Annotated in this window: 47 protein-coding genes, 2 tRNA genes and 2 rRNA genes (1 of these 51 running past the window's edge); 42 read left to right on the plus strand and 9 right to left on the minus strand. The window is 41.0% G+C overall.

Annotated features, from left to right (window positions below):
* The 9 genes from G6R08_RS12970 to tsaD all read left to right on the plus strand — a co-directional run.
* A 23S ribosomal RNA gene (locus G6R08_RS12970) occupies window positions 1-1,261 on the plus strand; it begins 1,662 nt to the left of the window's first position.
* Window positions 1,262-1,479: 218 nt separating this feature from the next.
* Window positions 1,480-1,593: ribosomal RNA gene (rrf, locus tag G6R08_RS12975) — 5S ribosomal RNA — on the plus strand.
* 199 nt (window positions 1,594-1,792) lie between these two features.
* Window positions 1,793-1,869: transfer RNA gene (locus G6R08_RS12980), tRNA-Met, on the plus strand.
* 66 nt (window positions 1,870-1,935) lie between these two features.
* Window positions 1,936-2,012: transfer RNA gene (locus G6R08_RS12985), tRNA-Asp, on the plus strand.
* Window positions 2,013-2,158: 146 nt separating this feature from the next.
* The gene (gene thiL, locus G6R08_RS12990; RefSeq protein ID WP_163528488.1) at window positions 2,159-3,130 is read left to right on the plus strand and encodes a thiamine-phosphate kinase; all 972 of its coding nucleotides are present in this window, start codon (window positions 2,159-2,161) and stop codon (window positions 3,128-3,130) included.
* On the plus strand, window positions 3,131-3,586 hold the full coding sequence (tsaE, locus tag G6R08_RS12995) for a tRNA (adenosine(37)-N6)-threonylcarbamoyltransferase complex ATPase subunit type 1 TsaE (RefSeq protein WP_163528489.1): 456 nt from the start codon (window positions 3,131-3,133) through the stop codon (window positions 3,584-3,586).
* Window positions 3,583-4,269 carry a tRNA (adenosine(37)-N6)-threonylcarbamoyltransferase complex dimerization subunit type 1 TsaB gene (gene tsaB / locus G6R08_RS13000; protein ID WP_163528491.1) on the plus strand — a complete coding sequence of 229 codons (687 nt, stop codon included), beginning with the start codon at window positions 3,583-3,585 and terminating at the stop codon, window positions 4,267-4,269. The genes tsaE and tsaB overlap by 4 nt, the downstream gene beginning before the upstream one ends.
* The gene (rimI, locus tag G6R08_RS13005; protein ID WP_163528494.1) at window positions 4,270-4,716 is read left to right on the plus strand and encodes a ribosomal protein S18-alanine N-acetyltransferase; all 447 of its coding nucleotides are present in this window, start codon (window positions 4,270-4,272) and stop codon (window positions 4,714-4,716) included.
* Complete coding sequence (gene tsaD / locus G6R08_RS13010) at window positions 4,713-5,750, plus strand: tRNA (adenosine(37)-N6)-threonylcarbamoyltransferase complex transferase subunit TsaD (RefSeq protein ID WP_163528496.1); 1,038 nt, start codon at window positions 4,713-4,715, stop codon at window positions 5,748-5,750. The genes rimI and tsaD overlap by 4 nt, the downstream gene beginning before the upstream one ends.
* Window positions 5,751-6,076: 326 nt before the next feature.
* On the opposite strand, the gene G6R08_RS13015 is transcribed toward tsaD, so the two are convergent.
* Window positions 6,077-8,011, minus strand: coding sequence for an ABC-F family ATP-binding cassette domain-containing protein (locus G6R08_RS13015; protein WP_163528499.1), 1,935 nt, complete (start codon window positions 8,009-8,011; stop codon window positions 6,077-6,079).
* A gap of 157 nt (window positions 8,012-8,168) precedes the next feature.
* On the opposite strand from G6R08_RS13015, the gene moaC reads away from it, so the two are divergent.
* Together moaC and G6R08_RS13025 are read left to right on the plus strand one after the other, a co-directional pair.
* Window positions 8,169-8,663 (plus strand): cyclic pyranopterin monophosphate synthase MoaC, encoded by a 495-nt coding sequence (gene moaC / locus G6R08_RS13020; RefSeq protein ID WP_163528501.1) that lies wholly within the window; start codon window positions 8,169-8,171, stop codon window positions 8,661-8,663.
* 4 nt (window positions 8,664-8,667) lie between these two features.
* Window positions 8,668-9,312 (plus strand): redox-sensing transcriptional repressor Rex, encoded by a 645-nt coding sequence (locus G6R08_RS13025; protein WP_163528503.1) that lies wholly within the window; start codon window positions 8,668-8,670, stop codon window positions 9,310-9,312.
* 68 nt (window positions 9,313-9,380) lie between these two features.
* Here the strand turns inward: G6R08_RS13025 and G6R08_RS13030 are convergent, their stop codons facing one another.
* Window positions 9,381-9,566: a hypothetical protein gene (locus G6R08_RS13030; protein ID WP_079525667.1), complete on the minus strand. Its 186-nt coding sequence runs from the start codon at window positions 9,564-9,566 to the stop codon at window positions 9,381-9,383.
* Window positions 9,567-9,720: 154 nt separating this feature from the next.
* On the opposite strand from G6R08_RS13030, the gene G6R08_RS13035 reads away from it, so the two are divergent.
* Window positions 9,721-11,133 carry an MDR family MFS transporter gene (locus tag G6R08_RS13035; protein WP_163528505.1) on the plus strand — a complete coding sequence of 471 codons (1,413 nt, stop codon included), beginning with the start codon at window positions 9,721-9,723 and terminating at the stop codon, window positions 11,131-11,133.
* Between the two features lie 55 nt (window positions 11,134-11,188).
* On the opposite strand, the gene G6R08_RS13040 is transcribed toward G6R08_RS13035, so the two are convergent.
* From G6R08_RS13040 to G6R08_RS13050, 3 genes are read right to left on the minus strand one after another with little or no spacing between them, the layout of a single operon-like run.
* On the minus strand, window positions 11,189-11,746 hold the full coding sequence (locus G6R08_RS13040; RefSeq protein WP_163528507.1) for a GNAT family N-acetyltransferase: 558 nt from the start codon (window positions 11,744-11,746) through the stop codon (window positions 11,189-11,191).
* Window positions 11,747-11,783: 37 nt separating this feature from the next.
* Window positions 11,784-11,981, minus strand: a complete 198-nt coding sequence (locus G6R08_RS13045; protein ID WP_163528509.1) for a YdiK family protein — start codon at window positions 11,979-11,981, stop codon at window positions 11,784-11,786.
* A gap of 1 nt (window position 11,982) precedes the next feature.
* Window positions 11,983-12,696 carry a CPBP family intramembrane glutamic endopeptidase gene (locus G6R08_RS13050; protein WP_163528510.1) on the minus strand — a complete coding sequence of 238 codons (714 nt, stop codon included), beginning with the start codon at window positions 12,694-12,696 and terminating at the stop codon, window positions 11,983-11,985.
* A gap of 372 nt (window positions 12,697-13,068) precedes the next feature.
* Between G6R08_RS13050 and groES the strand changes: the two genes are divergently transcribed.
* The 3 genes from groES to G6R08_RS13065 all read left to right on the plus strand — a co-directional run bounded on the left by groES (window position 13,069) and on the right by G6R08_RS13065 (window position 15,825).
* Complete coding sequence (groES, locus tag G6R08_RS13055; RefSeq protein ID WP_079525677.1) at window positions 13,069-13,353, plus strand: co-chaperone GroES; 285 nt, start codon at window positions 13,069-13,071, stop codon at window positions 13,351-13,353.
* A 63-nt stretch (window positions 13,354-13,416) separates the two neighbouring features.
* Window positions 13,417-15,054: a chaperonin GroEL gene (gene groL, locus G6R08_RS13060; protein WP_163528512.1), complete on the plus strand. Its 1,638-nt coding sequence runs from the start codon at window positions 13,417-13,419 to the stop codon at window positions 15,052-15,054.
* 612 nt (window positions 15,055-15,666) lie between these two features.
* Complete coding sequence (locus G6R08_RS13065) at window positions 15,667-15,825, plus strand: hypothetical protein (protein ID WP_163526119.1); 159 nt, start codon at window positions 15,667-15,669, stop codon at window positions 15,823-15,825.
* A gap of 51 nt (window positions 15,826-15,876) precedes the next feature.
* Here the strand turns inward: G6R08_RS13065 and istB are convergent, their stop codons facing one another.
* Window positions 15,877-16,629 carry an IS21-like element helper ATPase IstB gene (gene istB / locus G6R08_RS13070; RefSeq protein WP_079526737.1) on the minus strand — a complete coding sequence of 251 codons (753 nt, stop codon included), beginning with the start codon at window positions 16,627-16,629 and terminating at the stop codon, window positions 15,877-15,879.
* A complete protein-coding gene (gene istA / locus G6R08_RS13075; RefSeq protein ID WP_163531148.1) occupies window positions 16,629-18,173 on the minus strand; it encodes an IS21 family transposase in 1,545 nt (514 codons plus the stop codon). The genes istB and istA overlap by 1 nt, the downstream gene beginning before the upstream one ends.
* Window positions 18,174-18,318: 145 nt before the next feature.
* Here istA and G6R08_RS13080 point away from each other — a divergent pair, with 145 nt between their 5' ends.
* From G6R08_RS13080 to G6R08_RS13125, 10 genes are all read left to right on the plus strand, one after another.
* Window positions 18,319-19,710: a sodium:solute symporter family protein gene (locus G6R08_RS13080; RefSeq protein ID WP_275897956.1), complete on the plus strand. Its 1,392-nt coding sequence runs from the start codon at window positions 18,319-18,321 to the stop codon at window positions 19,708-19,710.
* Entirely contained in the window at window positions 19,688-19,918 is a 231-nt protein-coding gene (locus G6R08_RS13085; RefSeq protein WP_163528514.1) for a hypothetical protein, read from the plus strand. The genes G6R08_RS13080 and G6R08_RS13085 overlap by 23 nt, the downstream gene beginning before the upstream one ends.
* 142 nt (window positions 19,919-20,060) lie before the next feature.
* On the plus strand, window positions 20,061-20,372 hold the full coding sequence (gene ureA / locus G6R08_RS13090; protein ID WP_163528517.1) for an urease subunit gamma: 312 nt from the start codon (window positions 20,061-20,063) through the stop codon (window positions 20,370-20,372).
* A gap of 5 nt (window positions 20,373-20,377) precedes the next feature.
* Window positions 20,378-20,761 carry an urease subunit beta gene (gene ureB / locus G6R08_RS13095; RefSeq protein WP_163531305.1) on the plus strand — a complete coding sequence of 128 codons (384 nt, stop codon included), beginning with the start codon at window positions 20,378-20,380 and terminating at the stop codon, window positions 20,759-20,761.
* On the plus strand, window positions 20,745-22,454 hold the full coding sequence (gene ureC, locus G6R08_RS13100; protein ID WP_163528519.1) for an urease subunit alpha: 1,710 nt from the start codon (window positions 20,745-20,747) through the stop codon (window positions 22,452-22,454). Before ureB ends, ureC begins: the two co-directional genes overlap by 17 nt.
* A 553-nt stretch (window positions 22,455-23,007) precedes the next feature.
* Complete coding sequence (locus G6R08_RS13105; RefSeq protein WP_163528521.1) at window positions 23,008-24,765, plus strand: cache domain-containing sensor histidine kinase; 1,758 nt, start codon at window positions 23,008-23,010, stop codon at window positions 24,763-24,765.
* Window positions 24,766-24,803: 38 nt separating this feature from the next.
* The gene (locus tag G6R08_RS13110) at window positions 24,804-25,982 is read left to right on the plus strand and encodes a response regulator (RefSeq protein ID WP_163528523.1); all 1,179 of its coding nucleotides are present in this window, start codon (window positions 24,804-24,806) and stop codon (window positions 25,980-25,982) included.
* A gap of 18 nt (window positions 25,983-26,000) precedes the next feature.
* Window positions 26,001-27,266, plus strand: coding sequence for an ABC transporter substrate-binding protein (locus G6R08_RS13115; protein WP_163528525.1), 1,266 nt, complete (start codon window positions 26,001-26,003; stop codon window positions 27,264-27,266).
* Between the two features lie 162 nt (window positions 27,267-27,428).
* Window positions 27,429-28,919 (plus strand): glycoside hydrolase family 68 protein, encoded by a 1,491-nt coding sequence (locus G6R08_RS13120; RefSeq protein ID WP_163528526.1) that lies wholly within the window; start codon window positions 27,429-27,431, stop codon window positions 28,917-28,919.
* A 111-nt stretch (window positions 28,920-29,030) separates the two neighbouring features.
* On the plus strand, window positions 29,031-30,575 hold the full coding sequence (locus G6R08_RS13125; RefSeq protein ID WP_163531306.1) for a glycoside hydrolase family 32 protein: 1,545 nt from the start codon (window positions 29,031-29,033) through the stop codon (window positions 30,573-30,575).
* A 121-nt stretch (window positions 30,576-30,696) separates the two neighbouring features.
* Here the strand turns inward: G6R08_RS13125 and G6R08_RS13130 are convergent, their stop codons facing one another.
* Entirely contained in the window at window positions 30,697-31,467 is a 771-nt protein-coding gene (locus G6R08_RS13130) for a DeoR/GlpR family DNA-binding transcription regulator (RefSeq protein WP_163528528.1), read from the minus strand.
* Window positions 31,468-31,908: 441 nt separating this feature from the next.
* On the opposite strand from G6R08_RS13130, the gene G6R08_RS13135 reads away from it, so the two are divergent.
* The 5 genes from G6R08_RS13135 to G6R08_RS13155 all read left to right on the plus strand — a co-directional run bounded on the left by G6R08_RS13135 (window position 31,909) and on the right by G6R08_RS13155 (window position 38,862).
* Window positions 31,909-32,886 (plus strand): substrate-binding domain-containing protein, encoded by a 978-nt coding sequence (locus G6R08_RS13135; protein ID WP_240339710.1) that lies wholly within the window; start codon window positions 31,909-31,911, stop codon window positions 32,884-32,886.
* A 77-nt stretch (window positions 32,887-32,963) separates the two neighbouring features.
* On the plus strand, window positions 32,964-34,520 hold the full coding sequence (locus G6R08_RS13140) for a sugar ABC transporter ATP-binding protein (RefSeq protein ID WP_163528530.1): 1,557 nt from the start codon (window positions 32,964-32,966) through the stop codon (window positions 34,518-34,520).
* 62 nt (window positions 34,521-34,582) lie between these two features.
* Window positions 34,583-35,512, plus strand: coding sequence for an ABC transporter permease subunit (locus G6R08_RS13145; RefSeq protein WP_163531308.1), 930 nt, complete (start codon window positions 34,583-34,585; stop codon window positions 35,510-35,512).
* A gap of 276 nt (window positions 35,513-35,788) precedes the next feature.
* Complete coding sequence (locus tag G6R08_RS13150) at window positions 35,789-37,348, plus strand: glycoside hydrolase family 32 protein (RefSeq protein ID WP_420810401.1); 1,560 nt, start codon at window positions 35,789-35,791, stop codon at window positions 37,346-37,348.
* A 905-nt stretch (window positions 37,349-38,253) separates the two neighbouring features.
* Window positions 38,254-38,862, plus strand: a complete 609-nt coding sequence (locus G6R08_RS13155; protein WP_163528532.1) for a transglutaminase-like domain-containing protein — start codon at window positions 38,254-38,256, stop codon at window positions 38,860-38,862.
* Between the two features lie 740 nt (window positions 38,863-39,602).
* On the opposite strand, the gene G6R08_RS13160 is transcribed toward G6R08_RS13155, so the two are convergent.
* A complete protein-coding gene (locus tag G6R08_RS13160; RefSeq protein ID WP_240339711.1) occupies window positions 39,603-40,952 on the minus strand; it encodes a glutamine synthetase family protein in 1,350 nt (449 codons plus the stop codon).
* 1,182 nt (window positions 40,953-42,134) lie between these two features.
* Between G6R08_RS13160 and G6R08_RS13165 the strand changes: the two genes are divergently transcribed.
* From G6R08_RS13165 to G6R08_RS13220, 12 genes are all read left to right on the plus strand, one after another.
* Window positions 42,135-43,397, plus strand: a complete 1,263-nt coding sequence (locus tag G6R08_RS13165) for an ammonium transporter (protein ID WP_163528534.1) — start codon at window positions 42,135-42,137, stop codon at window positions 43,395-43,397.
* Window positions 43,398-43,436: 39 nt separating this feature from the next.
* A complete protein-coding gene (locus G6R08_RS13170; RefSeq protein WP_240339712.1) occupies window positions 43,437-44,411 on the plus strand; it encodes a DUF294 nucleotidyltransferase-like domain-containing protein in 975 nt (324 codons plus the stop codon).
* Window positions 44,408-45,136: an exonuclease domain-containing protein gene (locus tag G6R08_RS13175; protein ID WP_240339713.1), complete on the plus strand. Its 729-nt coding sequence runs from the start codon at window positions 44,408-44,410 to the stop codon at window positions 45,134-45,136. Before G6R08_RS13170 ends, G6R08_RS13175 begins: the two co-directional genes overlap by 4 nt.
* Before the next feature lie 188 nt (window positions 45,137-45,324).
* Entirely contained in the window at window positions 45,325-45,645 is a 321-nt protein-coding gene (locus G6R08_RS13180; RefSeq protein ID WP_163528536.1) for a MerR family transcriptional regulator, read from the plus strand.
* Between the two features lie 305 nt (window positions 45,646-45,950).
* A complete protein-coding gene (gene nirB, locus G6R08_RS13185) occupies window positions 45,951-48,305 on the plus strand; it encodes a nitrite reductase large subunit NirB (RefSeq protein WP_163528538.1) in 2,355 nt (784 codons plus the stop codon).
* Window positions 48,306-48,352: 47 nt separating this feature from the next.
* Window positions 48,353-50,509 carry an assimilatory nitrate reductase catalytic subunit NasC gene (nasC, locus tag G6R08_RS13190; RefSeq protein WP_163528540.1) on the plus strand — a complete coding sequence of 719 codons (2,157 nt, stop codon included), beginning with the start codon at window positions 48,353-48,355 and terminating at the stop codon, window positions 50,507-50,509.
* Window positions 50,510-50,525: 16 nt separating this feature from the next.
* Window positions 50,526-51,992, plus strand: a complete 1,467-nt coding sequence (locus G6R08_RS13195) for a nitrate/nitrite transporter (protein ID WP_163528542.1) — start codon at window positions 50,526-50,528, stop codon at window positions 51,990-51,992.
* Window positions 51,993-52,061: 69 nt separating this feature from the next.
* On the plus strand, window positions 52,062-54,473 hold the full coding sequence (nirB, locus tag G6R08_RS13200; protein WP_163528544.1) for a nitrite reductase large subunit NirB: 2,412 nt from the start codon (window positions 52,062-52,064) through the stop codon (window positions 54,471-54,473).
* A 21-nt stretch (window positions 54,474-54,494) separates the two neighbouring features.
* The gene (gene nirD, locus G6R08_RS13205; RefSeq protein WP_163528546.1) at window positions 54,495-54,821 is read left to right on the plus strand and encodes a nitrite reductase small subunit NirD; all 327 of its coding nucleotides are present in this window, start codon (window positions 54,495-54,497) and stop codon (window positions 54,819-54,821) included.
* A gap of 19 nt (window positions 54,822-54,840) precedes the next feature.
* On the plus strand, window positions 54,841-55,611 hold the full coding sequence (gene cobA / locus G6R08_RS13210) for a uroporphyrinogen-III C-methyltransferase (RefSeq protein ID WP_163528548.1): 771 nt from the start codon (window positions 54,841-54,843) through the stop codon (window positions 55,609-55,611).
* 18 nt (window positions 55,612-55,629) lie between these two features.
* Window positions 55,630-56,391 (plus strand): sirohydrochlorin chelatase, encoded by a 762-nt coding sequence (locus G6R08_RS13215; protein WP_163528550.1) that lies wholly within the window; start codon window positions 55,630-55,632, stop codon window positions 56,389-56,391.
* 37 nt (window positions 56,392-56,428) lie between these two features.
* Window positions 56,429-57,523: an anthranilate phosphoribosyltransferase gene (locus G6R08_RS13220; protein WP_163528552.1), complete on the plus strand. Its 1,095-nt coding sequence runs from the start codon at window positions 56,429-56,431 to the stop codon at window positions 57,521-57,523.
* Window positions 57,524-57,671 lie beyond the last annotated feature (148 nt).

A 57,671-nucleotide genomic window follows, 5' to 3' on the forward strand; every position in this document is an offset into this window, starting at 1 on the left:
CAGGTAGGCGAGGAGAGGATCCTAAGGTGAGCGGGAGAACTCTCGTTAAGGAACTCGGCAAAATGACCCCGTAACTTCGGGAGAAGGGGTGCTCCTCTGCCGAGGAGCCGCAGTGAAAAGGCCCAAGCGACTGTTTACCAAAAACACAGGTCTCTGCGAAGCCGTAAGGCGAAGTATAGGGGCTGACACCTGCCCGGTGCTGGAAGGTTAAGGGGATGCGTTAGCGCGTAAGCGCGAAGCGTTGAACCGAAGCCCCAGTAAACGGCGGCCGTAACTATAACGGTCCTAAGGTAGCGAAATTCCTTGTCGGGTAAGTTCCGACCCGCACGAAAGGTGCAACGACTTGGGCACTGTCTCAACGAGAGACCCGGTGAAATTATACTATGCGTGAAGATGCGCATTACCCGCGACAGGACGGAAAGACCCCGTGGAGCTTTACTGTAGCCTGATATTGAATGTTGGTACAGCTTGTACAGGATAGGTGGGAGCCTGAGAAACCGGAGCGCTAGCTTCGGTGGAGGCGCTGGGGGGATACCACCCTGGCTGTACGGACATTCTAACCCAGGACCGTGATCCGGTTCGGAGACAGTGTCAGGTGGGCAGTTTGACTGGGGCGGTCGCCTCCTAAAGAGTAACGGAGGCGCCCAAAGGTTCCCTCAGAATGGTTGGAAATCATTCGCAGAGTGTAAAGGCACAAGGGAGCTTGACTGCGAGACTTACAAGTCGAGCAGGGACGAAAGTCGGGCTTAGTGATCCGGCGGTACCGTATGGAAGGGCCGTCGCTCAACGGATAAAAGCTACCCCGGGGATAACAGGCTTATCTCCCCCAAGAGTCCACATCGACGGGGAGGTTTGGCACCTCGATGTCGGCTCATCGCATCCTGGGGCTGTAGTCGGTCCCAAGGGTTGGGCTGTTCGCCCATTAAAGCGGTACGCGAGCTGGGTTCAGAACGTCGTGAGACAGTTCGGTCCCTATCCGTCGTGGGCGTTGGAAATCTGAAAGGAGCTGTCCTTAGTACGAGAGGACCGGGATGGACACACCGCTGGTGTACCAGTTGTTCCGCCAGGAGCATCGCTGGGTAGCTACGTGTGGACGGGATAAGTGCTGAAAGCATCTAAGCATGAAGCCCCCCTTGAGATGAGATTTCCCCTTACGCCAAGTAAGTAAGATTCCTCAGAGACGATGAGGTCGATAGGTCCGAGGTGGAAGCGTGGTGACACGTGGAGCTGACGGATACTAATCAATCGATGACTTAACTATANAGCCCCCCTTGAGATGAGATTTCCCCTTACGCCAAGTAAGTAAGATTCCTCAGAGACGATGAGGTCGATAGGTCCGAGGTGGAAGCGTGGTGACACGTGGAGCTGACGGATACTAATCAATCGATGACTTAACTATAAGGAAAACGTCCACATTGACTGTTTGATAACTTGAGTGTCTTATCCAGTTTTGAAGGTTTACCCTTCTTTATAAAATGATGTGGTGGCGACAGCGAAGAGGTCACACCTGTTCCCATGCCGAACACAGCAGTTAAGCTCTTCAGCGCCGATGGTAGTCGGGTCGATCCCCGTGAGAGTAGGACGCGGCCACGTCATTTATATTAATTTATTATGGGAACCAAATAAAGGTTCACCCACATTATCGCGGGGTAGAGCAAGACCGAAAAACTTCTTGCTAAAACATCCCTGTAGGTCTTGCGACGAGCGTAGGCTTCCCCGAAGTCACTTACAACGTGAGGAGCAGTCTTACAAAAAATATTATGGGAACCAAATAAAGGTTCATCCACATTATCGCGGGGTAGAGCAGTCTGGTAGCTCGTCGGGCTCATAACCCGGAGGTCGCAGGTTCAAATCCTGCCCCCGCAACCAAAATACTTACAGTAACTTGAAACAATAGATCTCTTGAATGATTTAAAACCAGTTTTTAAAAGAACTGGTCCGGTAGTTCAGCTGGTTAGAATGCCTGCCTGTCACGCAGGAGGTCGCGGGTTCGAGTCCCGTCCGGACCGCCATTAACTTTAAATTTAACTTTCCAAGCCTTAGGAATACTTTCCTAAGGCTTTTCTTAATTATAATGATATTTTTCACTGAGTTTTTTAAATAGTAGCTTCCATTGGTATAATAAATATAACGATTGTTAACAGTGGAGGAATCTTACATGGATGAATTTTCTTTTATTGACTCAATTAAACCTGACAGCTATCGTCAATCCTCACTCATTAAAGGAATTGATGATGATGCTGCCGTTTTCCGTCAAAACACACGAGATATTGTCACGGCTGTAGATACAATGGTAGATGGTGTTCATTTTTCACGAGAAGCTATGGAACCTTATTATATTGGCTACCGAGCATTAGCAGCCAATATAAGTGATCTGGCTGCTATGGGTGCAGAGCCTGTTTTTTTCATGGTGTCGATTGTTATCCCCTCTGATTGGGAGGAACAAGAACTGAGAGAAGTATATCGTGGAATGAATTCTCTTGGTGATGAGTATCGGATGGACATGATTGGGGGAGATACGGTATCCGGGAAGGAATTCGTAATCTCCATTACAGTGTTCGGATATGTGGAAAGAAACAAGGCGAGATATCGTACAGCTGCTCTCCCCGGGGATATACTTTTTGTTACGGGGACATTGGGTGACTCGAGAGCTGGTCTTGAATGTATGAAAAAGAATATAAACAATGAGTATTTAATCAAAAGGCATTGTGAGCCAACCCCACGTGTTACTTTTGCCGAACAATTAAGTTCTCTCAAAAGAGTGGCATTAAACGATGTGAGTGATGGGATTGCCAGTGAAGGAAATGAAGTGGCTAGAGCTTCGTGTGTAGATCTACATATTACTTACGACTCAATTCCTTATCACTCTTCCGTAGCTGAGCTTTTTCCTGATCAATATCAAGGATGGTTCCTATCTGGCGGTGAGGACTTTGAGTTACTTGGTGCGGTTTCAGAGCATGAATGGCTGGAAGTTCAGCAAAAAGCTGAGGATATAAATTTAACAGTCACGAAAATTGGATATGTATCGGACGCCACAGAAGGCAAGGGTCTGGTATACTTAACCAAGGATGGACAGACTGAACGATTAGAAAAATCAGGGTACACACATTTGCAAGAAGGTCGTGATTAAGTGAAAAGATATGAATGGACGACAGACTCTGAAGGGGAGACGCTCCTCTTCTCGGAGGAGTTAGCTGAGCACCTAGCTCCAGGAGATGTGCTCACACTGGAAGGCGATTTAGGTGCTGGAAAGACAACTTTTACGAAAGGGCTTGCTAAAGGGCTGGGTGTCACACGGACGGTAAATAGCCCTACGTTTACCATTATAAAAGAGTACATGGGTAGACTTCCTTTATATCATATGGATGTGTATCGTCTTGAGGATAGTGATGAGGATTTAGGTTTTGAGGAATTTTTTGAAGGAGACGGAGTGACGGTTGTCGAGTGGTCTCAATTTATTAAGGAGTATTTGCCTGACGAAAGGTTAGATATTACAATCGAGTACCTGAGTGAGACGAAGCGGAGAATAAAGTTGCAGCCTTACTCTAACCATTTTGAAGAGATTTGTAAGGAGTTTAGAAAATGAATGTGTTAGCCATAGATACATCAAATTACGTAATGGGAATTGCCGTCATGAAAGATGGAGTCGTAACGGGTGAGTTTGTTACGAATATCAAAAAGAATCATTCTCTTCGCCTAATGCCGGCGATTGAACAGCTTATGAGCGAGACAGCTACTAAACCCGAAGAACTTGATCGCATTGCTGTTGCTCACGGGCCAGGTTCCTATACGGGGGTCAGGATAGGGTTAACAACAGCTAAGACGATGGCCTGGTCACTGAATATTCCGGCTGTCGGCATATCGAGTTTGGAAGCTGTGGCGAGACAAGGTGAGTTGTTCAATGGTTATGTTTGTCCTTTTTTTGATGCAAGAAGAGGACTCGTGTACACGGGCTTGTATGATGGAAACATGGAACTGGTTAAGGATGAGGTAAACATCCTGATGGAAGATTGGCTGGAACAGTTAAAAGGCATAGATAAGCCCGTTCTATTTTTAAGTCAGGATATACAGGGATTTAAAGAAATGATTATCGAAGTTCTTGGAGAACAGGCAGTTATTCCAGGCGCTGCTTTCCACTATGCTCGTCCCTCATTAATCGCGTTAGCAGGGGCAGAGAAAGAGCCAGATGGTATCCATGGACTTGTTCCTAACTATCTACGTTTACCAGAGGCAGAGGCTAAGTGGCTTGCGGAGCAGGAGAAGAAGTAAATGGTGATCATACGTGAGATGAAGGTTGAAGATATTGAGCAAGTTATGATAGTAGAGCATGCAACATTTGCTGTTCCCTGGACCAAAGATACATTTATGAATGAGGTTAACGGAGAGAATCCGTATGCCCACTACTTGGTAATTGAGCAGGATGGGGCGATTTTTGGCTATTGTGGTCTATGGCTGATTATTGATGAGGCCCATGTCACCAATATTGCGATCCATCCTGAATATAGAGGGAATAAATACGGAGAGCAGCTTTTTCGAAGGTCATTTGAAGAAGCGATAGAGATGGGTGCGATTCAATTGAGTTTAGAAGTGCGTGTTTCCAATACACCAGCTCAACATCTCTACCGTAAGTTTGGGCTTGTCCCTGGAGGCGTTCGGAAAAATTATTATACAGATAATGGCGAAGATGCATTAGTGATGTGGGTGGGATTAAAATGACGCAAGATCAATATGTATTAGCGATTGAAACAAGTTGTGATGAAACGGCCGTGGCCATTGTGAAAAATGAACGGGAGTTAGTAGCGAATGTGGTCGCTTCCCAAATTGAAAGTCATAAGAGGTTTGGGGGAGTGGTTCCTGAGATTGCCTCAAGACACCATATTGAACAAATCACACTAACTTTAGAGACAGCCTTGGAAGAGGGTGCTCTTAAGGCAGATGATATGAATGCGATCGCGGTTACAGAGGGCCCAGGTTTGGTGGGCGCGTTGCTCGTCGGAGTAAATGCGGCAAAGGCGCTGGCATTTGCAAAAGAAAAACCGCTTATCGGAGTTCATCATATAGCCGGGCACATTTATGCTAATCGCTTAGAGAAGGAATTCACGTTTCCTTTACTGTCATTAGTAGTGTCAGGAGGCCATACTGAGCTGATCTTAATGAAGGAGCACGGATCCTTCGAAGTTATTGGCGAGACGAGGGACGATGCGGCAGGAGAAGCCTATGATAAAGTAGCTCGCACACTTAAGCTTCCTTACCCAGGTGGACCTCATATCGACAAGTTAGCGGCTGAAGGTGAAGAAGTAATTGACTTTCCGCGGGCCTGGCTGGAAGCAGATTCTTATGATTTCAGTTTTAGCGGGTTGAAATCTGCAGTTATCAACAAGTTGCACAATGCGAAGCAAAAGGGAGAGACTCTGAAACCTGAAGATGTAGCTGCAAGTTTCCAAGCGAGTGTCGTGGATGTGTTATCCACAAAAGCATATCGGGCAGCAAAAGATTATGGAATAAAACAAATCATTGTTGCTGGAGGTGTGGCAGCGAATCAGGGGTTGAGAAAAGCACTTCATGAGAAGTTTGAAGGAACTGATACGGATCTGCTGATTCCTCCCTTGCACTTGTGTACGGATAATGCTGCCATGATTGCTGCGGCGGGGGCTGTAGCTTTTAATCAGGGACATAGAGCGGGCTATGATTTGAATGCAAATCCTGCCTTAAGTTTAGAAAGATACGGTCAGCGAAAAGACAATGATTAGACATGATAAACTTTCCTTTGCGCGTCTGAAGGGAAGTTTATTTTTTGAAATAGGTTATACACAAATGCATATTTATACAGTGGATAAGTGTGGACAGAAAAAGATATTATTCAAATGATATCGTTACCATAATTGTGGATAACTTAGGCTGTTTTTGTGGATTGTGTGAATAAAGTTGTTGAGAACTGCTAAATCAATTTAGTATGAGTGAATAAGCTGTGGATATCTAAAAGTAACACATACGCCAATATACATTTAGATTGGGAATAAAAACCACCTCAGGTCATCCAGATTCTGGATGACCTGAGGTGGTAATTTTATGGGTTTTACACATGGAGTTGTTCCCATTCTTCCATGAGGGTTTCGATTTGTTGTTGGTAACTTTGATTACTTTCGGTGAGTTCAAGAGATTTCTCGTGATCTTGATAGACCTCGGGATCACATAATAAAGAATCAATTTCCTCAATTTTACTTTCGATTTCTTCAATTTGTTGTTCAATCTCAATAATTCTGCGTTGGCGCTTGCGTTCTTCCCGTTTGTTAGCCTTATCCTGTTGAAAACTATTCTTAGTTTGAGCTTCTTTATTATTCTCTGTAATTTGGTTGGCAGCTTCGGCCTCCTCAAGCTGTTGAAGCTCCAGCTCCTCTTGTTTCTTCTGAACAAAGTAATCATAATCACCGAGGAACGTGCGTGTTTCTTTCGGATGCATCTCAACAACTTGAGTGGCTATTTTGTTTATAAAGTAACGGTCGTGTGAAACAAACAGCAGTGTTCCCGGATAATCAATAAGAGCTGATTCAAGAACCTCTTTACTATCAAGGTCCAAATGGTTTGTCGGCTCATCGAGGATGAGGAAATTAGCTTCCTGCATCATAAGCTTAGCCAGAGATAAACGCGCCTTTTCTCCCCCACTTAAAGCAGAAACCGGCTTTAGCACATCGTCGCCGGAGAACAGGAAATTACCGAGTATCGTGCGAATATCTTTCTCATTTTTCAAAGGATAATCATCCCAGAGTTCGTTTAATACAGTTTTCCTTGAGTTCAACTTTGTTTGTTCCTGGTCATAGTAACCAATTTGAACATTGGTCCCAAGCGCCATTGTACCGCCTGCTTTTAATTCCCCAATTATGGTTTTGAGCAAAGTTGTTTTTCCGACGCCATTTGGTCCGACTAAGGCAACTGAATCTCCTCTTTGTAAACTTATAGATAAATGATCAAATAACAAAGGAGAATCAGGTTCATATCGGAAAGATAGATCATTTAGTTTCAACACATCATTTCCACTCTTCTTATTCACTTGAAAGCTGAAGGAAGCAGAGGATTGATCGATTTTCGGTTTATCGAGCTTGTCCATTTTTTCAAGCTGCTTTCTACGGCTTTGTGCCCGCTTACTAGTCGTGGCACGTACAATATTCTTCTGGATAAACTCTTCCATTCGCTTGATTTCCGACTGCTGCTTCTCAAAGTTCTTCAACTCAAGTTCATAATCGGCTTCTTTCTTTTGCAAATAATTACTGTAATTCCCGTGATATTTCTTTGAACCTTGATGGGCAATTTCATAAACCGTATTCACAATCTTATCTAAAAAGTACCGATCGTGGGAAACGATCACCACGGCCCCTTCATACCCTTGCAAATAACCTTCAAGCCAGGAAAGAGTTTCAATATCCAGGTGGTTGGTTGGCTCGTCCAGGATGAGAATGTCAGGTTTCGTTAATAGCAGTTTTCCTAGAGCTAGTCTTGTTTTCTGACCCCCGCTTAAGGAAGTGATCGGCGTATTCCAATCGAAGTCATGAAAATTCAATCCGTTGAGGACAGCTTTTATGTCTGCTTCATAATGATAGCCACCTGCGAGTTTAAAATAATCCTGGCGCTCATCGTAGCTTGACAGCAATTTCTGATAGGCCTCTTGATCATCAAGCAGGTCTGGATCTGCCATCTCTGTTTCCATGTTACGTAATTCTTTTTCAATCCCTTTTAAATGAGCAAATACCTTCTCCATCTCGTTCCAAATCGATTCCTCAGAATCCAATCCGGTATTTTGAGCTAAATACTCCATCGTCACATCTTTAGGCTTGAAAATATCCCCAGAGTCATAGCTCAATTCCCCAGCCATCATTTTTAACAGAGTACTTTTACCAGACCCATTTCGGCCCACAATAGCAATACGGTCATTCATTTGAACTTCCAGTTTAATATTCGATAAAATTAACTCAGCTCCAAAACGCTTCGTTAATTGATTTAATTGCATGAGAATCATGTCGTTTCACCTCAATGGATTAAGTGTATCTTATATGGGTCAAGAGTAGCAAGACGTGCAGCTTCTAGTTAAGGGGCGCCTCAACGACTTTGAGTTGATTTTTTGGTAGAATAAGAGTACTGTTTCATTAACTGATTTGGCAAAAAGGAGTTTGGACATGGCTGAATTTACTCATTTTAATGACCAGGGACGCGCCAGAATGGTCGATATATCCGAAAAAAATGATACGGTTCGGACAGCTGTAGCTAAGACAAGCGTGACTGTGAATGAATCGATTTATCAAAAAATAACCAACCAGACGATGGCAAAGGGTGACGTACTAGCTGTTGCTCAAATTGCCGGCATCATGGCAGCGAAAAAGACACCCGATTGGATACCGATGTGTCATCCGCTTTCGTTAAAAGGCATTGATGTTCGCTTTGATTGGCAAGTGGATAATGGCTATCAATTGCTGATCGAAGCAGAGGTGAAAACGAAAGGCAGTACCGGTGTAGAAATGGAAGCTTTAACCGCCGCTTCGGCAACGGCTTTAACAGTATATGACATGTGTAAAGCAGTGGATAAAGGCATGGTGATCGGGCCTACTTTTCTAGAGGAGAAAACAGGTGGAAAGAGCGGAGATTACCGGAGAGAAGACGGGTCGGGGAGGTAGAGAAATGGATGTAGAGCATACGAAGATTCCACAGGCAACAGCGAAGCGGCTGCCATTATATTATCGCTTTTTGAACAATCTGCATGGCCAAGGGAAGATGCGTGTCTCCTCAAAAGAGCTCAGCGAAGCTGTGAAAGTTGATTCGGCCACGATCCGCAGAGACTTTTCCTATTTCGGAGCCCTAGGGAAAAAGGGATATGGATATAATGTCGAATATTTGCTTTCCTTTTTCAGAAAGACACTGGATCAGGATGAGACGACTAAAGTTGCTCTAATAGGGGTCGGAAATCTAGGAACAGCCTTCTTGAACTATAATTTCACAAAAAACAATAACACTAAAATAGAGATAGCCTTCGATGCGAATTCGGACCGAATCGGAGAAGAAGTTGGCGGCGTGCCAGTTGAGCATATTGATAACTTAGAACAACATATGAAGGGGATAGATGTTGCGATCTTAACAGTTCCTGCTTCAGCAGCACAGGGAATTGCCGATAGACTGGTGAAAGCGGGAATATCAGGTGTGCTGAACTTTACGCCGGCTCGGATCACAGTACCCACAAGCGTCCGGGTTCATCATATAGACCTGGCTATTGAACTGCAGGCCCTTGTGTATTTTCTTAAGCATTATCCTTTAATAGAAGAAGAGTAAGCTCCTATTGTAATTTATCAACGTAAAGAGACCGCCCTTATGGAGGCGGTCTCTTTATACTTTCGGAATTACTTATTTATGAGAGCTTTGACACCGAGATACAGTAATGCCAGTGAGAAGACGATGATCGCAATTCCACCAATAATATTAAAGAAGCTGACGATTCCAGCGGTAATCACTGATGAGGTTGGTAAGTTGGCTAAGGCGAAACCTGCTAAAATACAGGCCAAGTAAAGCAAAGCTAAATGATTCATAGTAGCCCCTCCTTTTAGGATAGTGTATGAAAGTCACCCATTTTTGTGCCTGAACCTATAGTTTCTCAAGTTCCACTAAATGAGGTTAATGCTTGGTATGAAGGGGTATAGAGGGAATAGCTTAGATGTCTGGATAATGGAGGGAGGGGGAAGAATGAAGAAATTGCCCCACAAGTGGTTGGTTGTCGTTTCTGTGCTTTTTGGAACTTTTACAGTTATTTTAAACAACAGCATGCTTAATCCTACACTACCAAGGTTCATAGAAATTTTTAATTCTAATGCCGTGACGGTAGGGTGGATTTTGACGATATTCATGGTGTCGATGGGGATGACCATGCCGTTAACAGGCTACTTTGGAGATCGTTTTGGAAAAAAGAAGGTGTATGTAACGGGGTTATGCATCTTTATTGTGGGATCGTTATGTGGGGTATTCTCGCAATCACTAGGCATGATCATTTTCTCGAGGGCTATCCAGGGGATGGCCGGCGGGTTAATGATGCCCATCGCGATGGCCCTGATATTTAATTCATTTCCCCGCGAGGAGCGGGGACTGGCTGTAGGAGTGTATGGGGTAGCGGCCATGGTTGCCCCGGCAGTTGGGCCGACAGTCGGCGGCTTAATCATTCAATTTCTGGACTGGCCCTGGCTATTTGTTTTTAACATTCCATTTGGTCTTATAGGGCTTATTTTGTCTATGAAGTTTCTTGAACCGACGGAAACTAATCCAGAAAAACGCTTTGATTATATCGGATTTATCATGATTACAGCCGGGATCGGCTCGATTTTGTATGCATTAGGAAGAGGACGCAGCGTTGAGACGTTAGGTGATCCTTTAAATATAGTGCTGATAGCCGGCGGATTATTAGCAATAGTCGGATTCGTCTTTTACGAAAACCGTCAACGAGATCCATTGCTTAATCTATCTGTGTTTAAAGTTCCAACATACACGTTTTCAATTGTTGTCACTTCCTCAGCATCCATCGGACTATTTTCAGGGATTTTCTTATTGCCATTACTTATCCAAAATGTGTATGGTTTGTCGGAAGTCATGACAGGACTCCTGTTTCTCCCTGCAGCAGTGGCCAGTGGTTTGTTTATGTCTATTGGAGGACGCCTGCTAGATAAGAAAGGTCCAAAATATGTTGTTCCACCAGGACTGGCCATCATGGCTGGAGCTACATTTGGACTAGGAATGCTGCAGCTCTCCACACCGTTTTGGCTGATCCTCGTCCTTAATACAATTCGCGGATTAGGAATGGGGATGGGAAACATGCCTGCCACAACGTCTGGAATGAACGCGATTCCGGAAAGTCTAGTCGCGCAAGGGTCGGCTATGAACAATATCATCAGGCAAATCTCCTCATCGCTCAGCATTGTTTTCTTTTCAATTTACTATGAAGTGAGACGAGCGCAAATTGCAGCAGCTTCCGATGTGGGCATGCAGGCTGCCACGCTGCAGACATTGAATGAAGCGTTCCTCGTCTCGGCTGGCGTACTCACCCTTGCCATTCCTTTTTCGTTTATTTTAAAAGGCGTGCAGAATGATCAACAAACTAAACGAGCTTAATAAAAAAAGAACCGCTTAAAAGAGCAGGGAACTCTGTTAAGCGGTTCTTTTCGTTTTAAGACTTCGAAAGCGTCGTTCTTTTTTCGATCCATTCTCGCCTGAGCATACCGTATATGTACATGTCATAAGCTTCATCGTCACGCAAAATAAACTCCCGCTGAGCTCCTTCATATGTAAAACCTAGATGTTCATACAACCATATAGCCGGCTGATTGTAGGAAAAAACGGTGAGCTGGATACGGTGCAGGTTGATTTCATAAAAAGCGTAATCTAACAATAATGACATAGCCTCTGTTCCATAACCTTTTCCTTGCAGCGAAGGATCTCCAATGGCGATGGTAACCCAGCCATTTCGCTGCGTCCAAAGGATCCCATCAAGTTCAATATACCCTACAAACGTTTTGTCATCACGGATAGAGAATAGAAAATGATTGTCCCGTTCACTAGCATCGTCCCGCCATTTCTTAAGTGAATCGAGTGTGGTTGGTTTAGCGGGTAACGCATCTAATCTTCTTAAGAAGGTAGAGTTGGAATACCACGAAAGCATCGTTTCTAAATCTTCATCCATAAGAGCTTGAAGCTGTACTCGCTTTCCTTTAAGAATCTGGTGCATAACAAGGTCTCCTCCGATAATACTCTAAATTTAAGAATTATTTCTTAGCTTTTTTAATTTTGATATAAGTGATGGTTAAGCGAATCGTGACAGCGAAATTAAAAGTGGCAATGAGGGCGGGCAGTATCGTTCTGAAATTCCATAAACTCTCCTCCGCAGAATGGGCAGCAATATAGGTGAATGCTGCCCCCATTGCAAAGTAAAGCAGGGCCATAAATATAGGTGACATCCTCATACTACATAAGCCCTCCAAACAGAATCGTCTGCAATTGCTCCTGCATACGGCGGATTTCTTCTTCGGAAATAAAGAATTGAGTGAACACAACGAAAGAATTCATCGCCATATGAGCAATAATGGGTGTAATGATGCTCTTCGTTTTGACATACAAGAAGGCAAACACAACGCCCATGGAGAAATAGACAAGCATATGTTTGAAATCGAAGTGGAACGCTCCAAATATGAGCGCAGATACTAGAACAGCTATAAAGAAGTTAGTTCTTTTGTAAATGGAACCAAAGATGACTTTACGAAAGATAATTTCCTCCGTAATAGGTGCAAACACAACCGGCAGAAGAATAAACAATGGGGATTGTCTTGCGATCTCCATTAAGTTCATCGTATTTTCTGAACCAGCTGGAACTCCGAAGACCTCTGTTTCTATCAGCGCAGCTATTCCTTGAGAAAATAAGGCAAGAAATACCCCTAGAATCGACCAAAGTATAATCTTTCCAGGACCTGATCGATCTTCCCGTAAGGAAGCCTGTTTCATATCTTTCTTTAATAAGCCCAGCATGATGATGGTAGCGATCGTGAAGCTGATCACCGACCACACTGCAATAGCATCAGATTTACTCAAGCCAAAAGCAAACACAACAAGCGGCATTCCAACGATCGCGGATAGCTGAGTAATCACATAAGTTAGAATAATGAACCAATATCGTTTAGGCATCTAGGCACGGCTCCTTTTTCAATTAAAAAAATATAAACTTCATCGGTCTATTTATAGATATAGTCACAAATAACATTCATACCAAACAATGTTTTTAAATGGGTGAGACCTAAGAGAAGCTTACCCTTTGTCCAAATAAATGTAACATGATTTACCTTATGTATTTTATCATAGTTTAAAAACCACGCGGAAGGAATAAGGGATCAGCATGTGAAAACTTTGTTGAAATTTGCTGATAAAAAATCTATTTTTTTTACTTGAAAAACGGGGATGAATTGATTATGATAAGAATTGTGTTAGCACTCAGCATTATAGAGTGCTAATAATCGACACAAAACAAGAAAACGAACCTTATTAAGGAGGGTGTCCTAATTGTTAAAGCCACTAGGTGATCGTATTGTAATTGAATTAGTAGAGGAAGAACAAACTACTGCAAGCGGTATCGTGCTTCCAGACTCTGCGAAAGAAAAGCCTCAAGAAGGTAAAATCGTAGCGGTTGGAACAGGTCGTGTAACGGATAACGGTGAGAAGATTGCACTTGAAGTTTCACAAGGTGATCATATCATCTATTCTAAGTTTGCAGGTACTGAAGTAAAATATGAAGGCAATGAATACTTAATCATTCGCGAAAGTGATATTTTAGCAGTCGTTCAGTAATATCTACAATGGGATAGCCCATAGAGGATATCGATACGAATTTGATAAGGAGGGCATTTTATAATGGCTAAAGAAATTAAATTTAGTGAAGACGCACGCCGCGCCATGCTTCGTGGTGTAGATACATTGGCTGATGCCGTAAAAGTAACACTGGGACCAAAAGGGCGTAATGTAGTTCTTGATAAAAAATTCGGTTCCCCGCTTATTACTAACGATGGGGTAACGATTGCCAAAGAAATCGAATTGGAAGATCACTTCGAAAATATGGGTGCACAGCTTGTATCCGAAGTTGCTTCTAAAACAAACGACGTAGCGGGTGACGGTACAACAACTGCAACTGTTCTAGCTCAAGCTATGATCCGTGAAGGTCTGAAAAACGTAACGTCTGGTGCTAACCCAGTCGGAATCCGCCGCGGAATTGAAAAAGCCGTAGAAGTTGCTACAGAAGAACTTCGTAAAATCTCTAAGCCAATCGAAGGCCGTGAGTCTATCTCACAAGTTGCTTCCATCTCTGCTTCTGATGATGAAGTAGGTCAGCTAATCGCTGAAGCTATGGAACGCGTAGGTAACGATGGCGTTATCACTATTGAAGAATCTAAAGGATTTAACACAGAACTAGAAGTGGTTGAAGGTATGCAATTCGACCGTGGGTATGCTTCTCCTTACATGGTTACAGACCAAGATAAGATGGAAGCTGTTCTTGAAGATCCTTACATCTTAATCACAGATAAGAAGATCAACAACATCCAGGAAGTTCTTCCTGTACTTGAACAAGTTGTTCAGCAGTCCAAGCCGCTTCTATTAATCTCTGAAGATGTAGAAGGGGAAGCTCTAGCAACACTTGTTGTGAACAAACTTCGCGGTACATTTAACGCTGTAGCAGTTAAAGCACCAGGCTTCGGTGATCGCCGTAAAGCGATGCTTGAAGACATTGCCGTGCTAACTGGCGGTCAGGTTATTACCGAAGATCTTGGCTTAGATCTGAAGAACACGACCATTGATCAGCTTGGACGTGCTTCCAAAGCCGTGATCACTAAAGAAAATACAACAATCGTTGAAGGAAACGGAAACCCAGAGCAAATCGCATCCCGCGTAGCTCAAGTCCGTGCCCAATCTGAAGAATCTACTTCAGAATTCGATAAAGAAAAACTACAAGAGCGCCTTGCTAAACTAGCTGGCGGAGTTGCTGTCATCAAAGTAGGTGCAGCTACAGAAACAGAATTGAAAGAGCGTAAACTACGCATCGAAGACGCCCTAAACTCTACTCGCGCAGCAGTAGAAGAAGGTATCGTTGCTGGTGGTGGTACAGCGCTTGTAAACATCATCAAATCCGTTGAAGGTCTAGGCCTTCAAGACGACGAAGCTACAGGTGGAAGCATCGTGCTACGTGCCCTAGAAGAGCCTGTACGCCAAATCGTACACAATGCTGGACTTGAAGGTTCTATCATTGTAGAACGTCTGAAAGGTGAAGCAGTAGGTACTGGCTTCAACGCAGCTTCTGGCGAATGGGTAAACATGGTCGATAGCGGCATTGTTGACCCAACTAAAGTAACTCGTTCTGCGCTGCAAAACGCAGCATCTGTTGCGGCTATGTTCCTGACTACTGAAGCAGTCGTTGCTGACCACCCTGAGGAAGACAACGGCGGTGGCGGCGGTATGCCAGACATGGGCGGAATGGGTGGTATGGGCGGCATGATGTAAGCTGTACTTGAACCCTTTGTTATACAAGGAATTAAAATTCTATAAAGGAATAATGATTGGATTTTTAATAATTAGGTCAAAATAAAAGGAGCCTCCCAGAAGTTCACTGAACCCCTGGGAGGCTTTTGTGTACGAAGAAGGTAAAGGGTAGATATAATAAATACAAATAATTTATAGGCTCTACTCACTTTAATGACTATTGAAATATTCTAAAATATGTTCATCTTAAGTACACCCTGTAAAAAACGTAATACCAAGGTATAAAAAGGCAACCCAAAACTGGGATGTCTTTTTTTTACGGTAATTATTCAATTAGGTTCTTTTCCTTATTTTGTTTGCTGTTCATTTTTATCTGAACTTATGAGAACTTTTCTAAGATCACTTTGATCGTTTTCTCATTTAATATAACAAGATTCCACTAATCGATGAATTAGGGATGTAATCGTTACGGTTCTTCAAAGCAAATCTTTACTCCTTACAAAGACATTAATTCTAAATAATTAACGAAAACAACAAAAAGTGTGGAAGGGTTTCTTACAAACTCAATGAAATGCTGGCCAGCCTTATTTAGACTTAAGGCCATGCAATCAAAATTATGGATGGAGGTACATTATGTTATCGACAAGTACTGGGTATTTAATTTTGCTAATTTTCGGGGGGTTATTCACAGGACTAACGATCGTCATGCAACGTCGAACAGGAAAAGAGATGACGGCAGAGCAATTTAGTACAGCGGGTAGAAGTGTAGGAGTCGGATTGGCGAGCGTGTAGACGTCAAGTTGAATTTTACACTTTTTGCTCGTTTCCCTTTTACACTTCTGCTTAAAAGATGCTTTTTCTGTTTTTCATACGATAACTTTCCTCATTCTCTCCGCCCTGTATAACTTCCACACGATGGAGTAAACGATCTAAAATCGCTGTCGTAATCCCCTGATCACCAATCAGATTCCCCCATTCCTCTGGACTTTTATTTGAGGTTAAGATGATCGAACTTCGTTCGTATAAATGGTTAATCAAATGGAAAAACAGATTTGCCTCTCGCTGATCCATCGCCATGTACATCAAATCATCAATAATCACAAGGTCAGCGTTTCTCATTCGTTTCAGTTGTACCTTTGATTTGTTCAGATATTCTTCCGTCTTTAAGAGCTGTACAAGCTCACCCATTGTAGCGAAGTAAACGTTGAATCCTCTGGAAACAGCTTCGAGACCCAGTCCAATTGCGATGTACGTTTTCCCAATGCCAGGTGGCCCAAGAATAATTAGGTTATACTGCTGTTCCAGCCAGCTTAATTCTCTGAGTTGTGTTAGCTGGCGGGCAGTCAGCACGTTTTGACCATTCAGTTCAAACTCATCTAATGACTTCACGAAAGGGAATCGTGCCCATTTCATTCTTTTTTCAAAGCTTTTGGCTTCCCGTTTTGCTAGTTCATATCGCGTAATAGATTCTAAGAATTCTAAGTAGGTCCATGAAGATTTTTCAGCTTCGCGAAGAAGCTGTGGAAGCTCCTCCGCAGTTTCTGATAGACGTAACTGACGAAATTGATCTTGTAATTCATTCACGGTCTTCTTCATCATGATAGACCTCCTAATATGCTGGTATAAGCATTTATAGAACGGGTAGAGGTCTTAATGTGACTATATTTTGCGGGATAGGTATAAAAGGATTTTGCCTCTTTTACCGGCTCATGAGGCAATCTATTAATGTGCTTGGCCATATCACGAAAGTCATTTGCACTAAACAGCTTTTCTCTCATACACTTGGTCAATACGGTCTCGATTACCGTTGGATACTGTTTGATGACCTGATGAATGATCGCAAACTGGTCTCGACGATACCTTGGGTATCTTTGGCTGATCTCATCAAAGTAACCAGATGCCTGTGTTTTATTTTCAAAAAAGGAGATCAAACGTCGTTTAAACTCTTCAACACCTTTGGATCGATCACGGATATGATTGCGATTTTGAATGAGTTTCCCTTTTTCTAAGCTGATAACGTGTTCCGCAATGATTTCACTTTCTGCTTCTTTTCGAATCACGAGCGTCGGTGGTTCTTCACCTGTAACTTCAATCAAAACATGGTTATCAGCGTTTGTTTGATAAGTCCCGAGAGGGACGGAATATCGATTGGACTTATACCGGATTGTATTGTCCTTGCTTACACTTCTTGTTATACTTTGATTATTGGTACTTTCATATGAAAGTAGGGAAGAGACTGGCTTTAAGTGTTGCTTTTCGACGAGAAACACTTCAGCTGGTCTTTTTTTTGTTGTCTGATGAACTTGATAATTTCCGGTACGCATTAGCCATTGTAGCCCCCGCTGATTCCAATCCTCTATATCACTGAACACTCGACTGTCTGCGAAATTACCTTTTATGTACTTCACTACATTTTCAATCATACCTTTAGACTCCGGATCAGCTCTTCTGCACAAATGAACCTTAAACTTACGTTCATTCACATAACTTTGAAACTCAGCTGTTAAAAGCAGCTGTCCTGCATTTTCACTCACTGTAATTAAGTGATCCTGATCGTATACGATTTCTTCTGGACATCCTCCATAGAATTGAAATGCATTTTCATGACATCGGATCGCATCCCTCGTGGTAAATGGCCTTGTTTGCCATTCCATATACTTCTGTCTGGAGTGAGCGAGGACAAACGCAATGAAATACAACTTGATCTCTTTGCTCTCCGTTGTCTTCTGTTTTGTTTCACCCCAGTCTACCTGAAGTTGTTTCCCCATTGGTTGTTCAGGTATTGCTTCGTATTGGCGAACCGTTACCTTCTTCTCAATCTGGTAGAATTCCCTGATATCTTTAACATATGATCTCACCGTACTTCCACCGACCGCCAGGTTCGGGTATCTCTCTAGAAGCCAATCATGTATTTGTGCAGCACTCAAGTGAGGGTATTCTTCTAACCAGGCAAGGATCCAGTCTTTGTAGCTGTCTAATTTCTTTTTCTTCCCAATAGGCAGTTCTGTATAAGCTTTTGCTTCATCAAAAGTCATCTCTAAATATTTATAGACAGTTGGTCTTGAGATCTTAAGCTCCTTAGCGATTTGTGCTACTTTAAACTTCCGTTTATATAGGTCCTTAATTTTTAAATACAACACTAATTTCTCCTCCAAAATCCTAACCCCCAGTAAAATAACGTCACCAACTATTTTACTAAAGTATTAGGTTGATAGAGCAAAAGTGTAAAATCCTATCAAGCGAAAACTGTCAACTTTATTCTAGCGTTTACAGAGCGCCTCCATTATAGCTGCTTGGACTTGGGCAGCTACACTCATGATGTCCTCATCAACTGGCTATCAATATGGAATTAGTGGACCCTATTGGTATGCTGGCGGTGCTTGCATCCAAGTACTATTATTTGCTATTGTAGCCATTCATTTGAAAAGAAAAGCACCACATGCGCACACATTTTTAGAGTTTATCGCCCAACGTTTTGATAAAAAGAATCATCGATTAATGCTTGTGTTCGCCTTAATGACAAATATTATTGTGACATCTATGGTTATTCTTGGTGGAGCTATTGCCTTACATTCATTAACAGGAATGAATCTATTTATTGCAGCTTTCTTAATCCCGTTAACGTTTACCATTTACACTATGATTGGCGGGTTAAAAGCTTCGTTCATTGCGGATTACTTAAACACGGTCATGATCTTTATTATACTTGCTATTTTTGCAACAGCTGTTTATTACAAATTTGGAATAACAACAGTCTATGAAGGATTGCGTAATTTACCAGATTCGCAGCAGATGCTAACGATGGCATCGATACCAGGGCTGTTTTTCGGGATGATCAATATAATCGGAAACTTTGGAACCGTATTTGTGGATCAAGCTTATTGGCAGCGTGCCATTGCAAGTAAAGATAATGCAGCTTCTAAAGCCTATATTTATGGAGGCATCGCTTGGTTTGCGATTCCTTTTGCGATTGCAACCTTTATGGGGGTTAGTGCCGCAGGACTTGGAATAACTGTCGATTCTCCAGATGCGGTGGCACCTGAAATGGCGGCTCATTTACTTGGGTCTGTGGGATCGATTCTATTTTTAACGATGTTATTTATGGCTGTTATGTCAACAGGTGCGGCTGAACTAACAGCGATTACAAATATTATTGTGACTGATATTTATCGTCATTCTATTAACCCAAATGCCAGTAGTCAGAAATTATTAAGTGTCTCCAGGAAAGTTACACTTGGATTTGGACTAGCGATGGGAATTCTTTCAATCTTACTTTTCTACGTAGGGATCAGTCTTAGCTTTGTTTATATGGCGATGGGAATCTTTGTTAGTGGGGCGGTTATTCCGGTAACACTTGGATTGATGTGGGCAAAGGCTACGAATAAAGGAACTTTTTACGGTGCTTTATGCGGTATGGTAAGTGGGATTACGGTTTGGATCGTTTCTGCTTACTTGATGTCAGGTGAAATTAGTGTAGAGTCACTAGGTCAGCTCCATACGATGCTTTTTGGAAATCTAACGGTTTTTATTGTTAGTGGAATAATTTCCATTGGTCATGGATGGATCGTTAATCAAGAGTTTGATTTTGAATCCTTACAAGATAAGTTTAAAAGCTTTGACGATGAAGACATTGAACCTGAGGAGGAAGTGAGTTATGGAAGAACAGCAGCTAAATAAAGACGCAAAGTTGTGTACTCGATGGGCATTTGGATTAACACTCCTATTCATCTTCATTTTTCCGGGTATTATGTTTTTGACTGGCTATCATTATAGCTTGCAGTTCTTCACAGGTTGGAGTTATTTAGCGTTCGGATGGCTCATTATAGCGGGACTTTACATCACCATACGGCCATTGGTTGAGTTTTATAGAGAAGACAAACGATAGATACGCGAAATCAATGAATCTCATATCTTGTTTATCCAGGTTCTTATTTTCCTTGTCAGATAAACTAACAAAGAAATGGAAGGAACGAATCGGTTTATATAGAATGAAATAGACTCATTTATTTAACATAGGAGGTAAATCATTGAAGTTAACGCCGATTGAACAAGAGAAACTGCAATTATTTTTAGCAGGAGAACTAGCTTCCAAACGTAAAGAACGTGGTGTTAAGCTCAATTACCCTGAAGCAACAGCACTTCTATCGTGTTTTGTCATGGAAGGTGCCCGTGATGGAAAAAGCGTTCAACAATTAATGGAGGAGGGCAAACACGTGCTATCAGCAGATGAGCTCATGGAGGATGTTGCTGAGATGCTTGACTCTGTTCAAGTGGAAGCGACGTTCCCGGACGGAGTTAAACTTGTTACTCTTCATAACCCAATTATAGCGGAGGTGTAGATATGGTGAGACCAGGGGCTTTTGATATCCAGGAAGGATGGATAGAAATAAACAAGGGTCGGGAATCCATTGATTTAGTAGTAAAAAATGAGGGAACACGCTCAATTCAAATCGGATCACATTTTCATTTTGCCGAAGTCAATCCGGGACTAGCTTTTGATAGAAAGAAAGCGATTGGGCTTCGCCTTGACATTCCATCAGGAACAGCTGTGCGTTTCGAGCCTGGGGAGGAAAAATCTATCACGCTCATTCCCTTTGGGGGTAAGAAGCAAGTGCACGGATTTAATAACAAAGCACATGGGTATATGGATGGACGAGGTAAACTACAAACGGAAGATAAACTCAAATCGTGGGAACAAGAGGTGAAGAGACATGAAGTTAGATCGTAAACAGTATGCTGATTTATTTGGGCCGACGACGGGTGATCGTATCCGTTTAGCTGATACCGATTTGTGGATTGAAGTAGAACATAATTATACGACTTATGGCGATGAAGCCGTTTTCGGAGGTGGAAAGACCATTCGTGATGGGATGGGGCAAAATGGTCGAGTTACTTCAAGGGAACAAGCGCTCGATCTTGTCATAACGAATGCCTTAATTGTGGATTACACCGGCATCGTAAAAGCAGATATCGGAGTAAAAGATGGTCGTATTGTTGATATCGGGAAAGCTGGGAACCCGGACACGATGGACGGGGTTTCACCAAACCTAGTTATAGGTACAGGGACCGAGGTTATGGCTGGAGAAGGAAAAATTATCACAGCAGGTGGAGTGGACAGTCATATTCACTTTATAGCTCCACAACAAATGGAAACCGCCATCTCCTCAGGCATTACAACTATGATTGGTGGAGGAACAGGACCCGCAACTGGGAGTAAAGCCACAACAAGCACTTCCGGGCCTTGGCACCTGCATTGCATGCTCGAGGCGGCAGAGGATTTTCCGGTCAATGTAGGGTTTTTAGGAAAAGGCAACGCGTCAACAAAGCAGCCACTCATCGAACAAATAGAAGCAGGTGCCATTGGTTTAAAACTTCATGAAGATTGGGGATCCACACCTGCGGCGATTGAAACGTGTATGAATGTAGTTGAAGAGAACGATGTTCAAGTAGCCATTCACACAGATACATTGAATGAAGCAGGGTATCTTGAGAATACGCTTGAAGCCATTGGAAATCGTGTTATTCATACGTACCATATCGAAGGAGCAGGTGGAGGGCATGCACCAGATATCATGAAACTTGCATCCTATGCGAATATTTTACCTTCTTCTACTACACCAACGATGCCATACACCGAAAATACGATGGTTGAACACCTTGATATGATGATGGTCTGTCATCACCTCGATCCGAAAGCTCAAGAAGACTTAGCATTTAGTCATTCACGGATTCGAGCTGGTACGATTGCTGCCGAAGATATACTGCATGATATAGGTGCGGCAAGTATGACATCATCAGACTCTCAAGCAATGGGGCGCGTAGGAGAAGTTCTTATTCGTACATGGCAAACAGCCGATAAGATGAAAAAACAACGGGGTCCTTTGCAAGGAGATATGCGGAGCGATAACAACCGTGTGAAACGATACATTGCCAAATACACGATTAACCCGGCCATTACGCACGGAGTCAGTCATGAAGTTGGTTCAATTGAGTCCGGGAAACTTGCTGACCTAGTACTATGGGATCCTGCATTCTTCGGAGTGAAGCCTGAGCTTGTATTCAAGGGAGGTCATATTGCAAGGGCGCAAATGGGCGATCCAAACGCCTCCATCCCCACGCCTCAACCTGTCTTGATGCGGCAAATGTACGCTTCTTATGGCAAAGCAAATGCCTCAACATCACTGACTTTTATGTCACAATCAAGTATAGCCAATCAACTACCGGAAAAGTTAGGCTTACAAAAGAAAATAGCTCCAGTAAAACAGGTACGTCGTCTCAGTAAATTGGATATGAAGCTTAACAACTCGCTTCCTGATATCCAGATAGACCCTAAAACATACGATGTATATGCGGATGGGGAAATGCTATCTTGTGAACCAGTAAATGAACTTCCGCTAACGCAAAAGTATTTTCTATTTTAAATAATAGGTGGAAAGAATGATGTCTCGATAATGGAACATTACTCTTTAGATAGGTATTTATAAAACGTCGCCCTACTTACTTCGACAGTATCCAATATCTCATTAAAACCGTATTCTTACTATCATACATCTTAAAGGCCAAATCCAACTTGGATTGGTCTTTTTTGGTCTTCCACCTTTCGCCCGCGAGCTTTTGTAGCATCATTCAGGTATATTGTCACGTTCAGTCTCCGGTAAACGGCATCCAGCTACCTTGTGACTTCTAAAATCGAGTATTTGATATGGTGAGGTAAAGCTTCCTTAATGAAGCTTTTACACGTCCAGCATGTCTGGTAGGATAATAGTTTCATTTTTATAATTGTTAAACCGTTCATACTTTTCATGACAGCGTTTGCGAACAGGTTAGTCATCGTCATTCTAGTATCGTTTCCTACTATTGTTTGCCTGCTTATGTTTGGTTGACGGTTCACGTTTAAATGGTATAGGTTAGACAATTATAGAAACGAATATGGTTTCGTGCCATCCATAGCTTCTTAGAAAGGGAGGTACTGAAGTGAATAGCATACAAAGCCGTTTGTTGCTCATGTTGCTCCTTTTTATCATTCTCCCCTATTTTCTATCTGTACTGCTCATTTATGGCTATACCAAAAATAGTGTAGAGAAGCATGAACTTGCCAATAGCCAAGAACAGATAGAAGAAAGCACAGAGGAATTGCAGCAATACCTTAATGAAATGTTGAATCTCCCTTACATATTGTACCGTGACACGGATTTGTTCCATATTTTCAAAAATGAAGTGGAAAATTCCAGCTACTTAGAAAAGAACATTAAAAATTTTTATTTGATGCGTAAAGAAATCCGCCAAGTCCGTTTCTATATGGATAAAGGGAGAGAATCAATTACGGTTTATAACGCTATGGTTAGTGCTCGTAAGTCAAAGCCCAATTTCTTAAAGCAACTTTATATTGAACAGCTATATCAGTCGAACGTCAAGCATATCATTGAGCCGCCCCATCCTCTGGTGAATTATAACAATGCGGCAATAGTTCCACAATCTGATCATACAAAAGTAATTACCTTTCACCATAAAATAAACAATGTATTTACAGAGGAATTTCTCGGCGTCATTTCTATGGACGTTGAACTGAATAAATTCGCTCAAATTACCGATGACTTAATGCAGGAAAAAGAAGAGTCTGTGTACCTCTTGAATGAACATGATCAAGTAATTTACAGCAGTGAAACTAAGCTAATCGGTCACCCTGCTCCTGCAGCGTTAAAAGTGCAGCTGAAACAAGGAGAAGGGGAGAACAACGATATCCTCCTTTCTAAAACGTTATCAGCCCCACTAAATGAATGGAAATTAGTAAAAATCACACCTAGTGAAGTTCTGTTCCGAGAAGTGCAGCAAACAGCCTACACAAGTATTGTAGTCGGTTTAGGAGTCGGTGTCTTAGGGTTGATAATGATCAGTTTGATTACCTATAAAATCACCAGTCCGATCCAGCAGCTCACCAGAAAAGTACGCACCATTGAAGGTGGGTATACCGAGGTGCCTTTTGATAACAGAAGACATGATGAGATTGGTTATTTAGAAAAGCATATGAAAGAAATGATGGAACGTATTAATCTTCACATTGATCGTGAATATAAGCTGGAAATTGAGAATAAAGAGAACCAGTTTCGGGCCTTAAAATCACAAGTGAATCCTCATTTCTTATTCAATGCTCTTCAGTCAATTGGTGCTGTAGCTTTACGATCAAATGCTTCAAATGTATACCAGCTAGTGACATCCTTATCAAAAATGATGCGATATTCTATGCAGGCGAATGAATGGGTACAAGTCAAAGAAGAAATGAAGTATATAGAAAGCTACCTCTTCCTTCAAAAGGAACGCTTTCGTAATAAAATTCATTATTCGGTACAAATAAGCCCTAAGGTCTTAGAGATTAATATTCCCAGCATGATTCTGCAGCCTCTTGTTGAAAATTTCTTTAAGCACAGTTACGAAGAGGGCTTTACCGATGCTCAATTGACAATTTCCGGGGAAATAAATGACGGATTCCTTCATTTTATAGTAGAAGATGACGGAGCCAGCCTGACAGACAAAGAGCTTCAAGAATTACGAAACAACATATATACCTCCACTCAAAAAGGGGCGTATGGAAAAGAACATATAGGTTTGAAAAATATCCACGACCGGCTTGTCCTTAATTACGGAGAAAAAGCGGGGATTAAAGTGGATACGAACCAGGAACAGGATTTTGTAGTGGAGATTTTCATTCCTGTCGAAAACCAGATCGCTGAATAACACTCAAAAATGAATTATTTATAAAGGAGGAAAAAGGTGTGAAGGTGTTAATTGTAGACGATGAAGTGAATGTACTTGAAGTTATTCGATTCTTAGGTGAATGGGAAATTCACGGTGTAACGAAGATTTTAGAAGCAAGTCAAGGAGAAGAGGCAAAAGCAATTATCGAGGGAGAAAGTCCTGAAATCATTTTTACTGATATTAAAATGCCTGGAATGAACGGGATGGAACTCATTCAATGGCTCGATTCGATTTCCTATAAAGGGAAAGTCATCTTTATAACAGGATATTATGATTACTCGTTCATGCGCCATGCCATCAAGCTTAATAGCTTTGATTATTTGCTGAAGCCAATAGAAGCTGGTGCTTTTAATGAAACCTTGAAGGAGGCTGTCGAGACCTTGAGAAAGGAAGAGCAAGAACATCAATCAGTAGAAGAGGATTACGTTCATTTAAAACTGGACAAGATCGTTACCTCCGCTTGTATGGGAAAACCCTTTGACGTGAATGATCTTCTGCCTTCCCTTCCTGCAGCACAGCATTATGTAATGACATTGCTTTCTTTTTATCATATGCATCATGCGGAACCTTACGTGAGATCCTTGGCAGATAAACTCACACAGCAAAAACTGGGAAATGCATTCTCGCTTAGAAACGACCGCAACTTTTGTCTTGTTTTAACTTTGGAGAATGAATGGTTAACGGTAGAAAAATGGATGAGTGAACATATCGATATCCCAGTCCGGCTTGTGTCCAGTGAACACCCGCAGCCGTTAAGGAAACTGTCGAGTTCATTCCGTAATCTGCGGGAAGCCATGGACGATCATCAGTACAGGTCCATTCATCGCCTGGAAGATTTAGATATCGCTAGCCGTATGAAAGATATCGTATCCTATGTGGATAACTATTATATGGAAGAGTTGAGTTTGGAGAAGTTATCGAAGCTATTCTTCTTTAGCCGTGAGCATATTTCCCGAAAGTTCAAACAGGAGACTGGTCTACCTTTAACGAAATACGTAACGAAACTCAGAATCAATCAGGCAAAGTGCTGGTTAAGGGAAACCGATGAAACGATTTACTCTATCTCTTTAATGCTGGGTTATCAGGATGAGAAATATTTCTCCAAACTGTTTAAGAAGGTAACAGGTTTAACTCCTTTCGAGTTTAGGAACGGTGACGGGATGGAGTTGCGCGGAGAACATTCAGCTTATGCATGAAAACTCTGAGGTGATGGCATGAAAAAAAAGATTCTTCATATCAGTCTGATTGTTTTGCTTCTTTCTGCCTGCCAGCCCAATTCACCGTTAGAAGAACTACCAAAGGAACAAAAAAGGGTCATCTTGAAAATACGTAATCCTAAAATCGAAATTGCTTCTCCTTTTGAAGAAATGGTTCAGGCTTATGAAGAAGAGCATCCCCATGTCGAAATCAAGGTTCATACAGTGGGAGGGGCATTGGATGATTTCTCTGACTTGAAAGCCCAAATGGCATCTGGAGAGGGGCCGGACATTTTCACGAATCCCGGTTATGAAAGCGCCAGGTTATGGAAAAATTACTTAGAAGATCTCTCGGATCAGCCCTGGGTTAGTAAAGCCTATGAAGATTCTCTAGCCCCTATAACGATCGATGGCAGCGTTTACGGAATGCCGATGAACTTGGAAGGATATGGTTTCATTTATAACAAAGACCTATTTACTGAAGCTGGCATAGAATCTCTTCCTTCTACTTTATCTGAGTTAAAAGCTGCAGCAGAGAAGTTGCAAAAGGCTGGAATTACCCCATTTGCTACTGGATATTATGAAAAATGGAAGCTCGGCGATCACTTGATCAATATTGCTTTTGCCCGGCAGGAGGATCCTGCTGCTTTTATACAAGGATTAAATAACGGGACAAATTCTATTGAAAACAATCCAAAATTCAAGAACCTCATAGAGTTACTTGATGTCACAGTTAAGTACGGAGGTAAAGACCCTCTATCCACCGATTACACGATGGAGATCCATAAGTTCACATCTGGAAAAGCAGCCATGATTCTCCAGGGCAATTGGATCCAGCCTATGATTGACCAACGTGCTCCGCACATGAATATTGGCATTATCCCCGTTATGATTAATAATCATCAGGGAGAAAATACGTTAATCGTCAATACTCCGAGTTACTGGGTGGTCAATAAACAAACCACTCCGGAAAAAAAGAAAGAAGCGAAAAGATTTTTGAATTGGATGGTCCATTCGAAACAAGGACAGCGGTATATGACCGAGGAGCTTCGGTTTATCCCTGCTTTTAAACACCTTGATGCAGAGGAATCCGGTCCGCTTGCCCAAACCATCATGCAATACTATAAGCATGACCGTACAGTATCCTCCAATTGGATTAACTTCCCTACCGGAATACGGGAAGAATTCGGACATGCTACCCAACAGTATATAAAAAATGAACTGAACCGCCAGCAGTTGCTGCATGCCTATCAGGAATCCTGGGAGCAAGCTCAGAGACAGTGAGCATGCTCCCAGGATTTTTTTGATTCGATCTGTTAATTCTACCTCATCAATTCACAACTAAATTCGTATCAATTTCGCCCATATCCAATTTCGTAAAACTTTCTTATACTTTTAATTGTACTTAGGTCGGGCCTGACAAAACCCATTTTAAGGAGGAAGAACATGCATCTAAAACGTCTTGCCAAGCAAGCGACGGTATTGACACTCAGCACGGTCATTTTAGTAGGGGGGAGTGGTCTCGCTCATGCAGAGCCAAAAGACCCCAAAGATTATAGAGAGGATTATGGCATTTCACATATTACGCGTGCTGATATGAAGGATATGGTCAAACAGCATGGGGATAAGGATTATACGGTACCAGAGTTCGACGCCTCAACGATTCAAAATATTCCTTCCGCCACAAGGATTAATGAAAATGGAAAAGAGATTAAACTGGATGTGTGGGATACATGGCCTCTTCAAAACGCGGACGGAACTGTGGCCGAATATAAGGGCTATCATATTCTATTCGGTTTAGCCGGTAAACCTGGAAATCCTGAGGACACATTTATTTACCTGTTTTATAAAAAAACAGATGAATCATCAATTGATGCCTGGAAAAATGCTGGACGTGTATTTGACCCAAACGATAAATACGAAGCAAATGATAAATACTTAAAAAATCAGTCAGAAGAATGGTCTGGTTCCGCTACGTTTACGTCTGAAGGAGAAATTCGTCTATTCTATACAAATCGTACCGATTTTAACGTAGATAAAGGGCTTTACGGAAAACAGACATTGACTACAGCACAAGTAAATATCTCTGAACCAAAGGCTGGAACCCTTCAAGTGGACGGTGTTGAAGATCATAAATCAATCTTTGAAGGCGGCGACGGGTCCGTTTATCAAAATGTCCAGCAGGCTTTTGGAGGAGAGACTATAAACTGGAAGGAGAATCATACTTTAAGAGACCCTCATTATATTGAGGAAAATGGTCACAAGTATCTTGTGTTTGAAGCCAATACAGGAACAAGCTATGGGTACTCTGGAGAAAAGTCTCTTTACAATCAAGTTTATTACGGAAACAGCAACCATTTCTTCCAGAATGAAAAAGATTGGCTCTTAAATAGTCCAGAAAAAGAATATGCTCAGATCGCGAATGGTGCTGTTGGAATTATTGAAATTACAGACGATTATGAATTGAAAAAAGTCATGAAGCCTTTGATTGCTTCTAATACCGTAACTGATGAAATTGAACGCCCAAATATTTTCGAAAAAGATGGTAAATGGTATCTTTTCACAAGTACCCGTGGATCTAAGATGACGATTGAAGGTGTTGATGACGAAGATATCTACTTGCTTGGTTATGTAGCAAACTCTCTAACTGGCAAATTTAAACCGATGAACAAAACAGGTATTGTCCTTCACCACGACGTAGATCCATATGATATCACTTGGACTTATGCGCACTACGTCATCCCACAAGAAGGTACAGACGAGGCTGTAGTGACAAGTTATATGACAAACAGAGGATACTTCGAAGATCACAAATCCACGTTTGCTCCAAGCTTTAAGATCGAGCTGAATGGTAAGAAATCATCTGTTGTAGAAGATAGCATTCTTAAGCAAGGTCAAATTACACTTCATGATGAAGACGACCGTAATGATGATTAATAAACATCATTAGTCATTGATAAGAAATCAAGAGAAGAAAATGCCGGCCTCCCATCGGCATTTTCTTTTTCTATATCATAAGCAAAAATATGGAGGTAAGGAAACATGAATATGATTATAAATCATCCCAGAAAGTGGCTGACAGCCTCCTTCCTCTTTCTACTTTTTATTTCCCTTGTCCTTTACATGGCTCAACGGGAGGGGTCTAAACCTGATCCAGAACCAAACTCCTATCGAGCAGATTATCATTTTACTGCACCCGACCATTGGAAAAACGACCCTCAAAGACCTATCTATTTGAATGGAAAATATCATTACTATTACCTCTATAACCAAGATTATCCCGAAGGAAATGGAACAGAATGGCGTCACGCGACTTCTGATGATCTCGTTCATTGGAAGGATGAAGGCGTTGCTATTCCAAAATACACCAACGAAAACGGTGACGTCTGGTCCGGATCCGTTGTTGTAGATCACCAGAATACAGCAGGATTTGGAGAAAACGCTGTTGTAGCTGTTGTAACCCAGCCTTCCGCCAACGGCCAGCAAGAGCAATACCTCTGGTACAGTACTGATAACGGGCAAACTTTCTCCCCTCACAAAAAAGAACCCATAATGACTAATCCGGGTGTTGAAGCTTTTAGAGACCCTAAGATTATTTGGGAGGATCAGTCAAAAAAATGGATCATGTTAATTGCTGAAGGGTCAAAAATTGGTTTTTATAAATCAAAAAACCTGAAAGAATGGCATTACACTGGTGGATTCCAGACCGAAAATATCGGATTGATCGAGTGTCCTGATCTATTTCAAATGCGTGCCGATAACGGCAGCATAAAGTGGATTATGGGTGTTAGTGCAAACGGACAGGCCAAAGGCAATCCGAATACGTATGCGTATTGGGTCGGTAATTATAATGGAGAAACCTTTGTTCCAGATCATGCGAAGCCTAAGTGGCTCGATCACGGCTTTGACTGGTATGCCGGAGTAACCTTTAAAGACGGAAAGAGTGATGATAAACTTGACCATCGCTATGCACTAGCGTGGATGAACAACTGGGCGTATGCGAATAATACTCCGACAATAGAAGAAGGGTTTAACGGAGTTGACTCGATTGTTAGAAAAATAGAATTAAAGAAAGATGAACATGGTGGCTATAATCTAACCTCCCAGCCAAATAAAGAAATCGATCAATTGATTCAGTCTACTGAAGTTTATCATAAACTCAAGGTTGAGGGTTCAAAGACACTTGAAATTAAGGGAGATGTCTATCAATTGGAAGCAGATATCCGTTGGTCAGATCTTAAGAATGTAGGGTTTCGTCTCAGAGAATCCAGCGACCAAACCCGTCATATCGATGTTGGGTTTTTTCCTGAGGGCGGGTACTCTTATGTAAACCGTAGCTATACAAATCATCCCGATAATACTAATCAGATGCTGGAAAGCCGGGCACCGTTGGAAATTAATAAAAAGAAGGTTCATCTAAAGATACTAGTTGATAAAACAAGCATTGAGGTATTTATCGATGGTGGGAAAGTTGTTCATTCCAATCTAGTCTTTCCTCCAAAAGAGGATCAAGGAATTACTCTTTTCTCTAAAGGTGGTATGGCCATTTTTGAAAATGTAGAAATTAAGCATATGGGTGCTATACATGACTAAATCTTAATAAAACGAGAGGTTTAGTCCCCTTCAATTCCCTATGTAGTTAAATTGAAGACGTTATAAGGGGAATGCAAGAAGCATTCCCCTTATTTATTTGATTAAAGCAATCTCTCTAACGTTATACCTTCACGATATGTACATTGACATTGTAACTATTCATTTCACCCTCAAAATTAGCTGGTACATTGTTATCTATAATACAAAAATCAATTTCCGTAAGGTCAGCAACTTTCGCGAAGTTAACTTTGCCAATTTTGCTATGATCCGTCAGTAACAAGGTATGCCTGGCGTTAGTAATCATCATTCGTTTTATACGCGCTTCAGTAAGGTTAGGGGTGGTTATAATTCCATCATTAAGATCCAAACCATTCGTCCCAATAAATGCTTTGTCAATTCGAATCATGTTGAGTGCTTGCTCAGCGAAGGGCCCAACCAATGCTGACGTTTCCCTCCGTAAATTGCCTCCTAGCAACATCACTTCTAAACCTGGAATATCTGCTAATTCTTGCATGATAATAATAGAGTTGGTCACTATCGAAAGGTTGGAAAAAGTTTTTAACTCTTTCACAAGCTCATAGGTAGAGGTTCCGGAATCTAATAGAATAGCATCTCCGGGGTTAATGAATTCTACTGCTTTTTTTGCAATGGCTTTTTTTTCTTCAATATAATCCTTTTTTCTCTCCCCAACCGATTCCTCGAAGCTAACAGGTTGTAGGAGAATAGCGCCGCCATGGGTCCTTTTTATATTATCTGTTTCCTCAAGTTCCTTTAGATCTCTCCGTATCGTTGAATCCGAAACCTTAAACTGACGGCTTAAATCGTGTACAGATGCCCGTGACATATGACGCAAGTATTCAAGAATTTGAGCTTTGCGTTCTTCCATAAACATTATAGGTAGCGCTCCTTTCGCGAACTTCTCCTCATTATTATAGTCGATTATTAGTGACTATAGAAAAAGAATGTTTATTTAACAAAGTGCTTAGATAATCTTATATCTTGGTGATTTTCTGAAAAAATAATCATAAATAGTCACGAACTGTTTACATGGATCAATAGTATAATCTTAACGATTTGTTGGAAAACAGTGAATTTTCGGTGATTGCAATATTTTTAGAATATTTAGAAAAAATATTGACAATAACTAATCGTGCATATATAATCACTAATAATCAAAAACAATCATGATCAGCAGAAAAAAGATAACCGAAATATAATTGGTGCTAAAAAACTATTGGTATTTTTTATGTGGAGAGGAGGAATCTTAACGTTTAGTTTGTAAGCGTATTCATATGGTTTTTAGGAAGATATTATATGGTAGGAGGAGAGAGGTATGATAATTAAGAATATGAGGATAAGCATGATTTTGATGGGACTATTACTACTTTTTGTGGCTGCATGTGGAAGTGGTAATGAAACTTCGGGGCGAGGAAGTGAAGAAGAGTCTGGAGGAGAAGAAAAGCTGAAAATCGGTTTAACGCTAAATAACTTAGCAAACCCATTTTTCGTTTCCATGAGTGAAGCTGCCGAAGAATATTCTAAGGAGTTAAATGCAGAAGTTATTGTTCAAGCTGCAGATGCAGATTTAGCAAAACAAACATCTCAAATTGAGAATTTTATTACACAAGGTGTGGACTTAATTTTGCTCAATGCTGTTGATTCTAAAGGTATTGCAGGAGCGATTGCTCAGGCAGATGCAGCTGGAATTCCTGTTATATCCGTAGATGTTGGAGCCGCTGGAAGTATAGAGGCAACTGTTACATCTGATAATTATCAAGCAGGGGTTCTAGCGGCCGAATATATCATTGAAAGGCTTGATGGAAAAGGGAATGTTGTTGTGATCGATGGACCTCCCGTAACAGCCGTAAAAGATCGTATTGCAGGCTTTGAGGATACGATCAAAGGCACAGATATAAAAGTGGTTGCAAAACAGAATGGGGAAGGCAGCCGTGAAAAAGGTCTAAAAGTTATGGAAAGTATTCTACAAGCGAATGAACCGGGTACGATAGACGCTGTATTTGCTAATAATGATCCGGTAGCAATAGGTGCTCAGATCGCACAAAAACAAGCAGGTCGCCAAGATGAATTTTTTATTGTGGGTGTAGACGGATCTCCAGCTGTAATAGAGGCTATGAAAAAGGAAGGGAGCACTATTGCTGGTACATCAGCTCAACACCCTGCAAAAATGATTAAAAAAGCCATGGATGTTGGTTTAAAGGTCTTAGAAGGTGGGTCTGTAGAAAAAGAAGTGATTAAAATTCCGGTCAATTTAATTACTCAAGAAAACATGGATTCCTATTCTGGTTGGTAAGCTATCTCAGACATAAAACGACGGTCCTTGTACTGGCAAGGACTGTACATAGGATTAAGAAAGGATGTGAAACAATCATGCTTACAAAGCAAAGAGTGAAGCCAAACAGCAAATCCCTCAAGCCTATACTAACAGTGGAAGGCATTCGTAAAACATTTTCCGGAATTACGGTTTTGAACGATGTCAGTATGGATCTTTACCCTGGTGAAGTGCATGCGTTGATGGGGGAAAATGGTGCTGGAAAGTCTACCTTAATGAAGGTATTGTCAGGTATTTATGTACCAGATCAGGAAAGTGGCAGCATTTGTTATAAAGATAAACAAGTCACTTGGAAGGGTCCCTTGAACGCAAGACGAATGGGGATTAGTGTCATTCACCAAGAACTCAATCTGTCGCCGAACCTGTCGATTAGTGAAAATATATTGATGGGCACCAAATATCCTAGAAATAAACTCGGCATGGTTAGATGGGAGGAAGTACATAGTCGTGCCAGGGAAGTCTTAACCTCCATGGGACTGGAGTTACAACCTGAGGTTCTTGTATCTACGTTGAGTATAGCCCAGCAACAGATGGTCGAAATTGCAAAAGCACTTTCTTACAAAGCAGAAGTCCTTATCATGGATGAGCCGACAGCTTCTTTAACGGATAAAGAAATAGCCAGGTTATTCAAAATCATTAAAGACTTAAGAGAACAAGGAGTGGCAATCGTCTACATTTCCCACCGAATGGAGGAAATTTTTAAGATTTCCGACCGTTATACAGTTTTACGGGATGGAGAATGGATTCAAAGTGGTTCAATCGATGAAACGAACCCAGATCACTTAGTCAGTTTGATGGTGGGTCGTGATTTGAAGGATCTGTTCCAAAGATCATCCAATAATTATGTAGAAAATCAAGAAGATCACCCCGCTTTAGAAGTTAAGAACATGAGAGATTCAACATTTGTAAAGGACTTGTCATTTAAAATCTATCCTGGAGAAATTGTAGGGTTTGCCGGGTTAGTAGGTGCTGGGCGTACAGAGCTTGTGCGGTCCATATTTGGTGTATCTGAAATTATGGAAGGAGAGGTCTATGTTCAGGGAAAACAGGTGCAAATCAAATCACCAATAGATGCCATTAAACATGGGATTGCACTCGTTCCGGAAAGTCGTAAAGAACAGGGGTTGTTCCTTGATATGTCCGTTAAAGAAAATATCTTATTGGCAAAAATGAAAGCGTTCACAAAAAGCAGCAAGATCAACTGGAGGGCTTTGGATCACTCAGCGGGTCAATATATAAAGGAATTGAACATAAAGATCGCTTCGCCTGACCAATCCATTTCAGGCTTAAGTGGTGGAAATCAACAAAAAGCTGTCATTGCCAGGTGGCTGTCAACCCATCCGAATGTATTGCTGCTGGATGAACCGACTCGAGGAGTTGATATAGGAGCTAAAACAGAAATTCATAAAATTATATCTGAACTGGCCGATTCAGGCCTTGCAGTATTGATGATTTCATCTGAACTTCCTGAAGTAATGGGGATCAGTGACCGCATTTTTGTAATGCACGAGGGACGAATAACAGGTGAACTTCACAAAGGTGAGGCCACCCAGGAAAAAATTATGAATCTTGCGACGGGGGGAGATAGAACGTGAGATCCACTTTGCCGTCAAGTCCACAACCAAACGCACAACCGGATGTACAATCTGAGTTTAACATGGGTAAGAATCTTGCCACGCTTTGGAATCGCCTTGGGATGATTATCATACTAATTTTGTTGTGCATTGTGATGACAATCATGGCACCTAACTTTCTGGAAGCATCAAATATTACGAATATATTAAAACAAGTATCCGTTATTGCTATTTTAGCAGCGGGTATGACCATCGTTATTTTAACAGGCGGAATAGACCTATCCGTAGGTTCTATCGTAGCACTGTCTGGAGTCGTTTCTGTCATGGCCTCCCAAGCAGGAATAAATCCGTTCCTTGCAATGATTCTTGGTATGGGGGTAGGTTATCTTATTGGATTCATAAATGGTTTTTTCACCGCAAAGATAGGTTTGCCAGCCTTCATTGTAACATTGGGCAGTATGACATATGTCCGAGGACTTGCCTATGTTTCAAGTGGAGGTTATCCAGTTGTACTAGAATCTAGTACATTCAAGTTTATAGGGGCAGGTTCCATCTTGTCTATTCCTACTCCCATATACATTATGCTATTTGTATATGTCGTGATGTTTCTTGTTTTAAAGTACACCATGTTTGGCCGTCATATTTACGCTATTGGTGGAAATGAAGAGGCTGCCAGACTGACGGGGATTAAAGTTAAGAAGACACTCGTGAATGTCTATTCTATCAGTGGGTTGCTTGCTGGTTTAGGTGGGGTTGTACTAGCTGGCCGCCTCTACTCGGGGCAACCGACAGCAGGAAATATGTATGAATTGGATGCAATCGCTGCTGTTATTTTAGGTGGATCAAAGCTAGCAGGGGGAGTTGGTAAGGTACAAGGGACAATTATTGGTGTTCTTATCATGGGAGTTATAACCAACGGACTGACCTTAATGGACGTAAGCTACTATTGGCAGCTTGTTGTAAAAGGGGGAGTCATTGTATCTGCAGTATTAATTGACCGTCTACGTTCCTGAGCTTATTTAAAGGAGAGTGTAAAAATTGTTTAGATCCCTTTGGAAACACACTTTTTGTATAGATGAATGGCCTGCTTTTGAAAAAGTTTACAATTCAGATGTTTTTGATCAAAATTATTTACAATATATGGCGCTTACAAATAATTATTAAACGTCATGCTTAATAACGCAGAAAAATATTGAATATGAAAATGTGAGTGTTTATTTGTGGGGGTGACCTTTCTCTATATACTAAGCTTTATTAAGCAGAAATAATCATATAAGGAGGACGTAAAAATGAGGCGTTCAAATACGGGGAAATTTATCGTGCTTTTTGCGATATTCGCTATGTTGCTAGGATCATTTGGCATGAATAAATCCAATGCAAGTCCAAAAAAACAATCGGATAACTATTATAATGAGGAAAATCGGCCACAGTATCATTTCACCCCAGAAAAAAACTGGATGAATGATCCAAATGGTTTGGTCTATTATAAAGGGAAATATCATTTGTTTTACCAACATAACCCTTATGGTAATAAGTGGGGGAACATGAGCTGGGGGCATGCAGTAAGTAAGGATCTTGTTCATTGGGAGCATCGTCCTGTGGCATTGAAACCAGATGATCTTGGTGCGATTTTTTCCGGAAGTATCGTAGTGGATAAACATAATACAAGTGGTTTGTTCGAAAATGGTTCTGGAGGGTTGATAGCTATCTACACCAGTGCTGGCGAAACGCAGCAACAAAGTATTGCTTATAGTACGGATGAGGGGGAGACGTGGACCAAATATTCTGGAAATCCTGTCATACCAAACTCTGACATAGTAGATTTTCGGGACCCAAAAGTTATGTGGTATGAGGAAGATGAAAAATGGGTGATGACCATAGCTGCGGGGGATCACGTTAGATTTTATTCTTCTAAAAATCTAATTGAATGGAAACTGATGAGTAAGTTTGGTGAAAACCAGGGTGCACATGGGGGAGTTTGGGAGTGTCCTGAGTTATTCAAATTGCCGGTAGATGGCGATCCTACAAACACGAAATGGGTACTGCAAGTTGATATCAATCCAGGATCTGTTCACGGTGGCTCTGGAGGGCAGTACTTTATTGGTGAGTTTGATGGGGCTAAATTTGTTAATGACAATCCTCAGAATGAAGTCAAATGGGTAGATTACGGAAAAGACTTTTATGCTACCCAAACGTGGTCCAATACGAATAACCGTCAAATTTGGATTGCCTGGATGAACAATTGGCAGTACGCCCAAGCAATTCCGACAAGTCCTTGGAGAAGTGCAATGTCTATACCTAGAGAGCTATCTTTAAAGACGTTCTCTGGGGAAGGTGTTAAACTAGTACAAAACCCTGTTAAAGAGTTGCGAAGAATCGAGAAAAAACCTTATAAATGGCAAGAGGAAACGATTAAGCCTGGTGAAAACATTCTTGCCGATTTTGACAGTAAAACCTATGAAATTACTGCAGAATTTGAATTAGGCTCTGCGTCAGAATTTGGTTTCAAGGTTAGAAAAGGAGCAAATGAGGAAACTGTTATCAAATATGATGTCTCGGAGGAACAATTGATATTTGATCGAACGGACTCCGGTGAGGATGAATTTAGTAAGTCCTTTGCAGGTAAATTTACAGCTCCTTTAGACCCGATAGATAATAAAATAAAATTGCATATCTTTGTAGATCACTCATCTGTTGAGGTATTTGCCAACAACGGTGAAAAGGTGATGACCAATTTAATTTTCCCGGATGGTTCAAGTGATGGTTTAGAAATATTCAGTAAAAACGGTAATGTAAAATTGACCTCGTTAACCATAAATGAAATGGAATCCGTTTGGAATAAAGAATAACGATAGTTTTTATTGTAAGAAGGGACTCATGCTCCAAAGCAATGAGTCCTTTTTTTTATTATACAGCTATGATCTCAACTTTAAAGAAGTGATAAGAACATCATTAGAAACGGGCTTCTTCCAAAGCAGGTGTTGTAATCCCCTAGGTCTGCAACTTTAGCAAAGTCGTAAGGTTAGGGGTTGTTATAATCCCTTCTTTAACACCCTCAACGATTTCCTAAACAATATCATAAATTCAATTCAGTATTGTCAACATCTCAGGTTGTTCTGTAAAATCGTAGGAGACTGCACCTGTTGGCCTGGGGTTTTTATGAATACTTCTTGACATACTTTTATTCTAGTACTTATATTCTTTTATTTTAGGGAATAGTTTTGGACTTGTTAGGAACTGTCATCATCTGTTAGTATGTGGCTTATTTCGTATTATTTAATTAGGTGAACCCATGGGTGGCGTAATGTTATCTCCTTTGAAAGAAACACTTGAATCTGTCCATAAACAGATCCTATTCCGGTCCTCTTTATACTAAAAGGGTTCAATTCTAAGGGATGTACCGACTTATTTAAACGATACATTGAATTTAACTGGAAAATATCATTCGGAGCATCATATAAATCAAGGAGGCAAGTGGGGGTATAGTAAGGATTTAACGATTGAGGGGACGATTAAATGGACTTCCCTTATGCTTCAAGAGCATGTAGAAATGCTAAAGGAAGTCTGGAAAAGAAGGTGTAGCGGGAGAAGGGGAATTTGATGAAAGCTGGCGATAACCTCAAAGGCTTACCTATTGCTACGATTGTGGAGGAACTCGATACGTCTAGAGTATGTTTAACTATTAAAATTCGGACTTTAAATTTGTGGTTACACAATGTATCCTAAATGTATTTTACATATAAGGAGGGTGTTTATGGAGTTGGTTTGCGAGTCTAGTTTGATGAATGATTATTTACTTGGTACAACAGAAATTAATTATTCCCACCCAAAAGTACAAGAGAAGATTACTGAATTATTCAACCAAGCTCAATCAGAAATTGAAAAGGCTGAAATAGCTTTTAAATTTGTTAGAGATCAAATTGATCACTCTTGGGATATTAAGGGAGAACGGGTGACATGTGATGCTTCTGATACCCTAAATTATAGAGAGGGTATTTGTTATGCAAAATCAAATTTACTGGCTGCTTTATTACGATCGCAAAATATACCCACAGGTTTTTGTTACCAACGTTTAATGCTATTTGACACACCAGAGAAAGGCTATTGTATTCATGCTTTAAATGCCATTTTCTTAAGATCCAAGAATAAATGGATTCGAATAGATGCCCGTGGGAACAAAAAGGGTATTGATGCACAATTTTCAATCGACGAAGAAAAGTTAGCTTTTAAAGTCAACGAAGATAAGGATGAAAAGGATTATCCAATGATTTATGTCGATCCTCACCCAAAAACACTCTTTACCCTTAGAAACCATGCAGATGTTATTGAAATGTATAAACATCATTTGCCAGCATATTTATAGTTGTTCTGTTATCGGAGCGCTTTAATTGAATACCAACGAAGTCAATTATTACAGTATTCAACAATATGGAGCTTTTGTTGAAGAAATATAAGAGGGTCATCCATTAATATGGATGATCCTCTACTTTTTTGTACGTGCAAAATAAATATTAGAACTGCGCAATTTAAATAATAAATTGATACGTTATGGCCACGTCCAACAACACAGGAACATACGGAGGGGGGTTGGTGAAGCAATAATGAACCTTACAATCTGTTGTCATCGAGGCGCTTAACGTGGTTGTCGATACACCAAGTATGAGAGAGAGCTGCAGCTTTGGGGCGGGGAGGAAAATGTTGATTCAATCATTTCTAATATCGAAGAATTAAGCTGCAAATTTTTTTTAGAAATTGTCAACATGAAAGCGAATCGGGTTGTATCGTGCAACAGTTATTCAAGAGGGAGTTCTGACAGGGGACAGCTTAAGAGTTATAACAAGTTGAAATGGGAAGTGAGTCGATTAGAGATCAGGGAACAATACGGTACACAACGTACGAAACCAATCCTTCATGCACATAACACACGACATTTTAAAAAGTTATAAGTCCGTATTCGAAAAGTTGTCGAATTAAGGCTAAATACGAAAGTAAGGAGGTTAGATGTCGGCACAGGTCGTGTCGAATTTAACCGACCCCCCCTTATTTCCGAACTTAGTTAAACTTACCCAGAGGTGTTCTTCTGGTACTCCTAGCTTTTATTTATTAGTTATTCATATACTTATCCATTTCCCACTTACTAACTTGTAGGGAGTACTCGGTCCATTCAGCTTCCTTATCTTCAATATAAGCTTTAGAAGTATGGTCACCAAGAGCATCTAAAAGAACAGGGTCTTTTCTCAGTGCTTTAATAGCTTCTTTAAGGTTGGTAGGCAATGTTGGAACACTGTCATCATCAACTTCATAGAGGTTACGGCTTTCTGCTTCACCAGCATCTAGTTCATTATGGATTCCTTCAAGACCTGCTTGTATCAAAACAGCTAACGCTAAATACGGGTTCGCTGTAGGGTCTGGGTTACGAACTTCAAAGCGCGTTCCTTTCCCGCGTGTCGTCGGTACACGGACCATACAACTGCGGTTCGAGTGGGACCAAGCAACGCTAACGGGAGCCTCATAACCAGGTACGAGACGCTTATAAGAGTTGACATTTGGGTTCGTGATCGCAGCAATTCCGCTGGCATGATGGAGGATCCCGGCAATAAACTGTTTCATTGTTCTAGAAACTCCATCCTTAGCATCTTCATCATAGAAAGCGCTGTCTCCATCTTTAAATAGCGATAAGTGGCAATGCATTCCTGAGCCATTTTCACCTAGGATTGGTTTTGGCATAAATGTAGCGTGGTAATCATGATTAGTTGCGATATCCTTGACGACGTTTTTAAATGTTTGAATATTGTCTGCTGCTTTTAACATGCTGTCAAAGCGGAAATTGATTTCGTGCTGCCCCATGGCTACTTCATGGTGGGATGCTTCCATTTGAAAACCATACTTTTTCAATGTACGCATGATGTCTCGGCGGACTTTATCCCCTTTATCTTTTGGGGATGAGTCGAAGTAGCCCCCACGATCATTCATTTTACGAATAGGATAGCCTTCGTCATTTAATTTAAACAAAAAGAATTCAGGTTCTGGCCCTACATTGACGGTATATCCCATCGCTTCTGCTTTTTTCATAGCCCTTTTTAAAATATAACGGGGGTCTCCTTCAAACGGTGTGCCGTCCGGTTTATAAATGTCACAAATAAAACGAGCGCTGCGATCTTCATCTACCATCGCAGGAAGGATCAAAAATGTATCTAAATCAGGAACGAGATACATGTCACTTTCCTGAATTTCGGAGAACCCGGAAATGGAAGAACTGTCAAACATGGCTTCATCATCTAATACCAGGTCCAGTTCTTCAATTGGCAGCTCAACATTCTTTGTTTCCCCAAGCATATCGGTAAACTCTAATAAAATAAACTCCACATTATTTTCTTGAACTTCCTGTCTGATATCCTCTTTCGTGTAGGTCTTACTATCCTGCTCTTTAACAGCTTCTGTAGTGGTCATCATTTACCCTCTCCTAAATAATTTTGAATACTTCCGTGCCTGAAACATGTATGTGCAAATATACTTCATTACATGTGAGGAATTCTAACATGTTTTGTACTTAGTTATCAATATATTTCGAAAATTACCCATCACTTTTTGCACGAAACACACCACGAAGGCGTCTCCCCAACATTTTGATGTTTGACCCGCGCTAGGCCAATTTATACCATAAAAATCCCGGAAAATCCTTACGCTAAGAAATTGTCTATCCATCCTTAGATCGAAACTGTTAGAGCAAGTTTCCCATTAAATGATTATTCTCATCCTGAATTAACGTATTTTCCATGATTTACGTATAATGCCCGGCGTCATTAAATTGACGCCGGGCATTACTATTTTAATTATATTCTAAATTACTTTTTCCCTCTTAAGGAAATAGTGTTCCATATTTTTGCCGAAATTTAATCCCGCCAATAAATTCTTCATCAGAGCCAGTTAAACTTATACGCATACATTCACTCGCATGATCAAAATCCTTCTTCTTCATCCCTAAGAAAAGTGGGAAGCCTGGAATATATGAGAATAATTCAAGTGACGCCTTTATTCATCGCACAACAAAATGTAAACAAAGGAAAGGATGTTAATCATGGGATTTGGAAAAGTACGACGCAGGGGTTTAAAGATTACTGAAGTCTCCCCGTTTTTACCGTTTCAATTTCAAGCAGATTACGCAACTCAGCCCAACAATCGACTTAACATACCAATCCCCCGCCTAGGGTAAGGCCTACAAGACCCTCGCTTTTTTCGGCCCCTGCCGGAATAGTTCCCTATAATTTATTATATACTTGCCTGCTCATGTTCAGGATTTTATGAGGTATGACTATTCTACCGGTAAGCTTTGTCTAAAACAAATCTGAAGCAGCTGCTTTTATATACAACCAGTTGGGTTTGAGGCCGTTGAATAACCTCCCTCAAGCGAAAGAAACTTCCCTTTTAACTAACTGACCCCAGTTTGGTGAAGGGCAATATTTTTCATGTTCTGTCAGGCATCCGTTAGTAATTCCTGGCCAAATTCTCCTTTCCATAGAGTTAAATACATTGTCAGATAAGCTGACAATGTAGTTGTGCAAATATTTCGACACTGATACATTAATATATAACAAATGATGTCAAAAAATATTACACAAAAGGAGAGAGGTTCTAATGGATACCATTTTCTTAATGAATAACCTGTGGATTGTCATTTGTGCTGTTCTGGTACTATTCATGCAAGGTGGATTTATTTTACTTGAGGCTGGATCAACAAGAATGAAGAATGCGGGTCATATTGCTGGTAAGACAGTTTTTACAGTAGGCATTGTATCGTTGGTTTTTTGGGCCTTAGGTTACGGACTTATTTATGGAGAAGGAAATACTATCATAGGTTTTTCGGATTTCTTTTATGGTGATGCAACTACCATGGGGGAAGGGTTAGCCGGCTCTGTGTATTTCTTTTTCCAGTTGGCATTTGCTGCAATTGCTATGACGATTGCATTCGGGGGATTTGCTGAGCGGGCGAAGTTGTCATCTTATGTTATTTTTGCTGTATTATTTTCCGCTTTAGTTTATCCTGTTATCGCTCATTGGATTTGGGGAGGCGGCTGGTTGGCAGAGCATGGAAAGCAAGACTTTGCAGGTTCCACTGTTGTGCATTTAACTGGTGCTATGGCAGCTCTAGCTGCTACCATTATTTTGAAGCCGAGGATCGGTAAATATAATAAAGATGGATCTTCGAATGAAATTGCTGGACATAACCAAGTGTTTACTGCGTTAGGCGTACTTATTCTTTGGGTAGGATGGTTCGGATTCAATGCAGGAAGTACATTCGGTGTAGCTGATGCCTTTTTTGGTTACGTAGCACTTAATACACAATTAGCTGCAGGTGCTGGAGCCATCGGTTCTATGCTAGTTGTATGGGCTTTAACAGGTAAAGCGAATGTTCCAACAACTTTGAATGGGGCTCTAGCTGGTCTTGTTGCTATTACCGCATCTTGTGCATTTGTTGAACCATGGGCAGCGGTGGTTATTGGCTTAATTGCTGGCTTTATTGTCTTCTTCAGTATGAAGTTCTTTGATAAGAAGAGAATAGACGATCCAATTTTTGCTTTATCTGTTCACGGTACTGCAGGTGTATGGGGCACTCTGTCAAATGGCTTATTTGCAACACCTAAATTAGCTACCGTTGGGCGGCCGGGCTTATTTTACGGCGGTGGATTTGAGCAGCTTAGCGTCCAAATATTAGGAGTGGTGACATGTGGACTTTATGCATTCGTAGTGTCCTTTATCATTTTAAAAGTGATGGATACGGTCATGGGCGGTCTTCGTGTAACGGAAGAAGAGGAAATCATGGGACTTGACTTAAGCGAACATGGTGGTTATGGGTATCCGGAGAATGTATCTCAACCAGATACAAAAACCGGTGCTTAACCATAACAATTTTTATCCCAAATAAAGGAATTGATGTGAGTGTTGAAAAGCTACGCTGAAATTATGCAATGGCGGGAGCAACAGCAAATGAGCACCGTTGCTACAGATCACAGAAAATTAAATGCATTTCATGATGAACTGGTTAGAAAAACCGTTCTGATGGCTATAGAGAAAGTAAAATGTGAGCGGGGAAATCCTCCTGCCCCTTTTGCTTTCTTTTTAATGGGGAGTGCAGGAAGGTTTGAACAGTCAGTATGGAGCGATCAGGACCATGGTATTATCTATGACAATTCTAATGAGGACTGTCAAAATTACTTTTTAAGGCTGGGAACTGAAATTAGTCATGCTCTAACTTTAGTTGGCTACGAACGATGCGATGGAAAGGTGATGGCTTCCAATCCACTTTGGTGTCAGTCTATGCATGGATTTGAGATGCAAATTTCTGAATGGCTTGAGGAGGCTAGCTGGCAATCTCTTCGGCATTTTTTAACCTTTTTTGATTCTCGTGTACTAATCGGGGAGGATCACTGTTTAAATCAGTTAAAGAAAAAGGCGTTTTCGATGTTACACGTTCACCAGGGTCTATATCTCCGCCTGGTGGAGAATGTAGATTTTATCAAAAAAGGAGTGGGTGTATTCGGTCAGTTACTGCCAGAGCAGCACGGAGAAAATGCTGGAAACATTGAGTTAAAACAGACAACCTTTTTTCCTTATATAAATGCTCTGAGATTGCTGGCTCTAAAAAGGGAGGTTTTCACTCCATCAACTTTGTCACGATTTAAAGAACTTGCGCCCAAGTATCCATTTGTTCGAGAATTCGAAAATGACTTTATAAGTCTACTAGAGTTTCGGCTGGTTTACAGAAAAGTCTCGAAAAACTATAGGGAAGTGCATCTCATTTCGGTGGATACGTTATCAAAATCTGATAAACAGAAACTTAAGCAGACGATTAAAAGAGGTCATAAACTATTTTCTAAGACCAAAACAACCATTGAAAAAGAGTGTTCTTCATGATTATGGATCAAATGATACAATTCATTAAACAGTTGACTGGCGGGTTAGGGGGCTTCTCATCGTTATCAAGCCAAACTGATCCAAGGAAAATTGCTTATATGAGAGATTTGCAACGAGAACTAAAAAACAAAGATGTATTAGAAATTCCATTTGATAAGTTAAGTATGGTTGTCTTTGATTTAGAAACGTCGGGATTTTATCCATATAAAGGGGATCGAATTTTATCGATTGGCGCTGTGAAAATGCAAGGGGATGAAATCTTAGATGAGGAGACTTTTTATTCACTTGTTTATAGTGACTCAGCACCTTCAGAAGAAGTCGAGCAATTAACTGGAATAACGAATGAAATGCTTAAGGATTCTGAAACAATTCATGATGTGTTAAAGGAATTTTATCAATTTATTAAAAGCGATGTACTTGTTGCCCATCATGCCAATCATGAGAAGCAATTTATGAACCACGCTACCTGGCATGCGCTAAGGAAAAGCTTTCGACACCGGATCATTGATACGACATTCTTAACAAAGGTTATTCATCCCGAAGCCGGATTAGTGACACTTGATGAATGTTGTGCCTATTACAATATTTCAAATAATCAAAGGCATCATGCTCTGCAAGATGCAATAGCTACAGCAAAGTTGTGGTCTAAATGTATCCGCGAAATTCAGGAATTAGGTTATCAAAATTTGAGAGATGTATATACACATATTGCTACGTTAAGGTAATCACTGGTATGGAGGAAAACGGGGAGGGGAGAGGAATATGAACAACAATGATATTCCAGATGATGCAGCAACTTTACCGGTAAGAAGTTCAAGGTTTTAACTTATTATCTGCAAGACGAATAAGGTACTACAAGGATTAAGGGCTTGTTAAGTCGGTAAGAACAGATATGTAATGAGGTGAGAGGTGCTTGACAGATGACTATAAGAGTAAAAAGGTGATTTCTATAGGGGTAGTCAAGGAACTAACAGGCCTCTCGGAACGACAAATTAGGTACAATGAACAACGGAAGCTTATTTTCCCGGAGCGAACTGGAAACGGTACGCGGAAATATTCATTTTTAGATGTTGAAACGTTGGTGAAAATAGCTGAGAAGCGGGAGGAAGGGGTCCAATCATTTGAATTGAGAAAAGAAATGCGAAAGGAAAAAGCGAGGGAAGAGGGAGAATCTCAAATGCGTAGAAAGATGATTCGAGGTCAAATAAACGCACATTTCCGTACCAAAGAATAACCAAAGTTGTAATTATCAATCTAATAATCATTCGAGTTGAACTGTAGAGATTAGTCAGTAACATTCCTATTTGATAAAAAAGAGGCGAATCAGCTAACTTGCATATGAGCAGGTTGGCTTTTTTTGTTGTTTCAATAGTTTAGAGATTAAAGATGTGGCAAAAAAAGTGTGTTAGCTTTCCTAACACATCAGGTGAAGGAAGAGTATGCTCGTGCTAGACTAACAATAATTAATCATCGTACAGAAAAAGAACAATTTAATTGGATCTTTAAGGCAGTCAGTTACAACAGGCGGAGGTGACATAAATGAGAAAGCAAAAGCTTGTGTTAATTGGAAATGGGATGGCGGGGGTGCGCTGTTTAGAGAACATAATCAAAGAAGATCCTGAAGCCTATCGAATTACCGTTTTTGGAAGCGAACCTCGTGTTAGCTACAGTCGAATCATGCTTTCTTCTATTTTACAAGGAGAAACGTCATTTGAGGATATTGTCATTCATGATCACAGCTGGTACGAGGGAAATAATGTTCGGCTTTATTCTGGTGAAACGGTGACGGAAATAAATCAAAATGAGAAGACAGTGATCACTGATAAATACAGGGAAGTTGCTTATGATAAATTAATTATCGCTACAGGCTCATCCCCATTCATGTTGCCGCTTAGGGGTATAGATAAAAAGGGAGTGATATCTTTTCGAACAATAGAAGATTGCCGGTCCATGATGAAAACAGCGAAAAAATATAAAAAAGCAGTTGTTATCGGAGGAGGACTGTTGGGGTTGGAAGCAGCCAGAGGGTTGTTAAACCTAGGGATGACCGTAAGTGTAGTCCACATTTCCAGCTATTTAATGGAAAGGCAACTGGACTCAGAGGCATCACGAATGCTCCAGGAGGAATTGGAGAGCCAGGGTATGAACTTTCTGCTTAACAAAGAATCAAAGGAAATTGTCGGGGAAGGGCGAGTAGAAGGGATACATTTCAAGGACGGCTCCAAAATAGGTGCGGATCTTGTAGTGATGGCTGTCGGGGTCAGACCAAATATCCAACTGGCACAAAAGAGCGGTATTGAAACAAACAAAGGCATTCTGGTTGATGACTTTTTAAAGACACGATCTCGAGATATTTATGCTATTGGGGAGTGCGTTGAGCATAATGGTTTGGTTTATGGTCTAGTAAAACCTCTTTATGAACAGGGTGCTGTTTTAGCTAAGCACTTATGTGAAAAGGACACACCTGGCTATCCAGGGTCTGTGCTTTCCACTCAATTAAAAATATCTGGGATCGACGTTTTTTCTGCAGGTCAGCTCACATCACCTCATGGAACAAAATCGATTCGTTACCAAAATGATGTCAAACGCGTTTATAAAAAAATATATTTCCAAGAGAATAGAGCAATTGGTGCTGTGTTAGTTGGAGATGGCCGTGCAGGTCCAAAAATACTAGATACGATCTTGAAACAAAAGGTGGTCTCGGATCAGGATAAATCTTCTCTGCTTGAGTCCCCTGATCCTAGTAAATCTCTTGTTGCATCTTTACCACCAAGTGAGCAAGTTTGCACATGTAATAGCGTAACTAAGGAGGCAATTATTAGTGCGGTTCAGCAGAATGGGTTATCTACTGTTAGCCAAGTTAGAGATTGTACAAAAGCCTCTAGTTCATGTGGAGGATGCAAGACAGCTGTTGCAGAGCTTTTGGCATACATTGATAGTAATCATTTTAATGAGGTAGCAGAGGATCGGACGTTCTGTGACTGTACGACGCTTACGGAAGAGGAAGCGGTCCGGCAAATCCAAATGAAAAGTTTGGTGAATTTGCAAGAGGTGATGAAGGAATTGGAATGGGAAAACAAGGAGGGCTGTCCAACTTGTCGCCCTGCCTTGGAATACTATTTGAGTATGATTTACCCCGAATATGAAAAGCAAAATGTCGGTCTTACCCTAAGAAAACAAATGACTACCTCTCCTCAGAATAATCAGACGTTAGCAGTTGTTCCACAACTGTATGGAGGGATGCTTGATTTTAAGCAACTTAGAAAAATTACTGATGTAGCCGAAAAATATCATTTGGAACAAATAGCGGTGGCGGGTAATCAAAGGATTCACTTAATGGGGATGGCGCGGGAGGATTTACCGAAGATTGTGAGAGATTTGAACATGCCCCTCCACTCACAGAGTGGAAATAATGTCGAAACCATTCAAACGAATATTGGTTACCATGTGTGCAGATGTGATAAAAGCCCTTCTTTAAAAATCGCTAAAGAATTAGAAGAAAAATTGGAGTTTCTTAGGATCCCTAGTCGAATTAAAGTGGCGATTTCTGCCTGTGAGCATGATGCATCAGAAAGTAAAACGAAAGATATTGTTGCTATGAAGGTAAATGGAGGTTGGGAAATTTATGTGGGCGGAATGCGCGGCAATCATGTCCGGGCTGGTGAGCTATTATGTGTGGTTGAGACAGAAAAACAAACGTGTGAGATGATTGCTGGCTTTATTCAATATTTTCGGGAGTCCGCCCATTATCTTGAACAAATTTGGCAATGGGTTGCTCGGGCAGGGTTGATTCATATTAGAGAGGTGCTATTCGATAAAGAAGTTCTTGCTCATTTACTACAAAGTTTAGATACTGACATATCAAGGAGAAAAGGTAGTTTAGTGAATATGTAAGTATTCTAATAGATTCAAGGTACTTTCCAAGAAGAGGGTGATCCAGAATGACCGAACTTATGTTGAAGTATTTTCGAAACAAGCAGCGAGAGATCCAATCAGAAAATGTGTATGATACGCAATGCCCGTTTTGTAGTATGCAGTGCAAGATGCAACTGATTGAACAGAAGGTTGTTTCGAGGAATTTGTATAAAACAGTCGGGAAGGATAACCCGACAACAGAGGGACGACTTTGTGTGAAAGGGATGAATGCTCACCAACATGCGCTCAGTAATGAGCGTATTAAGCAGCCATTACTAAAGGTGAAAGGTGGATTTTTGCCCATTTCATGGGGGGAGGCTTTACAACATATTAAGGAGAAGTTTATAGCCATACAAAAGACGGATGGAGTGAATGCTTTATCTGTATACGGAAGTGCCTCGCTCACTAATGAAGAAGCCTATTTATTAGGGAAGTTTGCTCGAGTTGCTTTAAAAACGAAACACATTGATTATAACGGGCGCTTTTGTATGGCCTCTGCAGCTACAGGCGCTAATCAAACCTTTGGAATAGATAGAGGACTTACAAACAGTTTACAAGAGGTTCCCTATACACGCTGTATCATCCTGGCTGGAACGAACATTGCCGAGTGCCAGCCTACGATTATGCCGTATTTTGAACTAGCGAAAGAAAACGGGGCTTATATTATTGCCATAGACCCAAGAGAAACAGCGACAACAAATCTAGCTGATTTGCATCTGAAAAATAAACCAGGAACTGATTTAGCCCTGGCTAATGCATTGCTAAAAATAATCGTTGATGAAAACTTGATCGATAAAGAGTTCTTGAGTGAGCGTGTCAATGGTTTTGCTGAAGTTTCCCTTCACCTTGCAAAATTGGATTTAAACGAATGTGCTCGCGAGATAGGAGTGGACATAGACCAGCTGTATCAAGCAGCTCAAATATTTGGGCGGGAAGAATCAGGGATGATTTTCACGGCGAGGGGCATTGAACAGCAAACAGATGGAACTGAGACGGTACGTACATTTCTTAACATCCTGTTAGCGACAGGGAAAATTGGCAAGCCTTATTCGGGTTATGGAGCCATTACTGGTCAAGGGAATGGTCAAGGAGCAAGGGAACATGGGCAGAAAGCCGATCAGCTGCCAGGATATCGTGCTATTGAAAATCAAGATGACCGTTCTTACATTGCTCAAGTATGGGGCATAGATGAAAGGCAATTACCGGGGAAAGGGGTGTCAGCCTATAAAATGTTTGAAAAGGCAGATAAGGGTTTTATTACGGGCATGCTGGTCATGTGCTCGAACCCGGCGCATTCGAGTCCCAATGCGAATTTTGTAAAAAAGTCATTAGAGAAGCTTGAATTTCTAGTAGTGGTCGATATGTTTATATCGGAAACTGCAAAATTAGCTGATTTGATCCTACCTGCTTCTTCGTATTTAGAGAATCAAGGAACAATGACGAATGTGGAAGGAAGGGTGACATTAAGGGAAGCCAGCCGACCATTGCCGGGGGAGGTCAGACATGACTGGCAAATCCTCTGTGATATAGCTGAAGTGTTGGGAGAAGGAGATAAGTTTTCCTACCATACAACTGAAGAAATATTTGAAGAACTCAGAATAGCCAGTCGAGGCGGCAAAGCTAATTACTACGGGATAACCTATGAAAAGATTAGACAGGGAAATGGCATTTTATGGCCTTGTCCGAATCTCGAACATAAAGGGACAAAGCGCTTATTTGAACATGAGTTTGCTCTTGAGGACGGTAAAGCTCAAATGGTGGTTACCGGAAGTGGTAATCGCCGGGAAGACTATAATAAAGATTATCCGTTAGTTTTAACAACAGGAAGGGTGATGTCCCACTATTTAACAGGGGAGCAGACGAGGAAGAGCCCTTCTCTAGCAGCAAGGAATATCGAGGCCTATATGGAGATCCATCCTGATACAGGAAGGAAGTATCAGTTGGAGGACCATACATTAGTAAAAGTTGAATCTAGATATGGAAGCATTGTCGTCAGGAGTAAATGGTCAAATAAAATTCGGAAAGATACTGTTTTTGTCCCTTTTCATTGGGCAGGAGAGCAAAGTGTCAATCGATTGGTCTCTGATGAATTAGATCCTTACTGTCAGATGCCGGGATTTAAGGTTACAGCTGTGAGCATAAGTCCAGTTTTAAGTCGAGAGGAAATGCTGATAGAAAATTAGTTAGAGGGTGTACTTAATGCAAGAAACCTACAAAGGTAGTAAGAAGATCTTATTTTTGTCTACATTAGCCTTTTTTGTCAGCGTAATGGTTTGGTTCAATATGGCTCCTTTTAACTCGACCATTATGGAACAACTTGGGCTGACCAGAGATGAGATAGGAGTCTTAATGCTAGTTAATCTGGCCCTAGCGATTCCGGCACGTATCATTATGGGACAGCTGGTTGACCGATTTGGTCCTAAAAATGTTTTTTCTATTCTGTTATTTGTAATGAGCATTCCATGCTTTATTTTTGCATTCGGAAATTCATATTGGCAGTTGCTTATCTCTCGACTATTACTTGGGATAATAGGAGCTAGTTTTGTAGTAGGCATTCGAATGATTTCTGAATGGTTCCCTCACAATGAATCAGGATTGGTGCAAGGAATATATGCAGGCTGGGGGAACTTAGGATCCGCGATGGCCTCCTTTTCCTTACCTTTTATGGCTTTATTATTCTTTGGGGAAAATGGCTGGAGATATGCCATCGCTATGACAGGGATGATTTCTTTCATTTACGGTTTTATTTACTATCGATTCGTAGATGATGCACCACCTAAGAAAGAGTTCAAACGGTCGAAGTCCACTGAAGTGATAAAAGCTACAAGTTTTTCGGATATGATCATCCTCATCATGACCTATTTTCCGATCTACGGAGGTTTAGCTGTACTTATATGGTCCTTACAGAGAACTGGACTACTCCCTCAGGAATGGGCAATCGCGATTTATATGCTGCTGAGTTTACTATACGTGCATAGAGGTGCAAAAATATGGAGGGAAAATCAGGCCTATTTAAAGACAGAAATACCAGCTTCAGAAAAGTACTCTATGAAGCAAGTAAGTGTGTTAAGTCTTTCTTATTTTTCTACTTTTGGAGCTGAATTAGCTGTTATTTCAATGCTACCAATGTTTTTTCAAGAAACATTTGCACTGGGGGCAATAGGTGCAGGGATGATTGCCAGTAGTTTTGCCTTTACTAACTTGGTTGCACGTCCAGCAGGTGGATGGATGAGTGATAAGTTTGGAAGTAAAAAAATACTAATGATTTTACTGTTCCTGCTCTCCATTCTCTACTTCGGCATGTCCTTTCTATCAGGGCAATGGCCGTTGGCTCTTGCTGTCATATTAACAATGTCTTGTTCTATTGTCGGTCAGGCTGCATCGGGCTCTGTATTTTCGATGGTTCCTTTCATAAAGAAGAACAATACAGGTCAGATTGCTGGAATGGTAGGGGCTTACGGTAATATTGGTTCTGTTTGTTTTCTTGCATTTCTTAATTTGGTGTATCCTACAGCTTTCTTTGTGGTGATCGGAGCAGTGGCGTTTATATGCTTTATTACAACCTGCTTTATGAAAGAACCATCATTAATAGAGTCACTGGGAAATCGAAATGTGGCAAGGGAGAACAGAAGTCATTACCAACCTGGAATGAAACAAAATGTTTAAATTACCTAAAAACTGGTTTCATTTTATATCCATGCTCTGTGATGAATTAAAACTGGAGGGATTGTTGAGATGAGAAAACAAAAACTTGTACTTATAGGTAATGGAATGGCAGGAATACGCTCCATTGAAGAGATATTGAAACTGGCCCCTGACAAATTTGATATTACTGTGTTTGGGAGAGAACCCTATCCTAACTATAACCGGATTGAGTTATCGAAGGTTTTGCAGGGGGATACAGATATTGATGACATTACACTAAATAGCTGGGAATGGTATGAAGAGAACGGTATTTTATTATATCCGGGAGAAACAGTAATAGAAATTGACACTGATAATCAAACCGTGTCGACTCATAAAGGACGCCAAGTGGATTATGACAAATTGATTATGGCTACAGGTTCCGTTCCGTTTATGCTGCCACTTCCTGGAGCAGATAAAGAGGGAGTTACCGCATTCCGTGATATCAAAGATTGTGAACAAATGATAGAATCGTCAACTAAATATAAAAAAGCAGTTGTCATTGGTGGTGGGTTATTAGGGTTAGAAGCAGCAAGAGGATTGTTAAACCTCGGAATGGAAGTAGATGTTGTTCACCTGGCCGATTACTTAATGGAGAGACAGCTGGATATAACGGCAGGGAAGATGCTGCAAAAAGAATTAGAAGAACAAGGGATGAACTTCCTGCTGGAAAAACAGTCTGCTGAGATAACGGGTCAAGACCGCGTCGAGGGGTTAAAATTCAAAGACGGCGAAGAGATCGAAGCTGATTTAGTGGTGATGGCTGTTGGGATCAAGCCGAATGTGTCGTTGGCATCCGAATCAGGCATTCCGGTTAACCAAGGGATTATTGCTGATGATCATTTAGAAACAGATGTCCCAAATGTGTTCGCGGTCGGAGAATGTGCGGAACATAGGGAAATGGTCTATGGACTCGTTGCTCCATTGTATCAACAAGCTCAAGAAATGGCTAAGCGGATTTGTGGGGTAGAAAGTGAAGGTTATCAGGGCTCAGTTTTATCTACCCAATTGAAGGTTTCAGGTGTCGATGTATTTTCTACAGGAAAGATTAATGAAGGTGAAGAAACTAAGTCGGTAAAAGTGTTTGACGATTGGCGCGGAGTCTATCAAAAAGTACTTGTTGATGAAGGGAAAATTACCGGAGCTGTTTTGTTCGGTGATACAAAAGATGGTAATCGACTGCTAAGCCTTATTAACAAGGGGGCAGAGATAGAAGAGTATACCGATAACGACCGCGCAGACGAGGATGGAATCGATCTCATTGCCTCTATGCCAGATGAAGAAATTATATGCGGGTGTAACGGCGTAACGAAAGGGACGATCGTTGAAGCGATTAACAATCAAGAATTGTCGACAGTCGAACAAGTTAAAGGCTGCACAAATGCCTCGAGGTCCTGCGGGGGCTGTAAATCACTCGTGTCCAATTTACTTGAATATACGCTAGGTGGTGAATATGATCAGAACCAAAAAGAGTCGATCTGTGCATGCACACCTTTATCAAAAGATGAGGTGATCGATGAGATCAAGCAAAAAGGATTGACGCACACAAAAGAGGTAATGAACGTACTTGGTTGGTCTTCGGAAGGAGGGTGTTCCAAGTGTAAACCCGCCTTAAATTATTATTTGGGGATGCTTTATCCGAAAGAATACCAAGATGAAAAGGAATCTCGGTTTGTCAATGAGAGATTGCATGCCAATATTCAAAATGATGGGACGTACTCTGTTGTCCCGCGTATGTACGGTGGAGTGACGAATGCTAAAGATTTAAGGAAAATTGCCGATGTAGCAGAAAAATACGAAGTTGAAATGATTAAAGTGACCGGAGGACAACGCCTTGATTTGTTAGGTGTCCAAAAAGAAGATTTGCCTAATATTTGGTCAGAATTAGGTATGCCTTCAGGATCTGCTTATGCTAAGGGGTTACGTACAGTAAAAACATGTGTTGGAGCGAACTTTTGTAGGTTTGGAACTCAAGATTCCATCGGTTTAGGAGTTCAGATGGAAAAGAAATTCGAGGGACTGAACACACCGCACAAAGTGAAGATGAGTGTATCCGCTTGTCCAAGGAACTGTGCTGAGGGATCAGTTAAAGATGTGGGGGTTGTAGGACTTGATGGAGAATTTGAGATTTATGTAGGTGGAAACGGAGGCACGCATATGAGAAAAGCTGAACTCCTTGCCAAAGTGAAAACAGAAGAGGAAGTTTTGCATACAACAGCTGCGTTCCTACAATATTACCGCGAAGAAGCCAGTTATTTGGAAAGGACATCCACGTGGATTGAACGAGTGGGGATTGACCATATTCGGAACATGCTATCCGATAAGAAGAAATTCCTTGACTTGAATCAGCGGATGGATGAAGCCTTAACTGTGGTGCAAGATCCGTGGAAAAAAGCCTTAGAAGATGAAACGTTGTTGAGGGATCTATATCAAAATGTGAAAGTACCTGCAGGTTCTAATTAGATCATTGAGGAGGAACTGGGATTGGAACAATTATTAAATAAGGTATTCGTGGCAAAAGTTAACGAGCTTCCTGATAAGTTAGGAAGGACTGTTCATATTGGCAGCTTGGAGTTGGCTATTTTCAAATTGGCTGATAAGAATATAAGAGTTATCGAAAATCGTTGCCCGCATAAAGGTGGTGTACTTGCTGAAGGAATGGTGAGTGGAGAACACGTATTTTGCCCTATGCATGATTGGAAGATCAGCACCGTTGATGGAAAAGTTCAAGCACCAGACACTGGTTGTGTTAGAACGTTTGAAGTAGAAGTAGAAAACGAAAACGTCTACGTTATACTGCCCGAAAAATAATATTCCAAGGAGGCTTCTTATGTCAAAAGTGTATTTAGTTGGAGCTGGCCCCGGAGACCCCGAACTTATCACGGTCAAAGCCTTGAAATGTATTCAGCATGCTGACGTTATTCTATATGATCGTTTAGTCAATGAACAGTTACTTTCGGAAGCGAAGCCCGAGGTGAATTTGATATTTTGTGGAAAACACCCTAAGTTTCACATTTTGAAACAAGAAACGATCAATAACTTGTTAGTGAAATACGCCAGGCAGGGGAAAACGGTGATCCGGTTAAAGGGAGGAGATCCTTTCGTATTCGGTCGGGGAGCTGAAGAGGTAGAAGTGCTAGCGAAACATGGGATTTCATGCGAGGTAGTCCCGGGAATCACTTCTGGAATTGCAGCACCTGCTTATGCTGATATTCCAATTACCCATAGAAACGTGGGAAGTTCCTTTGCTGTGGTAGCAGGGCATCGGTGTAATAACAAGGAAATAGATTGGCAGAGTCTTTCTGAAAATATCGACACCCTAGCCATATATATGGGGATCAGTAATCTCCCTTATATATGTGAACAGTTGCTGCTAAATAAGAATCCGGAAACTCCCGTTGCCATTATACAGCAGGGAACAACCAAACTGCAGCGGGTAGTCACTGGAACGCTGGCGAATATTGTTGACGTAGTTGAAGATTCAGGAGTCAGTAACCCAGCTATAATTGTTGTTGGTGAAGTCGTACGCTTCCGAGAACGTTTACAACAGTTAAAGATTATGAATATAGGTATGAATGAAAGCAATGTAATTGAAGCTTGATAAAATGGAGTGATTCTTATGCAAGCTGTCCTGTACGTTGGACATGGAAGCAGAAGGAAAGAAGCTGTGGAAGAATCTATACAATTTATGAGAGAAGCAATGAAAACAGTGGTAGTTCCAATTCAAGAATACTGTTTCCTTGAACTTTCAAACCCTGATATTATGCGTGGTGTGAAACAATGTGTATTAAGAGGGGCGACAAGGATCGCTGTGATTCCCCTCTTGTTATTAAGTGCTTCTCACGCCAAAAAAGATATACCTCAAGTCCTTGAAAGAGCGAGTCGAGTTTACCCGGAAGTCACCTTTACATACGGAGGTCCGCTAGGGGTTCATCGGATGATGGTTGATGTACTGGTAGATAAAATAAAGGAGAAAAAAAAGATTACAGGTGATATGGATATTCTTCTTGTAGGCAGAGGTAGCAGCGATCGGAATGCGGTTCGAGATATTCAGATGATTGCCCGACTTTTGGACGAAAGATTGAATGTCCGCTCCATAGAGTGTTGTTTCTTAGCGGCGGCGACCCCACACTTTGAAACAAAGGCAAAAGACTTTGTTGACAATGGACCAGCAAACCTCTTAATTATCCCATACTTATTATTCATCGGAACTTTAGTCACTCATATAAAAGAATTTGTTAATGACTTACAGCTTAGAAACGACCAACAAGTTGTTCTTTGTGACTATTTAAGGGGCCATCCCAATCTATTCCGTCTATTAAGTGTAAGGGTAGATGAAGCCGTGAAATCAGAAAGATACTTTTTAAACCACATAGGCTAGTGTGAGTTAATAGTTAATGAATGGAGGAGAGTCTATTTTGCAGAACTGGTTAAAAGAAGTGGCTCGAGGAAAACGTGGCTGGAGAGATCTTACCTATCAAGAATGTCTAGAGGTCGCAAATGATATGATTAATGGAAAGGCGACAAGTGCTCAAATTTCTGCATTTCTTATCGCTCAACGTTTGAAAACTGAATCACCTGATGAGTTGTTAGCATTTGTACACGCATTAAGGAAGGAATCTGAAATGATTCCGCTTCAAGAAAAGATCACAGGGCAAATTATAGATTTCGCTGGTCCTTATAATGGGAGAAACTCATTCATAGCTACTATACCGGTTTCTATATTATTGGCCGAGAAAGGCTTGCCCGTCTTTTTGCACAGTAGTGACTCTCTGCCGCCAAAATACGGGATTTCCTTAAAAGAAATTATTGAACAACTAGGTGTAGAAGTGAATAATTCCAAACATACCATAGTTTCAAAAATCGAAGAAACAGGGCTTGGATTTGCCTGCACAGAAAAATTCTCCCCCTTTTTAAGTGAGGTGCGGTCTATTCGCGAGGATATAGGTGTTCGAACACTATTAAATACTTCAGAGAAATTGTTAAACCTTTCTCAAGCCAAGAATCTAATGATGGGGGCATTTCATCGGACAGCTATTCATAAGATTGTTCCTCTTCTTCATGGTCTTTCCTACGAAAAGGTGTTTGTCCTTCAAGGTGTTGAAGGTTCTGAGGATCTCCCTGTCCATAGAAACAGCTTCTTATTTGAGCTTACTCCTGATTCTCAAAAGTCAAAGGTCATTAATCCTGATGAATTTGGGTTACTGGATAAATCCAACGAACATGACAAATTATCAGCTGAAAAGCAAGTTGAAATAACCCTTTCTCTCCTAAGCGGTGAAAGGAATAGGCAATTGACTTATTACTATAACCAAGTACTTTTAAACACTGGGTTGAGATACTACCTATTTGGAGTCTCTCCAACTATCAAGGAGGGAATAGAAATAGCTGAAGAGCAGTTGTCAAGTGGAAATGGGATAAAGCAACTTGATTTATGGAAAGGTAGCAGTCAAACGGTAGAACCTGCCCATATTCTTGATTACAGCATGATTCATGTAGGAGGAATAGTGTAACACTCCAGAAAATTGATGATTTTTCTGTTTCGTTGGTTTATGTACGTACCGAAAAGAATTATATGTAAATACTATTATCTCTTTTTTGTGGAGGATTTGACCAAAAAATCTCTTTTATCCGGTGACTAGAGAAAAGGCCTATTAAATC

The sequence above is a fragment of the Halobacillus ihumii genome, assembly GCF_902726645.1.
GTDB lineage: Bacteria > Bacillota > Bacilli > Bacillales > Halobacillaceae > Halobacillus_A > Halobacillus_A ihumii.

What these genes read in the sequence shown, in the direction of transcription:
- ureC (WP_163528519.1), top strand. Translation starts at nt 20,745, where the DNA reads ATGAAGTTAGATCGTAAACAGTATGCTGATTTATTTGGGCCGACGACG.
- G6R08_RS13015 (WP_163528499.1), bottom strand. Translation starts at nt 8,011, where the DNA reads ATGATTCTCATGCAATTAAATCAATTAACGAAGCGTTTTGGAGCTGAG.
- G6R08_RS13155 (WP_163528532.1), top strand. Translation starts at nt 38,254, where the DNA reads ATGGAGTTGGTTTGCGAGTCTAGTTTGATGAATGATTATTTACTTGGT.
- G6R08_RS13065 (WP_163526119.1), top strand. Translation starts at nt 15,667, where the DNA reads ATGTTATCGACAAGTACTGGGTATTTAATTTTGCTAATTTTCGGGGGG.
- G6R08_RS13045 (WP_163528509.1), bottom strand. Translation starts at nt 11,981, where the DNA reads ATGAGGATGTCACCTATATTTATGGCCCTGCTTTACTTTGCAATGGGG.
- G6R08_RS13085 (WP_163528514.1), top strand. Translation starts at nt 19,688, where the DNA reads ATGGAAGAACAGCAGCTAAATAAAGACGCAAAGTTGTGTACTCGATGG.
- G6R08_RS13145 (WP_163531308.1), top strand. Translation starts at nt 34,583, where the DNA reads ATGGGTAAGAATCTTGCCACGCTTTGGAATCGCCTTGGGATGATTATC.
- G6R08_RS13140 (WP_163528530.1), top strand. Translation starts at nt 32,964, where the DNA reads ATGCTTACAAAGCAAAGAGTGAAGCCAAACAGCAAATCCCTCAAGCCT.
- G6R08_RS13160 (WP_240339711.1), bottom strand. Translation starts at nt 40,952, where the DNA reads ATGATGACCACTACAGAAGCTGTTAAAGAGCAGGATAGTAAGACCTAC.
- G6R08_RS13035 (WP_163528505.1), top strand. Translation starts at nt 9,721, where the DNA reads ATGAAGAAATTGCCCCACAAGTGGTTGGTTGTCGTTTCTGTGCTTTTT.
- G6R08_RS13040 (WP_163528507.1), bottom strand. Translation starts at nt 11,746, where the DNA reads ATGCACCAGATTCTTAAAGGAAAGCGAGTACAGCTTCAAGCTCTTATG.
- tsaD (WP_163528496.1), top strand. Translation starts at nt 4,713, where the DNA reads ATGACGCAAGATCAATATGTATTAGCGATTGAAACAAGTTGTGATGAA.
- G6R08_RS13120 (WP_163528526.1), top strand. Translation starts at nt 27,429, where the DNA reads ATGCATCTAAAACGTCTTGCCAAGCAAGCGACGGTATTGACACTCAGC.
- G6R08_RS13215 (WP_163528550.1), top strand. Translation starts at nt 55,630, where the DNA reads ATGCAAGCTGTCCTGTACGTTGGACATGGAAGCAGAAGGAAAGAAGCT.
- G6R08_RS13135 (WP_240339710.1), top strand. Translation starts at nt 31,909, where the DNA reads ATGATAATTAAGAATATGAGGATAAGCATGATTTTGATGGGACTATTA.
- G6R08_RS13125 (WP_163531306.1), top strand. Translation starts at nt 29,031, where the DNA reads ATGATTATAAATCATCCCAGAAAGTGGCTGACAGCCTCCTTCCTCTTT.
- rimI (WP_163528494.1), top strand. Translation starts at nt 4,270, where the DNA reads ATGGTGATCATACGTGAGATGAAGGTTGAAGATATTGAGCAAGTTATG.
- G6R08_RS13195 (WP_163528542.1), top strand. Translation starts at nt 50,526, where the DNA reads ATGCAAGAAACCTACAAAGGTAGTAAGAAGATCTTATTTTTGTCTACA.
- G6R08_RS13050 (WP_163528510.1), bottom strand. Translation starts at nt 12,696, where the DNA reads ATGCCTAAACGATATTGGTTCATTATTCTAACTTATGTGATTACTCAG.
- thiL (WP_163528488.1), top strand. Translation starts at nt 2,159, where the DNA reads ATGGATGAATTTTCTTTTATTGACTCAATTAAACCTGACAGCTATCGT.
- G6R08_RS13165 (WP_163528534.1), top strand. Translation starts at nt 42,135, where the DNA reads ATGGATACCATTTTCTTAATGAATAACCTGTGGATTGTCATTTGTGCT.
- tsaB (WP_163528491.1), top strand. Translation starts at nt 3,583, where the DNA reads ATGAATGTGTTAGCCATAGATACATCAAATTACGTAATGGGAATTGCC.
- groL (WP_163528512.1), top strand. Translation starts at nt 13,417, where the DNA reads ATGGCTAAAGAAATTAAATTTAGTGAAGACGCACGCCGCGCCATGCTT.
- G6R08_RS13025 (WP_163528503.1), top strand. Translation starts at nt 8,668, where the DNA reads ATGGATGTAGAGCATACGAAGATTCCACAGGCAACAGCGAAGCGGCTG.
- nirB (WP_163528544.1), top strand. Translation starts at nt 52,062, where the DNA reads ATGAGAAAACAAAAACTTGTACTTATAGGTAATGGAATGGCAGGAATA.
- G6R08_RS13130 (WP_163528528.1), bottom strand. Translation starts at nt 31,467, where the DNA reads ATGTTTATGGAAGAACGCAAAGCTCAAATTCTTGAATACTTGCGTCAT.
- G6R08_RS13175 (WP_240339713.1), top strand. Translation starts at nt 44,408, where the DNA reads ATGATTATGGATCAAATGATACAATTCATTAAACAGTTGACTGGCGGG.
- nirB (WP_163528538.1), top strand. Translation starts at nt 45,951, where the DNA reads ATGAGAAAGCAAAAGCTTGTGTTAATTGGAAATGGGATGGCGGGGGTG.
- istB (WP_079526737.1), bottom strand. Translation starts at nt 16,629, where the DNA reads ATGAAGAAGACCGTGAATGAATTACAAGATCAATTTCGTCAGTTACGT.
- moaC (WP_163528501.1), top strand. Translation starts at nt 8,169, where the DNA reads ATGGCTGAATTTACTCATTTTAATGACCAGGGACGCGCCAGAATGGTC.
- G6R08_RS13115 (WP_163528525.1), top strand. Translation starts at nt 26,001, where the DNA reads ATGAAAAAAAAGATTCTTCATATCAGTCTGATTGTTTTGCTTCTTTCT.
- nasC (WP_163528540.1), top strand. Translation starts at nt 48,353, where the DNA reads ATGACCGAACTTATGTTGAAGTATTTTCGAAACAAGCAGCGAGAGATC.
- G6R08_RS13030 (WP_079525667.1), bottom strand. Translation starts at nt 9,566, where the DNA reads ATGAATCATTTAGCTTTGCTTTACTTGGCCTGTATTTTAGCAGGTTTC.
- G6R08_RS13150 (WP_420810401.1), top strand. Translation starts at nt 35,789, where the DNA reads ATGAGGCGTTCAAATACGGGGAAATTTATCGTGCTTTTTGCGATATTC.
- cobA (WP_163528548.1), top strand. Translation starts at nt 54,841, where the DNA reads ATGTCAAAAGTGTATTTAGTTGGAGCTGGCCCCGGAGACCCCGAACTT.